Source organism: Promicromonospora sp. NPDC057138, from assembly GCF_042670845.1.
Lineage (GTDB): Bacteria > Actinomycetota > Actinomycetes > Actinomycetales > Cellulomonadaceae > Promicromonospora.
Window position 1 is genome coordinate 1 of the sequence record NZ_JBHUUX010000055.1, and the last position, 41,022, is coordinate 41,022.

The 41,022-nt window shown below is 72.7% G+C and carries 36 protein-coding genes; 30 read left to right on the forward strand and 6 right to left on the reverse strand.

Annotated features, from left to right (window positions below):
* Positions 1-67: 67 nt before the first annotated feature.
* Positions 68-568 (reverse strand): inorganic diphosphatase, encoded by a 501-nt coding sequence (locus ACFT2C_RS22570; RefSeq protein ID WP_108493354.1) that lies wholly within the window; start codon positions 566-568, stop codon positions 68-70.
* 277 nt (positions 569-845) lie between these two features.
* On the opposite strand from ACFT2C_RS22570, the gene dacB reads away from it, so the two are divergent.
* The 15 genes from dacB (at position 846) to ACFT2C_RS22645 (ending at position 18,844) form a co-directional block, all read left to right on the forward strand.
* Positions 846-2,276 (forward strand): D-alanyl-D-alanine carboxypeptidase/D-alanyl-D-alanine-endopeptidase, encoded by a 1,431-nt coding sequence (dacB, locus tag ACFT2C_RS22575; protein ID WP_377209322.1) that lies wholly within the window; start codon positions 846-848, stop codon positions 2,274-2,276.
* Positions 2,277-2,309: 33 nt separating this feature from the next.
* A complete protein-coding gene (locus ACFT2C_RS22580) occupies positions 2,310-3,398 on the forward strand; it encodes a zinc-dependent metalloprotease (protein WP_377209323.1) in 1,089 nt (362 codons plus the stop codon).
* A 70-nt stretch (positions 3,399-3,468) separates the two neighbouring features.
* The gene (gene tilS / locus ACFT2C_RS22585) at positions 3,469-4,599 is read left to right on the forward strand and encodes a tRNA lysidine(34) synthetase TilS (RefSeq protein ID WP_377209354.1); all 1,131 of its coding nucleotides are present in this window, start codon (positions 3,469-3,471) and stop codon (positions 4,597-4,599) included.
* Between the two features lie 3 nt (positions 4,600-4,602).
* Complete coding sequence (gene hpt, locus ACFT2C_RS22590) at positions 4,603-5,157, forward strand: hypoxanthine phosphoribosyltransferase (RefSeq protein WP_377209324.1); 555 nt, start codon at positions 4,603-4,605, stop codon at positions 5,155-5,157.
* A gap of 212 nt (positions 5,158-5,369) precedes the next feature.
* Positions 5,370-7,409 carry an ATP-dependent zinc metalloprotease FtsH gene (gene ftsH, locus ACFT2C_RS22595; RefSeq protein ID WP_377209325.1) on the forward strand — a complete coding sequence of 680 codons (2,040 nt, stop codon included), beginning with the start codon at positions 5,370-5,372 and terminating at the stop codon, positions 7,407-7,409.
* A 27-nt stretch (positions 7,410-7,436) separates the two neighbouring features.
* Positions 7,437-8,060 (forward strand): GTP cyclohydrolase I FolE, encoded by a 624-nt coding sequence (folE, locus tag ACFT2C_RS22600; RefSeq protein ID WP_377209326.1) that lies wholly within the window; start codon positions 7,437-7,439, stop codon positions 8,058-8,060.
* Positions 8,061-8,146: 86 nt separating this feature from the next.
* Positions 8,147-9,106, forward strand: coding sequence for a dihydropteroate synthase (gene folP / locus ACFT2C_RS22605; RefSeq protein ID WP_377209355.1), 960 nt, complete (start codon positions 8,147-8,149; stop codon positions 9,104-9,106).
* Positions 9,103-12,066: a 2-amino-4-hydroxy-6-hydroxymethyldihydropteridine diphosphokinase gene (gene folK / locus ACFT2C_RS22610; protein ID WP_377209327.1), complete on the forward strand. Its 2,964-nt coding sequence runs from the start codon at positions 9,103-9,105 to the stop codon at positions 12,064-12,066. Before folP ends, folK begins: the two co-directional genes overlap by 4 nt.
* Position 12,067: 1 nt before the next feature.
* Entirely contained in the window at positions 12,068-12,553 is a 486-nt protein-coding gene (locus ACFT2C_RS22615; protein ID WP_377209328.1) for a DUF3180 domain-containing protein, read from the forward strand.
* 35 nt (positions 12,554-12,588) lie between these two features.
* The gene (locus tag ACFT2C_RS22620; RefSeq protein WP_377209329.1) at positions 12,589-13,080 is read left to right on the forward strand and encodes a PH domain-containing protein; all 492 of its coding nucleotides are present in this window, start codon (positions 12,589-12,591) and stop codon (positions 13,078-13,080) included.
* Positions 13,077-14,654, forward strand: coding sequence for a PH domain-containing protein (locus ACFT2C_RS22625; RefSeq protein WP_377209330.1), 1,578 nt, complete (start codon positions 13,077-13,079; stop codon positions 14,652-14,654). The genes ACFT2C_RS22620 and ACFT2C_RS22625 overlap by 4 nt, the downstream gene beginning before the upstream one ends.
* A gap of 8 nt (positions 14,655-14,662) precedes the next feature.
* Positions 14,663-15,634, forward strand: coding sequence for a Rossmann-like and DUF2520 domain-containing protein (locus ACFT2C_RS22630; RefSeq protein ID WP_377209331.1), 972 nt, complete (start codon positions 14,663-14,665; stop codon positions 15,632-15,634).
* A gap of 93 nt (positions 15,635-15,727) precedes the next feature.
* A complete protein-coding gene (gene panC, locus ACFT2C_RS22635; protein ID WP_377209356.1) occupies positions 15,728-16,585 on the forward strand; it encodes a pantoate--beta-alanine ligase in 858 nt (285 codons plus the stop codon).
* A gap of 4 nt (positions 16,586-16,589) precedes the next feature.
* On the forward strand, positions 16,590-17,096 hold the full coding sequence (panD, locus tag ACFT2C_RS22640) for an aspartate 1-decarboxylase (RefSeq protein ID WP_377209332.1): 507 nt from the start codon (positions 16,590-16,592) through the stop codon (positions 17,094-17,096).
* A complete protein-coding gene (locus ACFT2C_RS22645) occupies positions 17,093-18,844 on the forward strand; it encodes an L-aspartate oxidase (protein WP_377209333.1) in 1,752 nt (583 codons plus the stop codon). The genes panD and ACFT2C_RS22645 overlap by 4 nt, the downstream gene beginning before the upstream one ends.
* Positions 18,845-19,077: 233 nt before the next feature.
* Here the strand turns inward: ACFT2C_RS22645 and ACFT2C_RS22650 are convergent, their stop codons facing one another.
* From ACFT2C_RS22650 to ACFT2C_RS22665, 4 genes are read right to left on the reverse strand one after another with little or no spacing between them, the layout of a single operon-like run.
* Complete coding sequence (locus tag ACFT2C_RS22650) at positions 19,078-20,844, reverse strand: acetyl/propionyl/methylcrotonyl-CoA carboxylase subunit alpha (RefSeq protein ID WP_377209334.1); 1,767 nt, start codon at positions 20,842-20,844, stop codon at positions 19,078-19,080.
* Complete coding sequence (locus ACFT2C_RS22655; protein ID WP_377209335.1) at positions 20,841-22,736, reverse strand: carboxyltransferase domain-containing protein; 1,896 nt, start codon at positions 22,734-22,736, stop codon at positions 20,841-20,843. Before ACFT2C_RS22655 ends, ACFT2C_RS22650 begins: the two co-directional genes overlap by 4 nt.
* On the reverse strand, positions 22,733-23,518 hold the full coding sequence (locus ACFT2C_RS22660) for a LamB/YcsF family protein (RefSeq protein ID WP_377209336.1): 786 nt from the start codon (positions 23,516-23,518) through the stop codon (positions 22,733-22,735). The genes ACFT2C_RS22655 and ACFT2C_RS22660 overlap by 4 nt, the downstream gene beginning before the upstream one ends.
* Before the next feature lie 44 nt (positions 23,519-23,562).
* Positions 23,563-24,870, reverse strand: coding sequence for an NRAMP family divalent metal transporter (locus ACFT2C_RS22665; RefSeq protein ID WP_377209337.1), 1,308 nt, complete (start codon positions 24,868-24,870; stop codon positions 23,563-23,565).
* 219 nt (positions 24,871-25,089) lie between these two features.
* On the opposite strand from ACFT2C_RS22665, the gene ACFT2C_RS22670 reads away from it, so the two are divergent.
* From ACFT2C_RS22670 to ACFT2C_RS22705, 8 genes are all read left to right on the forward strand, one after another.
* Positions 25,090-25,758: a GntR family transcriptional regulator gene (locus tag ACFT2C_RS22670; RefSeq protein ID WP_377209338.1), complete on the forward strand. Its 669-nt coding sequence runs from the start codon at positions 25,090-25,092 to the stop codon at positions 25,756-25,758.
* Positions 25,755-26,684 carry a carboxylating nicotinate-nucleotide diphosphorylase gene (nadC, locus tag ACFT2C_RS22675; protein ID WP_377209339.1) on the forward strand — a complete coding sequence of 310 codons (930 nt, stop codon included), beginning with the start codon at positions 25,755-25,757 and terminating at the stop codon, positions 26,682-26,684. The genes ACFT2C_RS22670 and nadC overlap by 4 nt, the downstream gene beginning before the upstream one ends.
* Before the next feature lie 53 nt (positions 26,685-26,737).
* A complete protein-coding gene (gene lysS / locus ACFT2C_RS22680; RefSeq protein WP_377209340.1) occupies positions 26,738-28,264 on the forward strand; it encodes a lysine--tRNA ligase in 1,527 nt (508 codons plus the stop codon).
* A 40-nt stretch (positions 28,265-28,304) separates the two neighbouring features.
* On the forward strand, positions 28,305-28,487 hold the full coding sequence (locus ACFT2C_RS22685) for a hypothetical protein (RefSeq protein ID WP_377209341.1): 183 nt from the start codon (positions 28,305-28,307) through the stop codon (positions 28,485-28,487).
* Positions 28,488-28,661: 174 nt separating this feature from the next.
* Positions 28,662-28,991 (forward strand): Lsr2 family protein, encoded by a 330-nt coding sequence (locus ACFT2C_RS22690; RefSeq protein ID WP_377209342.1) that lies wholly within the window; start codon positions 28,662-28,664, stop codon positions 28,989-28,991.
* A gap of 110 nt (positions 28,992-29,101) precedes the next feature.
* Positions 29,102-30,202, forward strand: coding sequence for a lactonase family protein (locus ACFT2C_RS22695; RefSeq protein ID WP_377209343.1), 1,101 nt, complete (start codon positions 29,102-29,104; stop codon positions 30,200-30,202).
* Entirely contained in the window at positions 30,202-31,539 is a 1,338-nt protein-coding gene (gene mshA, locus ACFT2C_RS22700) for a D-inositol-3-phosphate glycosyltransferase (RefSeq protein WP_377209344.1), read from the forward strand. The genes ACFT2C_RS22695 and mshA overlap by 1 nt, the downstream gene beginning before the upstream one ends.
* Positions 31,540-31,630: 91 nt before the next feature.
* On the forward strand, positions 31,631-32,371 hold the full coding sequence (locus tag ACFT2C_RS22705; RefSeq protein WP_377209345.1) for a phosphoglyceromutase: 741 nt from the start codon (positions 31,631-31,633) through the stop codon (positions 32,369-32,371).
* Positions 32,372-32,463: 92 nt separating this feature from the next.
* Here the strand turns inward: ACFT2C_RS22705 and phoU are convergent, their stop codons facing one another.
* Entirely contained in the window at positions 32,464-33,111 is a 648-nt protein-coding gene (gene phoU / locus ACFT2C_RS22710; RefSeq protein WP_377209346.1) for a phosphate signaling complex protein PhoU, read from the reverse strand.
* A gap of 274 nt (positions 33,112-33,385) precedes the next feature.
* Here phoU and ACFT2C_RS22715 point away from each other — a divergent pair, with 274 nt between their 5' ends.
* The 7 genes from ACFT2C_RS22715 to pstB all read left to right on the forward strand — a co-directional run bounded on the left by ACFT2C_RS22715 (position 33,386) and on the right by pstB (position 40,964).
* Positions 33,386-34,729, forward strand: coding sequence for a sensor histidine kinase (locus ACFT2C_RS22715; protein ID WP_377209347.1), 1,344 nt, complete (start codon positions 33,386-33,388; stop codon positions 34,727-34,729).
* Complete coding sequence (locus ACFT2C_RS22720; RefSeq protein WP_377209348.1) at positions 34,726-35,424, forward strand: response regulator transcription factor; 699 nt, start codon at positions 34,726-34,728, stop codon at positions 35,422-35,424. Before ACFT2C_RS22715 ends, ACFT2C_RS22720 begins: the two co-directional genes overlap by 4 nt.
* Positions 35,425-35,582: 158 nt before the next feature.
* Positions 35,583-36,764 (forward strand): phosphate ABC transporter substrate-binding protein PstS, encoded by a 1,182-nt coding sequence (locus ACFT2C_RS22725; protein WP_377209349.1) that lies wholly within the window; start codon positions 35,583-35,585, stop codon positions 36,762-36,764.
* 177 nt (positions 36,765-36,941) lie between these two features.
* Positions 36,942-38,048, forward strand: a complete 1,107-nt coding sequence (gene pstS / locus ACFT2C_RS22730) for a phosphate ABC transporter substrate-binding protein PstS (protein WP_377209350.1) — start codon at positions 36,942-36,944, stop codon at positions 38,046-38,048.
* 127 nt (positions 38,049-38,175) lie between these two features.
* Entirely contained in the window at positions 38,176-39,180 is a 1,005-nt protein-coding gene (gene pstC, locus ACFT2C_RS22735; protein ID WP_377209351.1) for a phosphate ABC transporter permease subunit PstC, read from the forward strand.
* The gene (pstA, locus tag ACFT2C_RS22740) at positions 39,180-40,139 is read left to right on the forward strand and encodes a phosphate ABC transporter permease PstA (RefSeq protein WP_377209352.1); all 960 of its coding nucleotides are present in this window, start codon (positions 39,180-39,182) and stop codon (positions 40,137-40,139) included. The genes pstC and pstA overlap by 1 nt, the downstream gene beginning before the upstream one ends.
* Before the next feature lie 45 nt (positions 40,140-40,184).
* The gene (gene pstB / locus ACFT2C_RS22745) at positions 40,185-40,964 is read left to right on the forward strand and encodes a phosphate ABC transporter ATP-binding protein PstB (RefSeq protein ID WP_377209353.1); all 780 of its coding nucleotides are present in this window, start codon (positions 40,185-40,187) and stop codon (positions 40,962-40,964) included.
* Positions 40,965-41,022 lie beyond the last annotated feature (58 nt).

Sequence of the window (41,022 nt, forward strand, 5' to 3'; positions counted from 1 at the left end):
CCTGTCCGAGTCTCCTCGGTGAAGCCGGGAGACTCGGACAGGCGCTCTACTTCGCGAAACGCACTACTCAGTGCTTGTCGTAGTAGCCCGTGTCCTTGGCGCGCTGGATCGAGCGGACGATCTCGGCCTCGGCGTCGGAGCGGCCCACCCAGTGGGCCCCCTCGACGGACTTGCCGGGCTCGAGGTCCTTGTAGACCTCGAAGAAGTGCTGGATCTCCAGGCGGTGGAAGTCCGAGACATCGTCGATGTCCTGGCGCCACGCGGCGCGCTGGTCGCCTGTCGGCACGCAGAGCACCTTGTCGTCGCCGCCGGCCTCGTCGCGCATACGGAACATGCCCAGCGCGCGGCACTTGATCAGACAGCCCGGGAACGTGGGCTCCTCCAGCAGGACCAACGCGTCCAGGGGGTCGCCGTCCTCACCGAGGGTGCCCTCGATGAAGCCGTAGTCGTCCGGGTAGCGCGTCGAGGTGAAGAGCATGCGGTCGAGGCGGATGCGTCCGGTCTCGTGATCCACCTCGTACTTGTTCCGCTGACCCTTGGGGATCTCGATCGTGACGTCGAACTCCACGCCGATGTGCTCCAGTTCTCGAAGATGGTCGCCGAAGTGTCTTACCGCGGCGGCGGCCTTGCGCCTGTCCAGTGTGCCATGTGTCCTGTGTCCCGACCGTTACCTGTGGTCAGAACCACGCTCCGCGTTGGGCATAATTCGCAGCGTGCGCGTCGCGCGCGGGAATCGAGCGCGCGAGCGGGTGAATTTCCCGTGAATCGCCGCTGCCGTACCCGTCGCGTGGTTTGCCGCGACTAGAGTTGGCTATGGCTTTTACGTGACGATCGAGAGGATGCCCATGGCGTGGGGGTTGCGCTCCGGTGCCGCCGTCGCCGCGGTCGTCGCCCTGTTCGGTGGGTACCTGGTCGCCGACGCGTACGACATGGTTCCCGGCATGCTCACCACGGCCGAGCCGTGGCCCGAGCCCAGCCCCTTCCCGACCGCGCCCGGCGCCGTCGAGGGACCCGCTCCCGCGGCGCTCCTGACTCGCCTCCCGGACGACGCGCCGGTGCCCGACAGTGTGGAGATGCAGCAGCTCGTGACCGGCCTGGCCAAGGACAAGCGGCTCGGCTCCCGGGTCGGCGTCGTGGTCGCCGACGGGGCGTCGGGACAGGTGCTCGGCTCGTCGAGCCCGGACAAGCTGATGACCCCGGCGTCCACGCAGAAGCTGTTCACCGGCGTCGCGGCGCTCTCGTCGTCCCGCGCGGACTCCACGCTGGACACCCGGGCCGTGCTCGTGGACGACAACACTGTGGTCCTGGTCGGCGGCGGCGACATGATGCTGTCGGCGGGCCACGGCGATCCCGACGCCGTCAACGGTCGGGCCGGCCTGGCCGACCTCGCCCAGCAGGTCGCCGCCAAGATCAAGGTCACCGGCGCCACCGAGGTCCGCGTCGCGCTCGACGACACGCTCTTCACGGGCGACGACATCGCGCCGACCGTGGCGGGCCCGGACATCGCGGCGGGCTACATCGCGCCGGTCTCGTCCCTCGGCATCAACGTCGGCCTGCTGTCCGACGGCTACGGCGACAACGGCCCCCGCGCGTCCGACCCCGGCAAGTACGCCGCCGAGGTCTTCTCCGCGGCGCTCGAGGACGAGGGCCTCCAGACCGCCGGCGCCGTCGTGAACGAGACCGCCCCGGACGACGCCCGCGTGCTCGGCGAGGTCAGCTCCGCGCCGCTCGCGGACGTCGTCGGGTTCGCCATGCAGAACTCCGACAACACGATCACCGAGGTCCTCGGGCGCCTCGTCGCGGTGGACGCCGGCCTGCCCGGCTCGAACGACGGCGCGACGCAGGCCGTGATCTCGAGCGCGACGCGGCTCGGCGTCGACATGACCGGCGCGAGGCTGCGCGACTGCTCCGGGCTCGGGGACGGCTCGTACCTGAGCACGCAGCAGCTCGTGAACCTGCTCGAGGTCATGGTCGACCCGAGACACCCGGAGCTGCGCAGCGAGGCAGTCGGCATGCCGATCGCGGGACTGTCGGGCACGCTCGCCAGCGCCCACGGGCGGTTCACCGGGGACAACCCCGCCCGCGGCCTGGCCCGCGCCAAGACCGGGAGCCTGCCCAAGGTCCGGGCGCTCGCCGGGACCGTGGTCACGGCCGACGACCGGCTCCTCGTGTTCTCGGTCCTGGCCGACTCGATCCCGGCCGACAAGACCCTGGGCGCCACGTGGATCTACGACGACTTCGTCGGCGAGCTCGCCGCGTACTCGGTCCAGGGCTGACGCAGGACCGGCCGTGACGGCTACCGTGGTCGGGTGACCCAGTCCTCCACAGCCCCGCAGGTCGTCGACTGGTCGGCGGCAGCCCAGATCGCCGGGCGCCTCGCTCCGCCCGGGCCCCAGGCGCCCCGGGAGGAGCTCGACGCCCTGGTGAGCGGCCTGCGCGGGGCGGCGGCGGACGCCGTCGGCCACGTGCTGGAGACGACGCGGATGACGCCGGCTCCGCGGGGTGAGGGCGGAAGCGCCGCGCTGAGCCCCGTGGCGGTCGTGGACCGCGCGACGTGGGCCCGCGCGAACACGCAGTCGATGGCGGTCATGACCGACGGGGTCGGCGCCGTCGTCGCCGAGATCTCCAAGGGGGCCACCTCGCCCGGCGCCCAGATGGCAGGCGCCGCCGAGATCGGCACGGCGCTCGCGCTGCTCAGCGGGCGGGTGCTGGGCCAGTTCGACCCCTACTCCGGGCCCGGTCGCCTCCTGCTCGTCGCGCCCAACGTGCTGCAGGCCGAGCGGGCGCTGCGCGTCCCGGCGCGCGACTTCCGGCTGTGGGTGTGCCTGCACGAGCAGACGCACGCCCTGCAGTTCGGCGCGGCACCGTGGCTCGCGGGCCACCTCAGCGGCAGCATGCGGCACCTGGTGACGGGCATGGCGCGGACGTCGGCCGAGCTGGCCAAGGCACGGTTCGACAAGAAGGTCATCACGATCGGGCGGAGCGTGCTCGCCACCCTGCGCGGCGAGAACGGCACCCTGATCGACGGCATGCTCACGCACGAGCAGAAGGACGAGCTCGCCGACATCACCGCGGTCATGGCTCTCCTGGAGGGGCACGCCGACGTCATGATGGACGCCGTCGGGCCGCGAGTGGTGCCGTCCGTGCGGCGCATCCGCGCGCGGTTCGAGCGGCGGCGCGACGGCGAGGGGCGCAGCTCCTTCGACGTCGTGGTGCAGAAGCTGCTCGGCATGGACGCCAAGCTCGCGCAGTACCGCAACGGCGCGGCATTCGTGCGGGCCGTGGAGCGGGCGGTCGGGCGCGACGGGCTCAACGCCGTCTGGGCCGCCCCGGAGAACCTGCCCAGCGCCCGGGAGATCGCCGACGCCCGTGCGTGGGTGCGCCGGGTGCACGGATGAGGACGGCGTGGACGGCGCCGCTCTCGCCCCTCGCGCCGCCTCCGCCGTCCGACGGCGGGGACGCCTGACCGTGGCTCGTGTCGACCCCGCCGTCGCCGCGGCCCGGAACGCGGTCCGGGCGGTGCTGGCCGGACTCGGCCCGGACGACCTGGTGCTGGTCGCCTGCTCCGGCGGCGCGGACAGCCTGGCGCTCGCGGCCTCGGTGGCGTTCGAGGCGCTGCGGGTCGGGCGGTCGGTCCGGTCGCGCGGATATGCGGTGCGGTCGGGCGCCGTCGTGGTGGACCACGGGCTGCAGACCGGCTCCGCCGAGGTCGCCGAGCGTGCCGCCGACCAGTGCCGCGCCCTGGGCCTCGACCCGGTGGTGGTCCGGCACGCAACGTGGGCGGGGCGCTCTGCCGGGCCCACGTCCGACGGGGGAGGGCCCGAGGCCGCCGCCCGGGATGCCCGGTATGGCGCGCTGGAGGCGGTCGCCGCGGAGACCGGGGCCGCGCTGGTGCTGCTCGGGCACACCCTCGACGACCAGGCGGAACAGGTGCTGCTCGGGCTGGCCCGCGGCGCCGGCGCCCGGTCGCTGGCCGGGATGCCGCGCGAACGGGGGATCTTCCGCCGGCCGTTCCTGGGGCTGCGGCGCGCACAGACCGAGGCGGTGTGCGCGGCGTCGGGCCTGGAGTTCTGGACGGACCCGACGAACCTGCTGCCCGACGCCGCCGCGCCCGCGCCCGATCGCTTCACGCCGCTGCGGTCCCAGGTGCGCGGGCGGGTGCTGCCCGTGCTGGAGGAGACGCTGGGGCCGGGCATCGTCGAGGCCCTCGCGCGCAGCGCGGACCAGCTCCGCGACGACGCGGACCTGCTGGACGCCCTCGCGGCGGAGCTCCTGGGGCAGGCTCGCGTGGCCGGGGAGGGGACAGACACCGAGCACGCCCTCGACGTCGAGGTGCTGGAGAAGGCACACCCGGCCCTCCGGCGTCGTGCCCTGCGGCTCGCCGCGCTCGCCGTGGGCTGCCCGCCCTCGGACACCACCGCGCGGCACGTCGACGCGCTGGACGCGCTCGTCGTCTCGTGGAGTGGTCAGGGCCCCGCCCACCTCCCGGGCGGCGCACAGGCCGGTCGCGCGTGTGGCAGGCTTTTCCTGCGCGCCTCGCCGACCGGTAACCCGGACGGCGGTACCGGCGTCCGGCCCCCCAGCACAACCCAGGAGTAACTCGTGGACCAGTCCGACGTCGGCCCCGACCTCGCAGAGATCCTGCTCTCGGAGGAGCAGCTCACCAAGAAGCTCGACGAGCTGGCAACCCAGATCGACGCGGACTACGCGGGCAAGGACCTGCTCCTGGTGGGAGTCCTCAAGGGTGCCGTCATGGTGATGGCCGACCTGTCCCGCCGCCTGCACCACAAGGTCCAGATGGACTGGATGGCGGTGTCCTCGTACGGCTCGGGCACCAAGTCCTCCGGCGTGGTCCGCATCCTCAAGGACCTCGACGCGGACCTGACGGGCCGCAACGTGGTCATCGTCGAGGACATCATCGACTCGGGCCTCACCCTGTCCTGGCTGGTGTCGAACCTGCGCTCGCGCGGCCCCGAGTCCGTCGAGATCGCCGCGATGCTGCGCAAGCCGGACGCCGCCCAGGCCGACGTCGACGTGAAGTACCTCGGCTACGACATCCCGAACGAGTTCGTGGTGGGCTACGGCCTCGACTACGCCGAGAACTATCGGAACCTGCCGTTCGTTGCCACCCTGGCACCGCACGTCTACGGCGGCTGAGCAAGCGGCTGGCTTCCTCAGCACCGCTCCACCTCAGCACCGCTCGACGCCGCGAGTGCCCATCCCGGGCGGTTCGTCACGTCTGGGCGAGGTGTGGCCCGGGCATCACATGCTCTGGGCGAACACTCGGGTCTCCTGTCAGGGAGACCATGTAGTTTCGACGGAAACATACTGCGCGAGCGGAGGGAAACGGGGCATGGTCCCCGTCGCCGATGAACATCAAGAAGCTTCTGAGTGGGCCTGTCATCTGGATCCTGGTCGCCTTGGTCGTGGTGACGCTGGCCATCTCGGCACTGAACCAGCCCAATGTCTCGCGAATCGAGACGTCACAGGGAATCGAGCTGCTGGGGGGCAGCACGGTCGAGCACGCCCTGATGGTCGACGGCGAGCAGCGCGTGGAGCTCAAGCTCTCCAAGGCGTACTCGTCGACCGACGGTGAGGGCGACGACGCCGAGAAGGTCGACCACGGCAAGACCGTCGAGTTCTTCTACACCCTGCCCCAGGGCGACCGGGTCGAGGACGCCATCGTGAAGTCCGACCCGGCTGACGGGTTCGACTCGGAGGTGCCGCAGCCCAGCTTCTGGTCCTCCATGCTGTCGGTGCTGATCCCGTTCCTCCTGATCGGTGTCGTGTTCTGGTTCCTGCTCTCGCGGGCCCAGGGCGGCGGCAACCGGGTGATGGGCTTCGGCAAGTCCAAGGCCAAGCTGGCCAGCAAGGACACCCCGCAGGTGACCTTCGCCGACGTCGCGGGCGCGGACGAGGCGGTGGAGGAGCTCCAGGAGATCAAGGAGTTCCTCGCCGAGCCGGCCAAGTTCCAGGCCGTCGGCGCCAAGATTCCCAAGGGCGTGCTCCTGTACGGCCCGCCCGGTACGGGCAAGACGCTCATCGCGCGCGCCGTCGCCGGCGAGGCCGGCGTGCCGTTCTACTCGATCTCCGGCTCGGACTTCGTCGAGATGTTCGTCGGCGTGGGCGCGAGCCGTGTCCGCGACCTGTTCGAGCAGGCCAAGCAGAACTCGCCGGCGATCATCTTCGTGGACGAGATCGACGCCGTCGGCCGGCACCGCGGTGCGGGCATGGGCGGTGGGCACGACGAGCGCGAGCAGACGCTGAACCAGATGCTCGTCGAGATGGACGGCTTCGACGTCAAGACGAACGTCATCCTCATCGCCGCGACGAACCGTCCCGACATCCTCGACCCGGCGCTGCTGCGCCCGGGCCGCTTCGACCGGCAGGTCGCCGTGGAGGCCCCGGACCTCAAGGGCCGCGAGGCGATCCTTCAGGTGCACTCCCAGGGCAAGCCCATGGTCGACACGGTGGACCTCGAGGCCGTCGCCCGCCGCACGCCCGGCTTCACGGGTGCGGACCTGGCGAACGTGCTCAACGAGGCCGCACTGCTCACCGCCCGCAGCGGCGCGCAGCTCATCGACGACCGTGCGCTCGACGAGGCCATCGACCGCGTCGTGGCCGGCCCGCAGAAGCGCACGCGCGTGATGAACACCAAGGAACAGAAGATCACGGCGTACCACGAGGGCGGGCACGCCCTCGTCGCCGCGGCGATGCGCTACACGGACCCCGTGACCAAGGTGACGATCCTGCCGCGCGGTCGCGCGCTGGGCTACACCATGGTCATGCCGCTCGAGGACAAGTACTCGACCACGCGCAACGAGCTGCTCGACCAGCTCGCCTACGCGATGGGCGGCCGCGTGGCCGAGGAGATCGTGTTCCACGACCCCACGACCGGTGCCTCGAACGACATCGAGAAGGCCTCGGCGATCGCGCGCAAGATGGTCACCGAGTACGGCATGAGCGACGCCGTCGGTGCCATCAAGCTCGGCACGAGCGCCGGCGAGCCGTTCCTCGGCCGCGACTACGGGCACGAGCGGGACTACTCCGAGTCCGTCGCGAGCACCATCGACGCCGAGGTGCGCAAGCTCGTCGAGGCAGCGCACGACGAGGCGTGGGAGGTGCTGAGCCAGTACCGCGACGTGCTCGACGACCTGGTGCTGGGTCTGCTCGACAAGGAGACGCTGAACCAGAAGGAGCTCGCGGAGGTCTTCCGGACCGTCGAGAAGCGCCCGGCCCGCGACGTCTGGCTGTCCAGCGAGCAGCGGACCGTGCACACGCGCGGACCCGTGCTCACGCCCAAGGAGCTGGCCGCGCAGAACGGGCACACCATGGTGGTGCCGCAGGACGAGGCGGTGCTGGACGCGGCGCCGTCGTCGGACGCTGCGCCTACCGACTCGCCGAACTGAGCAGCAACGAAGACCGGAGCAAGAACCATGGCCGACAGGTCAGTCACCCCCGTGTCGACGCCCGTGCGTCGTGCGGTGGACATTCCGCCGTACGACGCCGCGCGGGCCGAGGCCGCGGTCCGTGAGTTCCTCCTCGCCGTCGGCGAGGACCCCGAGCGCGAGGGCCTGCGCGAGACGCCGGCCCGCGTCGCCCGGGCGTACCAGGAGATCTTCGCCGGCCTGCGGCAGGAGGCGGAGGAGGTGCTGACCACCACCTTCGACATCGGGCACGAGGAGATGGTGCTGGTCAAGGACATCGAGGTGTACTCCACCTGCGAGCACCACCTGGTGCCCTTCCACGGCGTCGCGCACGTGGGGTACATCCCGAACGTGGACGGCCGCATCACGGGTCTGAGCAAGCTGGCCCGGCTGGTCGAGGTCTACGCGCGCCGCCCGCAGGTCCAGGAGCGGATGACCACCCAGATCGCGGACTCCCTGGTGGAGATCCTCGAGCCCCGGGGCGTGCTCGTGGTGGTCGAGTGCGAGCACCTGTGCATGTCGATGCGTGGCGTCCGCAAGCCCGGCTCGCGGACCATCACGTCCGCGGTACGCGGGGTCATGCGGGACGGCGCCACCCGAGCCGAGGCGATGAGCCTCATTCTCGGGAAGTAGCTGTGGCTCTCGCCGCCGGCCATCCCTCCCGGGACGCCCGGGTGCTCGGCCTGCCGGAGCTCTCCGGCGTGGGCCGCACCCTGGTGATGGGTGTCGTCAACGTCACCCCGGACTCGTTCTCGGACGGCGGGGAGTGGTTCGAGCCGTCGGCCGCCGTCGCGCACGGGCTGGAGCTGCTCGGCGAGGGCGCGGACATCCTGGACGTGGGCGGGGAGTCCACCCGGCCCGGGTCGGTGCGCGTCCCGCAGGACCAGGAGCTGGCCCGCGTGCTGCCCGTGATCGAGCGGCTCGCGGCGCACGGCGCGACGGTGAGCGTCGACACCACACGCGCGGCGGTCGCCGAACGGGCGGTGGCGGCGGGAGCGCGCATCGTGAACGACGTCTCGGGCGGCCTCGCCGACCCCGAGATGGGCCGCGCGGTCGCCGAGACCGGCGCCGCGTACGTGGCCATGCACTGGCGCGGGCACGCGGACGTCATGGACGACCTCCAGGTGTATGACGACGTCGTGGCCGACGTCCGCGACGAGCTCGCGGCCCGCATGGCCGCCCTGCACGACGACGGGGTGCGGCCCGAGCAGGTGATCCTCGACCCCGGGCTCGGCTTCGCCAAGGCGGGAGCGCTGAACTGGCCGCTGCTGGCCCATCTCGACGCGCTCCACGAGCTGGGCCGCCCGGTGCTCGTGGGCGCGTCCCGCAAGCGGTTCCTGGGTCATCTGCTCGCCGACCCGGCCGGGCACACCGCGCCGCCGCGCGCCCGGGACGACGCGACGGCCGCGATCTCGGCCCTCTCGGCCGCCGCGGGCGCCTGGTGCGTGCGCGTGCACACGGTCCGGGCCAGCGTCGACGCCGTCAAGGTGGCCGCCGCGTGGGCCGCCGCGGGTCACGAGCGCCGGGTAGGGTCACCGGGTACCTCTCCCCAATCCGCACCGGGGGCATTGACTTCCACCGTGGCCTTGACCACAGAATCGTGGACGGCCGGGGATCAGGACATGCCGACCTGGCAGGATTCCGGTGCACGAAAAGACGACGGGGGGAGACCACGGTGACCACAGCGTTCGGAACGGGCGTTACAGGCCCGGACGGCCGGTCGCTGGACCAGGTCCAGCTGACAGGCGTGAGCGCGCGGGGGTACCACGGTGTGCTGCCGTCGGAGCGGCAGGCCGGCCAGGAGTTCCGGGCCGATGTCGTGCTGTACCTGGACACGCGCCCGGCTGCGGCCGGCGACGACCTGGCACAGACGGTGAGCTACGCGGACGTGGCGAGCGATGTCCACGACATCCTGGCGGGCGAGCCCGCCGACCTCGTCGAGACGGTGGCCGAGCGGATCGCCGCCGCGGTGCTGGCGCGGCCGCAGGTCGAGGCGGTGGACGTCCGCGTGCACAAGCCGCAGGCGCCCATCCCGGTGCCGTTCGCCGACGTCGAGGTGGTGATCCGCCGCGACCGCGTCCACGCGCCGGTCGTGGCCGCGCCGGGAGTGCTGGCGCGCTCGGCCGAGTCCATGACCCCGGCCGCCGGCGCCGAGGCGCTCCGGCAGGCGCACGACGCCCTTCGGCAGACTCAGGACCCGTCCGAGAGCCTGGCCTACGAGCCGACCTCGCAGGACACGCTCCGGACCGATCCGCCCACCGACTCGTGGAACGAGGCCGCCGAGCACGCGCGCAGCGGGTCCGACGCCGCGTCGTTCGCGGCCGAGCCCGTGCCGCGGGACTTCGAGCCGGTCGCCCGTCCGGCGACCGCCGAGCCGGAGCAGTTCGAGCCGGAGCCCTACCGGCCCGATCCCTACCAGCCCGAGCCGTACCAGCCGGCGCCGCCCTACGAGCCCGGGCCCGCCGAGCAGGCACAGCCGGCACCGGAGCGGGCCGAGTCGTTCGAGGCGGAGCCGCTCCTCGAGCGGGTCCCGGCGTCGGTGGCGCCCGCGGTGCAGCCGGCGGTCGAGATGCCGGAGCCCCTGCCCGTGCCGGAGCTCATCGCGCCCGAGCCGATCCAGGTGATCCCCGCGGCGTGGGACCTGCAGCCCGACGCGCCGGCGCCGGCGGAGCAGCGTGAGCAGCCCGCGCAGGAGCCGGTGTTCCAGCCGGAGGAGCAGTTCCAGCCGAAGCCGGTGTTCGAGCCGGCCCAGCAGTACGAGCCGGCCCAGGGCCTCGTGCAGCAGGAGGGGCTCGACCGGTCGAACGGGTTCGAGCCGCAGTACGACCAGTTCGCGCAGCCGGAGCAGGCTCAGCCCGAGCAGCAGGCTCAGCGGTTCGAGCAGCAGAGCTACGAGCAGCCGCAGCAGTACGACCAGCGACAGCAGCAGTTCGAGCAGCCGCAGCAGGGCTACGAGCAGCCGCAGCAGTTCGATCAGCCTCAGCAGTTCGAGCAGCCGCAGGCCGATCCGCAGCAGAACCACTACGACCAGCTGTTCGACCAGCAGTACGACCGGGGCGACATGGAGCCGACCCGGGTGGTGGCGGCCGTCCCCGACTCCGCCGTCGGGCAGCCGGAGCAGTACGGCCAGGAGCAGTACCAGCCCGAGGAGTACCAGCAGGAGCCGCGCGACCGGTTCGACGAGGTTCCCGCCGGATACGTGGAAGTGGTCATCGCCATCGGCGCCAACCTGGGCGACCCGCAGGCGACCATGCGGTCCGCGGTCGCCGAGCTCGACCGGCTGCCCGGCCTGCAGATCACCGACGTGTCCCCGCTGGCCCGCACGGCCGCCGTCGGGGGTCCCGAGGAGCAGCCCGACTACCTCAACGCGGTGCTGCTGGCCCGCACGACGCTCTCGGCCCGCGGGCTGCTGCACGCCTGCCAGGAGGTCGAGAACGTGCACGGCCGCACCCGCGAGGAGCACTGGGGCCCGCGCACGCTGGACGTCGACCTGATCACCTACGGCAACCTGACGGACTCCGCGAACGACCTCGAGGTGCCCCACCCCCGTGCGCACGAGCGTGCGTTCGTCCTGGAGCCCTGGTCGCAGATCGCGCCCGACGCCGTGCTGCCCGGCCTGGGCGGCGGCCCGGTGGCCCAGCTCGCGGCCACGGCTCCCGACCGGGCCGGCATCCGCTGGCTCGCCCTCGACTGGCTCACCGACCCGGGGCCGGAGCAGGGCGGCGGCCCGGGTCCCACCCACCCGACCGCGCCCGACGACGGCGGACAGCCCGGCCAGGACGCGCACGTCGCCGAGATGCCGCCTGCGCTGCCGCCGTCCGTCCCGCCGAGCGGGCGCCCGCCGGTCAGCCCTGGCGGTCCCGTGGTCGAGGTGCCGGGCGGAGGCCACCCGCAGGGGCAGCACAGCGGCCAGGTGGAGCTCGATCGCCAGGCGCAGCAGGGCGGCGTCGTCCCGCAGCAGGACGTGTACCCGGGCGGCCCGCACCCGCAGAGCTACGCCAGCGGGCCGGTGCCGGGCTCGGGCGGCTCCGTGCCGATCCCGCAGCAGGTGTCGCAGGCCGCTCCCGCGACCTCGCGGACGCCGCCGCCGGCCGGGATGCCGGGCATCGGCTCCGCCGTCCCGCCGCCGGAGGAGGCGCTCGTACCGGCACCGCCCGCGCCCATCGCGCCCCGCGCCGTGCGGGACACCGCGCACGAGGAGCCCCAGCACGAGCCGCTGCCCCAGCCGACGCCGGCCAAGCCGGTGTTCGCGCCGGTCAACCCGTCGCGCCAGTCGGGCGTCTTCCCGCCGGTGAACGGTGGCGGCTCCCAGGAGCAGGCGACGCCCGTGTTCCCCCCGGTGAGCACCCCGCCGAACGGGGTGTCCGACCCGGGCCAGAACGGTCACCTGAACGGTCACCAGAACGGTCACCAGAACGGTCACCTGAACGGACAGTCGAACGGTCACCTCAACGGACAGCCGAACGGTCACCTCAACGGCCAGCCGAACGGTCACCCGACCGCCTACGACAGCGACCACACGGTGATCCGCGTGCCGGGCTTCGTGGGCGAGCAGCAGCGGGCCGTGCCGTCGGACGGCCCGATCGACTCGGTCCCCTCGTGGGTCCCGGTCCGGGACGAGCGGGGGCGCGACGCCTGACATGCGCAGAACGCCGATCGGATCTCTGATCGCGGTTCTCGTCGCCGTCGCGGTCGTCGGCTGGCTCGTGCTGCGCGCCCTCGAGGCGCGCAGCGTGTACCTGCCGGTGGTGCCCTGGCTGGTGGACGTGGCGATCCTGGCGCTGGCCGGAGCCGTGTTCTGGTCGGGCTGGACCGTGCGGTCGTACCAGAAGGGCAAGCGGCCCTCGCTCGACGGGCTCCGGGCCGCCCGGACGCTCGTCCTGGCGAAGGCCGCCGCGCTGACGGGCGCGCTGCTCGGAGGCTGGTACCTCGCCCAGGTGCTCGTGGTGCTGGGCGACCTCGCCATCGAGCCGCGGCGCGACCGTGCGGTGGCGGCCGGCATAGCGGTGCTGTGCTCGGTGGCGCTCGCCGTCGTCGGCCTGATCGTGGAGAAGTTCTGCGAGCTGCCGCCGTCCGACAAGGACCGCGCGGGCTCCGAGGAGGGCGAGTCCCCGGCCCCGGCCTGAGGCCGCGCTGTCCAGTCCTTGCCCACTGCGGAAGAATGGCCACCATGACCAGCCCCTTCGAACCGCACGACGTGACCTGGAACCGCGTGTCCCCGCGCCTCGTGACGGCCATGCTGGTACCGGCCGCCATCAGCCTCGGCCTACCGGCGGTGGTCGGCGTCGTGCTCGCCGTGACCGTCAGCCCCTGGTTCTGGCTCCTCGCCGGCTTCCCGGCCCTCTTCCTGGTGTGGTCGATCCTCCTGGTCCCGCGCCAGGTCAGGGCTATCGGCTACGCGGAGCGCGACGACGACCTGCTCATCCGCAAGGGGGTCATGTTCCGGTCGATGGTCGTGGTCCCCTACGGCCGCATGCAGTACGTGGACGTCGAGGCCGGGCCCCTGGACCGCAAGCTGGGGCTGGCCAAGGTGCAGCTCCACACGGCGTCCGTGGGCACGGACGCCCAGATCCCCGGCCTGCCCCCGGACGAGGCGGCGCGGCTGCGCGACCGCCTGGCGTCCCGCGGTGAGGCCCGTCTGGCGGGGCTGTGAGCACGCCGGAGACCCAGCGGGCCCAGCCCCAGGCCGAGGACCTCGAGTGGCGGCGCGTCCACCCGGTGACGCCGCTGGTCCGCGGCTGGGCCGTGGTCGGTGCCGCGGTCGTGGTCCTGGGCCAGCAGAGCCTCGACGGCGGGCCGCGCGGCGGTCTGATCGCCCTGGTCACCAGCGAGTACTGGTGGACGCTGCTGGCCGCGCTCGCCGCCGTCGCCCTCGTGGGCTGGGGCTACTCGGTGCTGGCCTGGCGCATGACCACCTACGCCATCGGCGAGGAGACCGTGCACCTGCGGCGCGGCATCCTGTTCCGCCAGCAGCGGCACGCGCGCCTGGACCGGCTGCAGTCGGTCGACATCCGGCAGCCGCTGGTGGCCCGCTTCTTCGGCCTGTGCGAGCTCACCCTGGAGACGGCGGGCGGCTCGGACTCCGGCGTCGCCATCGGCTTCCTGAAGGGGTCCGACGCCGACGAGCTGCGCGCGGAGCTCCTCGCCCGCGCGGCAGGCCTCAAGGTGGCCAGGAAGAGCCCGGCGGCCGACGCCCGGTCGCACCCCGTGGCCGGCACCGTGACCGCCCCCGCCGGCCCGGCCCCGGAGGGCGCGGGCCCGCAGGACGCGGTGACCGAGGACGCCGTCGGGCAGGCAGGGCCAGCGGGGGAGCAGGAACCCACGCGGCCGACGACCCTCGAAGCGCCCCAGGTCCCCGTCCTCACGGTGCCCGTGGGGCGGCTCATCGCCTCGGTGGTGCGCTCCGGGGCGATGATCACGCTGGCCCTGTGGGCCGTAGGCGTCCTGGTGGTCATGATCGCCACCGGCGAGATCGCCGTCATCTCCGCCTCGCTGCCCGCGGTGCTCGGCGCCAGCGCCTACCTGTTCAACCGCCTCACCGGCGAGTTCGACTTCCGGGTGGCCATCTCGCCCGACGGCGTCCGGCTGCGCCACGGGATGCTCGAGACGCGCTCCCAGACCATCCCGCCCGGCCGCGTGCAGGCCGTCCGCCTGGTGCAGAGCGTGCTGTGGCGCGGGCGCGACTGGTGGCGAGTGCAGGTGAACGTCGCCGGCTACGGCGGCGAGAGCGAGGAGAAGAACAGCGTGCTGCTGCCGGTCGGCACGCGCGAGGAGGCATTGACCGTGCTGTCCCTCGTGCTGCCCGACCTCGGCGTCGACGAGCCGCGCCGCGTCCTCGACGCGGGCCTGGACGGCGACTCCCGGACGGAGAGCGCGTACGTCGCGGCATCCCGGCGGACGCGCATACTGGATCCGGTGGCGTGGCGCCGCAACGGGTTCACCGTGACGGGTCGCGCGCTGCTGCTGCGCCGGGGCCGCATGGTGAAGGTCCTGGACGTGGTGCCGCACGAGCGGACGCAGTCGCTGGGCCTCAGCCAGGGCCCGTGGCAGCGCCGCCTGGGCGTGGCCTCGTTCCAGGTGCACTCCACGGAGGGGCCGGTGCATCCCGAGGTGCCCCACCTCGACGCCGCCGATGCCGCTCAGCTCATGGCGGAGCAGGCCAGGCGCGCCCGCACCGCCCGCGCGGCGGCAGGTCCCGAACGATGGATGGAGCGACAGGACGAGTGACCGGATCGGTGAGTGATCCCCAGGAGCCGGGCCACCGGCCCGGCCGGCTCGGCGTCGGCGTCATCGGCGCGGGACGCGTGGGCGCGGTGCTCGGCAACGCGCTGCGCGCGGCGGGCCACGCGGTCGTCGGCGCGAGCGGCATCTCGGACGACTCGCGGGAGCGCATCGCCACGCTCCTGCCGGGCGTGCCCAACCTCGAGGTGCCCGACGTCGTCGAGCGCGCCGAGCTCGTCCTCCTCGCGGTGCCCGACGATGCCCTGGGCCCCCTGGTCTCCGGCCTCGCCGACACCGGGGCCTGGCAGCCGGGGCAGCTCGCGATCCACACGTCCGGCCGGTTCGGGACCGCCGTGCTAGAGCCCGCCCGGCTCGGCGGCGCCATCCCGCTCGCCGTGCACCCCGCCATGACCTTCACCGGCACGTCCCTGGACCTGGCGCGCCTGGAGGGCTGCACGTTCGCCGTGACCGGCCCCGCGCCCGTGCTGCCGATCGGGCAGGCCCTCGTGGTCGAGATCGGCGGCGAGCCCGTGATCGTGGACGAGGCGGCCCGCGGCCTCTACCACGCGGCCCTCGCGCACGGCGCGAACCACCTGGTCGTGCTCGTCGCGCAGACCGCGCAGGCGCTGGAGGCGGCGGGCATCGAGGCGCCCGGCCGGGTGCTCGCGCCGCTGCTCTCGGCGGCCCTCGAGTCGGCGACCCGGTCCGCCGACGCGCGCGACGGCGTCGGGCCGGGCGCGATCTCCGCGCTCACCGGCCCGGTCTCGCGGGGCGACGTCGGCACCGTGCGCCGCCACCTGACCGAGCTCAGCGCGCTGGCCGCCGCCAGCGGCGCCACCGACATCCCCGACAGCTACACCGAGCTCGCCCGCGGGGCCACGCGCCGCGCGCTGGCGAGCCACCGCATCGACGACGCCGCGGCACAGGCGCTGCTGGACGCGCTCGACAACGCGACCGGCCAGTCGCGTGCAGGAAGGAAGTCTTAAGTGTTCACGCAGGCCCCCACCTCGCCCGATGCGGAATCCGCGCAGCGCGCCCCGCTGGTGGTCAGCACTCGCTCCGAGCTGCGCGACGCGCAGATGCGCTGGGCCCTCGCCGGGCCCCTGGAGCCGTCCGGGCCCGACACGGGCCCCGCCAAGCGCGCAGTCGTCATGACGATGGGCGCGCTGCACGACGGGCACCTGGAGCTGGTGCGCCGCGCGCGCGAGGAGGCGGGCCCGAACGGCCAGGTGATCGTCACGATCTTCGTGAACCCGCTGCAGTTCGGCGCGGGCGAGGACCTCGACAGCTATCCGCGCGACCTGGACGGCGACGTGGCCAAGCTCGCCGGCGTCGGCGCGGACGTCGTGTTCGCGCCCACGCCCGACGTCGTCTACCCCGACGGCGACCCCGTGGTGCGCGTCTCCGCCGGGCACATCGGCGACGTGCTCGAGGGCGAGCACCGCCCCGGGCACCTGGACGGCGTGCTCACCGTGGTGCTCAAGCTGCTGCACCTGGTGCGGCCCGACGTCGCGCTGTTCGGCGAGAAGGACGCCCAGCAGCTCCTGGCCGTGCGTCGCATGGTGCGCGACCTGGAGGTGTCGGTCGAGGTGGTGGGCGTGACCACGGTGCGCGAGCACGACGGGCTGGCCATGTCCTCGCGCAACGCGTACCTGTCCGCGGACGAGCGGGAGCGGGCCCTCGCCCTGTCCCGCGCGCTGCGCGCGGGAGCGGCGGCCGCGGACGGCGGCCCGGCGGGTGTGATCAACGCCGCGCGGCAAGTGCTGGACGAGGCCGACGGCGTCGTGGTCGACTACCTCGCGCTCGTCGATCCGGTGACCGTGGACGCGGTCGCCGACGACTACTCCGGCCATGCGCTGCTGCTCGTGGCCGCACGGGTGGGTAGCACCCGCCTGATCGACAACCAGGCCGTCGAGGTCTCGCCAGACCAGAGGTAACGCCATGAGCTCTACCCCGCACCGCCCGCCCGTCGGCCGCCCCGCGTCGCTGCAGCGGCCGATGATGATCGCGAAGATCCACCGCGCCACCGTGACGCAGGCGGACCTGCACTATGTCGGGTCCATCACCGTGGACGCCGACCTGCTCGACGCCGCGGACCTGGTCCCCGGCCAGCAGGTCGACGTCGTCGACGTGACCAACGGCGCCCGGCTGACCACCTACGTCATCCCCGGCGAGCCCGGCTCGGGCCAGATCTGCATCAACGGCGCGGCCGCCCACCTGGTCAGCCCGGGCGACGTCGTCATCCTGATCGCCTACGGCATGCTCGCGGACCACGACGCGCGGACCTTCCTGCCGAACGTCGTGTTCGTCGACGAGACGAACCGCATAGTCGAGATCAACGACGAGCCCGGCCACGTGCCGGACGGGTACGGACTTCAGGAGAGCGGCCTCGCGATCGAGCCGTTCCAGCAGGCCGGCCTGGTGCGCACGGCGTCGGGCCGCGCGTGAGCCCCACTCCCGGACCGGGACCACGCCTCGCACGCTCGCTCGCCGCCCCGGCGCCCGGCTGGACCGCCGAGGCCGACGCGATAGTCGTCGGCTCGGGCATCGCGGGCCTGACGGCGGCGCTCGAGCTGCGCACGCGCGTGCCGCGGGTGCTGCTCGTGACGAAGGGCCGGCTCCCGTCGGGCTCGACGGTGTGGGCGCAGGGCGGCATCGCCGCCGCGCTCGACCCGACCGACTCGCCCGAGGCGCACCTCGCGGACACGCTGGCCGCGGGCGGCGGGCTGTCCGACCCGGAGGCCGTGCAGGTGCTGGTCACCGAGGGCCCGGCGCGCGTGCGCGAGCTCGTGGCGCGCGGGGCGGTCTTCGACAAGGCGGCCGACGGCGACATCGCGCTCACCCGCGAGGGCGGCCACCGCGCCGACCGCATCGCGCACGCCGGCGGCGACGCCACGGGCGCGGAGATCTCCCGGGCGCTGGTCGCGCAGATCGAGGCGGTCCGGCACGACCCGGGCATCGAGGTCGTGGAGAACGCCCTGGTCCTGGACGTGCTGACGACCGAGCCCTCGCTGGTCGCCCTTCGACAGGCTCAGGAACCGCGGGTCGAGACCGGGTCCGCATCTCGACAGGCTCGATCAACGAGGCGGCGCGCGTGCGGAGTGACCCTGCACGTGCGGGGCGCGGGCTCGCGGGACGGCGTCGGCGCCGTGCTGGCCCCCGCCGTCGTGCTGGCCACGGGCGGGATCGGGCAGGTCTTCCGGTCCTCCACCAACCCGGCCGGCGCGACGGGCGACGGCATCGCCGCCGCGCTGCGGGCGGGCGCGGTGCTGGGCGACCTGGAGTTCGTGCAGTTCCACCCGACGGTCCTGTGGCTCGGCTCGGGCGCCAAGGGGCAGCTCCCCCTGATCTCGGAGGCCGTGCGAGGCGAAGGCGCGCTGCTGCTCGACGTCGACGGGCACCGGTTCATGCCCGCCGTGCACGAGATGGCGGAGCTGGCGCCGCGGGACGTCGTCGCGCACGCGATAGTGCGCCAGATGGCGGCCACCGGGGCCGACAACGTGCTGCTCGACGCCCGCCACCTGGGCCGCGAGTTCCTCCGCACGCGGTTCCCCACGATCAACGCGCGGCTGCTGGAGGCCGGAATCGACTGGTCGGAGGAGCCGGTGCCCGTGGCCCCGGCGCAGCACTACCACTCGGGCGGCGTGGTGACCGACCTCGACGGGCGGTCGTCGGTGGACGGGCTCTACGCCGTCGGCGAGGTCGCGTGCACGGGCGTGCACGGGGCGAACCGGCTCGCGTCGAACTCGCTGCTCGAGGGCATCGTGTTCGCCTCCCGCGCTGCGCGGGACGTCGCGGCGCGGTTCGACGCGGGCGAGCTCAAGCCGGGGGAGCCGGCCGAGCGCCCCGGCGGGTCCGCGCTGGTCGCGGCCGCCGCCCGGTCGCGGATCCAGAAGGTCACTTCCGCCGGGTCGGGCGTGATCCGGTCGGCGCGCTCGCTGGCCGAGGTCGACGAGCGGCTCGGCGCCGTCCGCGCCGACGCCCACCTGGCGGCCGAGGTCATGGCCGAGCCGCAGGCCGCCGAGTGGGAGACCACCAACGTGCACATGGTCGCCCGGGCGCTGACCCGCGCGGCGTGGCTGCGCGAGGAGACCCGCGGCGGCCACTACCGCACGGACTTCCCGAAGCCGGACGACGCCTGGAAGCGCCGCATCCAGGTCTGGCTGGACGACGACGGGGTCCTCACGGTGCAGTGAGCCCGGGTCGATCAGGATCCGGGGCCGACCCGCAACCTGATCGTGAGCCCTGGCGCCGAGCGCAACTTGCGGTTCGGCGCCGCGGCCAAGGCGAAGGGCCTCGTCGGTCTCCGAGCGCCGGGGTCCTGCAGGCGCGCTGACCGGGCTGACTCACGTTCAGCAGGCCAAAGAGCGCCACGTAGTCGCGGATTATGGCCCTCCTTGACCTGCTGAACGTAGGTCAGGTAGTGGGACTACCGCACCACGTAGCCGATGGGGTCGCCCGCCGTGACCGGGGTGCCCTCCTCCGCCGAGTGCTCCAGGGTTCCAGCGGCCTCCGCCACGAGCTGCGTCTCCATCTTCATCGCCTCGACGACGGCGACGGGCTGGCCGTCGGCCACGGTCTCGCCGTCGGCCACGAGCCAGCGCACCAGGGTGCCGGGCATCGCCGGGCGCAGCGGGACCCGCCCTGCGTCCGTCCCGGTGCCGGACGTCGGAGGCGCGCCCCCCGCCGTCGTGCCTCCGACGCCGGGCCCAGCCCCCAGGCCGGCGAACCCGATCCCGCCCGGCGTGCGCACCCGGTGCCGTCGCCCGTCGATCTCGACCCAGGTCTCCACGACCCCGGGCTCGACCACCGGCGCGGCGAGGGCCTGCGGGTCGATCGACGCCAGGAGCTCCGTCTCTATCCACTGGGTGTGGACGGCGAAGCCGGACCCGTCCGCCGACCCTGTGAACGCCGGGTCGTCGAGCACCGCGCGGTGGAACGGCAGCACCGTGGGCACGCCCTCGACCACCGTCTCGGCCACGGCGCGCCTGGCGCGGGCGAGCGCGGCCTCGCGGGTGGGCCCCCACACGACGATCTTGGCGAACAGCGAGTCGAACTCGCCGGGGATCACGGAGCCGGACTCGACCCCGGCGTCGACCCGCACGCCCGGACCCGAGGGCGGGACGAACCGCTCGATGCGCCCCGGCCCGGGCAGGAACCCGCGCGCCGGGTCCTCGGCGTTGAGCCGCAGCTCGATGGCGTGCCCGTGTGGGGCGGGGTCCTCGGTCACGGACAGCGGCAGGCCGCTCGCCACGCGGAGCTGCTCGACCACGAGGTCCAGCCCGGTGGTCTCCTCCGTGACGGGGTGCTCCACCTGGAGCCGCGTGTTGACCTCCAGGAACGAGCACGTGCCGTCTGCGCCGAGCAGGAACTCCACGGTCCCCGCGCCGCGGTATCCGGCGGCGGCGCACAGGTCCCGCGCGGACTCGTGGATCCGCTTGCGCACCGCGGTGCTGAGGAACGGCGCCGGCGCCTCCTCGACCAGCTTCTGGTTGCGGCGCTGCAGCGAGCAGTCCCGCGTGCCCGCCACGACCACATGCCCGTGGTCGTCAGCGATGACCTGCGCCTCCACGTGCCGGGGCCGCTCCAGGAACCGTTCGACGAAGCACTCGCCGTGCCCGAACGCCGCCGCCGCCTCGCGCCGCGCGGCCTCGAACAGCTCGGGCACCTCCTCCAGGGTCCGGGCCACGCGCATGCCGCGCCCGCCCCCGCCGTGCGCCGCCTTGATGGCCAGCGGCAGCCCGTGCTCCTCGGCGAAGGCGAGCGCGGCGGCGGCGTCGGGCACCGGGCCGTCCGATCCGGGCACCAGGGGCGCGCCGACCGTCCGGGCCAGGTCGCGCGCGGCGATCTTGTCGCCGAGCAGCTCGATCGTGGCCGACGTCGGCCCCACCCACACGAGCCCCGCCTCCTCGACGGCCCGCGCCGCCGCGGGGCGCTCGGAGAGGAAGCCGTACCCGGGGTGGACGGCGTCCGCGCCGGACCGGCGGGCGACGTCGAGCAGCTTCTCGACCGACAGGTACGTCTCGGCGGCGGTGCGGCCGTCCAGCGACCAGGCCTCGTCGGCGAGGCGGACGTGCGGGGCGTCGGCGTCGCCGTCCGCGTACACAGCGACGGAGCGGATCCCCAGGTCCGCGCACGCGCGGATGACGCGGACCGCTATCTCGCCTCGGTTCGCGACGAGCACGGTGCGGATCATGGGGTGCCTCCTGGGTGGTTCTGGATGGTGAAGCGGACACGCGCGCCCGCGGGGAGCTGACCGGCGAGCGGCACGTGGTCGGCGACGACCGCCCCGATCACTGGATACCCGCCGGTCAGGGGATGGTCGGCGAGGAAGAGGACGGGCAGCCCGTCCGGCGGCACCTGGATGGCGCCGGTCATGCAGCCCTCGCTGGGCAGCTCGGCGCCGTCCCGTTCCGCGACCCGGGCGAGGGGTTCGCCGTCCAGCCGCAGCCCGATCCGGTTGGAGCGCGGGGTCACCAGCCAGTCCTGGCCGGTCAGGCGCGCGATCGCCGCGGCGTCGAACCAGTCGTCGCGCGGCCCCAGCACGATCGGGAGCACGGTCACCTCGCCGGGCGCCGGCAGGTTGTCCACAGGGCTGCCCGACGGCGGCGCGTCGCCCGGATGCACCGTGGCCCCCGAGCTGGACGGGCCGGCCGGACCGGACGGCCAGGCCGCAGGGACGCCCCGCTCCGGGACGCCGACGGGCAGCAGGTCGCCGGACCCGAGCGGGTCCGGCCCCAGCCCGGCCAGCACGTCGGAGGCGCGGCTGCCCAGCACGGGCGGCACGTCGATCCCGCCGCGCACCGCCACGTAGGCGCGCACGCCCCGGGCGGGCGGCGCGAGGCGCAGCTCGTCGCCGTCGTCCAGCGCGAAGGGCTCGCCCGGCCGCGGACGGCGGTCGGGGCGCGCCGGTTCGGCGGCACTCGGCTCGCCGCTGCCGGGTGCACCACCGCCGCCAGGTCCACCGCCGTCCGCGACCTCGCCGTCCGCGGCGCTGTCGCCCGGTCGGGCCACGCCCGGCCGCACCACGACGTCGCCGACCGCCCCCGTCACGGCGAGGACGTGCGGGCCGTGGGCGCGCAGCCGCAGGCCGCCGACGGACTCGATGGCCGCAGCGCCGGACGGGTTGCCGACGGCGCGGTTGGCCGCGCGCAGGCTCGGCCGGTCCAGGGCTCCGGACGCCGAGACGCCCGCTCCCTCGGACCCGGGTCGCCCGAGGTCTTGGACCAGCGCCTGCACCCCGGCGCTGACCACCTCGAGCGCCCCGCGACCGACGTCGGCCCCGGGGACCGCCGACTCGGGAAGGCCCGGCTCAACCAAGCGATCAGGCATGGTTTCGAGCGGAGAAGCATGCCCAAGTGCGTGGTCGGGGCGGACCTTCGCGGCTGCTGCCCCTGTCCCTACGGTCTTTGCCGTTGGCGCGGTCGTCGGTACCGGGTCCGTCGTCGCACCCGCCGATCCGTCCCCCGCCAGCTCGCGGACCGCGACGAAGCGGACCTGGTCGCCCGGTTGCAGCAGCGCTGGTCGCTCGCGCGTCACGTCCCAGACGGGCGCGTCGGTGCGGCCCACGAGCTGCCAGCCGCCGGGGCTCTCCCGCGGGTAGACGCCGCTGTACGGGCCGGCGAGCGCCACCGACCCGGCCGGCACGCGGGTCCGTGGGCTGGCGCGGCGGGGGACCACCAGCGCGGCGTCGTCGCTTGTCATGTAGGCGAACCCGGGCGCGAACCCGACGAACCCGACCGTCCACGTGGCGGCGGTGTGTCGCCGCACCAGCTCGTCGGGGCTCCAGCCGAGCAGCTCGGCCGCCTCGGCGAGGTCGGCGCCGTCATACAGGACGGGGATCTCGACGGTGCGCGCCGCATCCCGAGCGCGGCGCTCCAGCGGCCGCGCCCGGAGCTCGGCGGCCAGGGCCTGCGCCGTGATCGCCGAGGGCCGGAACGGCACGAGCAGCGTTCGCGCGCCCGGTACGGGCACGCCGACGCCGCGCACCGGGTCGGACCGGAGGGACTCGTACAGCGCGACCGCCTGGTCCAGGTCGTCGAGCTCGACCAGGAGAGCGTCGTCGCGCGCCTTCAGTACCCGGATCACGCTGCGGAGCCGCTGCCCGCCGCCGGGGCGAACGCCGCGAGCGCGATGCCCTCGGCGTCGAACACCTCGCGGATCCGCCGGGCCATGGCGACGGCGCCGGGGGAGTCGCCGTGCACGCACACGGAGTCGGCGTGCACGGTGACGTCGGACCCGTCCACCGCCGTCACGACACCCTCGGTGACGAGGCGGAGCATGCGGCGGGCGACGTCGTCGGCGTCGTGCAGCACGGAGCCCGGCTCGCGCCGCGAGACCAGGCGGCCCTCGGGCGTGTACGCGCGGTCCGCGAACGCCTCGGTGGCGGTCGCGAGCCCGGCGTCGGACGCCGCGGCGAGGGCCACGCTGCCGGGCAGGCCGAGCAGCACGAGCCCCGGGTCGACGGCGGCGACTGCCGCCGCCACCGCCCGGGCCACCCGCCCGTCGACCTGCGCCGTGTTGTACAGCGCGCCGTGCGGCTTCACATAGGTGACGACGCCGCCCTCGGCGTCCGCCAGGCCCCGGAGCGCCCCGATCTGATAGACGACGTCGGCCTCGAGCTCGTCGTCGGGGACGTCCATGTCGCGGCGGCCGAACCCTGCGAGGTCGCGGTAGCCGACGTGCGCGCCGATCGTGACGCCGTGCGCCACGGCCGACCGCACGGTGCGGCGGATCGACGCCGGGTCGCCGGCGTGGAAGCCGCAGGCGACGTTGGCGCTCGAGACGATGCCGAGCATCTGCTCGTCGTCGCCGAGGCTCCAGCGGCCGAAGCCCTCGCCGAGGTCGCTGTTCAGGTCGACGGCGCTCATGGTGCGTGTGTCCTTTCGATGGTGCGAGGTGCCGAGCCGGGGGCTCAGGCGGCGAGCAGGTCGAAGATCGGGCCTACCGCGTTGACCGCCATGTACCAGGTGACCACGGCGGCCAGCGTTCCGACCACCAGGAGCCACCTCGGGTACCGCACGCCGCCCAGCAGCGAGCTGCGGAACCAGCCGATATACATGAACAGGGTCAGCCCGATGGGCAGGATGAGGCCGTTCACGCCGCCCACGAATACCAGCAGGGTGGCCGGCGCGGTGCCGATCGCCAGGTAGACGGCCAGCGAGACGACGATGAAGCCGACGGTCCACAGGTCGGCGGCCCGGCCCGTGATCCTGGCCGAGAACACCGGCAGGAACGAGACGGACGTGTAGGCGGCGCCGATGACGCTGGTGATCGCCGCGATCCAGAACACCGCGCCGAAGATGCGCAGGCCGGCCTCGCCGGCGGCGGCGGAGAACGCGTCGGCACCGGGGTTGCCGGCGACGTCCAGCACGACGCCGGAGGCGACGACGCCGAGGATCGCCAGGAACAGCACGTACCGCATGAGGCCGGTGACGAGGATGCCGCTGACGGCGGCCCGGTTGACCTCGCGCACGTGCTCGGGGCCCGCGGTGCCGGAGTCGAGCAGCTTGTGCGCGCCGGCATAGGTGATGTATCCGCCGACGGTGCCGCCCACGATCGTGGTGATCGTGGCGAAGTCGATGGTGTCGGGCAGCACGGTCTGCTTCAGCGCCTCGCCGACGGGCGGGCCCGACAGGATCGCGACGATCACGGTGAGCAGGATCATCACGACGCCGGCGACGATCACCACGCGGTCGACGACGGCTCCGGCGCGCTTGGCGAGGAAGATCGCGATCGCGATGACGGCGCTGATCGCCCCGCCCAGCCGGGGGTCGACGCCGAACAGGGCGTTCAGGCCCAGGCCCGCGCCGGCGGTGTTGCCGATGTTGAAGACGAGGCCGCCGAGGACGATGAGCACGGCGAGCACGTAGCCGCTGCCGGGCAAGGCCTCGTTGGCCAGGACGCTCGCGCGCTTGCCGGTCAGCGTGATCATGCGCCACACGTTCATCTGGACGGCGAGGTCCAGCAGGATCGAGACGAGGATGCCGAACGCGAAGGCGGCGCCGAGCTGCTGGGTGAAGGTGGCGGTCTGGGTGATGAAGCCGGGGCCGATGGCGGACGTCGCCATGAGGAAGAGCGCGCCCAGCAGGGAGCGGCTGCGCGCGGAGGCGAACCGCCGGACCCGGCCGGGCGGGGTGCCCGAGGGCGCTTCGGCGGGCGCTGCTTCGCCGGGCGGGGCCTCGGCGGGCGGGGCGGCGGACTCGTGGCTGGTGTCGGACATGGCGTCCTCCTGGTCGTTGTGGTGCGGCCGGATTGTTCAACAGTCAGGATCGTGTCGCTCGGTTGTTTCATCCGCATTGCAGGACCTTGTCGATCATGGCACGGCTCCAGTGCTGGGGCATAGGCCGGGATACGAGATGTTTACGCGCCCGGCTCTGTCAGATTGTTCAACGAACCCCTACGGTCGGTGGCGACCCACCGCGGTCCGTAGGATGGGGGAGTGACAGCGGACCGGGCCGAGCGCAGCGCGGACGCCATCCGCGAGCTCATCGTCACCGGGCGGCTGATGCCCGGTCAGCGACTCTCCGAGCAGTCGGTGAGCGAGTCGCTCGACGTGTCCCGCAACACCCTGCGCGAGGCCTTCCGGATCCTGGCTCACGAGGGCCTCCTGGTCCGCCGCCCCAACGCGGGCGTCGCCGTGGCTCGCCCCACCCTCGCCGACATCGTCGACATCTACCGCGTGCGGCGGCTCATCGAGGTCCCGGTGCTCGCCGCGGGCGACCCGGCCCATCCGGGGGCCCGCATCATGCGCGACGCCGTCGACTCCGCCCTCGCCGCGCGGCTCGGCGGCGACTGGCGCGACATCGCCGCCGCCAACATGCGGTTCCACTCGGGCATCGTGGCGCTCGCGGGCAGCCCGCGCCTCGACCGCGTGCACGCGAACCTCTCCGCCGAGCTGCGCCTGTCGTTCGGCCTCCTGGGCGACAACGGCTCCTTCTTCGACGGCTTCGTGGACCGCAACGCCGCCCTGCTGCGCCGGTTCCTCGCGGGGGACGCCGACGGCGCCGCGGCCGACCTGAACCGCTACCTCGCGGACTCGGAGCGCACGCTCCAGGACATGGTCGACGACGCCGCCCCGCCCGACCCGCCGGATACCGTGGGCGCGTGAGCACTCTGCCCGTCTTCGACACCCCCTCCACGGTCACCCCTGGGCTCGACCCCGCCTGGATCGCCCGCACCGTCGCGGTCGCGCTCGACGAGGACCTCGGCGCCGCGCCCGGCCGGGACGTCACCTCGCAGGCGACCATCCCGCCGTCCGCCACGGGGGTGGCCGAGCTGGTGGCGCGCGAGGACGGCGTCGTCGCGGGCCTGGTCGTGGTGCAGGAGGTACTGGACCAGGTAGCGGCCCGCCTCGGCCTGGAGGCCCCGGGCGTCGCCTTCCACGCGCAGGACGGCGATGCTGTGACCGCGGGCCGGGTCCTGGCGGTCCTGACCGGCCGCACCCAGGTGCTGCTCGTGGCCGAGCGGACCCTGCTCAACCTGGCGAGCCGCGCCTCGGGCGTCGCGACGGCGACCCGCGCCTTCGCGCGCGAGCTGGCCGGCACGGGTGCGCGGGTGCTCGACACCCGCAAGACGACGCCGGGTCTGCGCGCCCTGCAGAAGTACGCCGTGCGGGCCGGCGGCGGCACCAACAAGCGCATGGGCCTGTACGACGTCGCCATGGTCAAGGACAACCACGTCGTCGCCGCCGGGTCGGTCGCCGCGGCGATCCGCGCCGTCCGCGAGACGTTCCCCGGCGTGCAGATCCAGGTCGAGGCCGACACGACCGCCCAGGCCCTGGAGGCCCTGGCCTCGGGCGCGGACTTCCTGCTGCTCGACAACATGGAGCCCGGGCTCCTCGCCGAGACCGTCGCCGCCGTCCGCGAGCGGGAGGGGCACGACGGCGTCCCCGCGCACGTCGAGCTGGAGGCCACCGGCAACCTGACGCTCGACAAGGCGCGCAAGGTGGCGACCACGGGCGTGGACTACCTCTCGGTGGGCGCCCTCACCCACAGCGCCGGAATCCTGGACCTAGCCCTGGACCTCCGCCCCTGACCCGTGTGTCACAGCGGGAAGTATGAGCTTGTCGCGCGGATAGAATCGCATCCGTGACCGAGAACTCCGCCGCCGAGAATGCCGCGACCCCGCCGACCGACGACCTGCCCGAGCAGCTGCGGGTCCGGCGCGAGAAGCGTGAGCGCCTGCTGGCGCGCGGCATCGAGGCCTACCCGGTCACCGTCCCCGTCACCCACACCGTCGCCGAGGTGCGCTCCGCGTACGGACACCTCGAGGCAGGCCAGGAGACCGACGACGTCGTCGGCGTCGCCGGCCGCGTGGTGTTCATCCGCATCGGCGGCAAGCTCTGCTTCGTCACGCTGCAGGACGGCGAGGGCAACCGCCTCCAGGGCATGCTGAGCCTCGCCGTGCTCGGCGAGGAGGCGCTCGCGGCCTTCAAGACCGACGTCGACCTGGGCGACCACCTCTTCCTGCACGGCCGCGTCGGCTCGTCGCGGCGCGGCGAGCTGAGCATCTTCGCGGACGAGTGGCAGATGGCGGCGAAGGCGCTGCGCCCGCTGCCCGTCCTGCACAAGGACCTCTCCGAGGAGGCGCGCGTCCGGCAGCGCTACGTGGACCTCATCGCGCGCCCCGCCGCGCGCGACATGGCGCGCCTGCGCGCCGGTGTGGTGCGTTCTTTGCGCGAGAACTTCCACCGCCGCAGCTTTCTCGAGGTCGAGACCCCGATGCTGCAGACGATTGCCTCGGGCGCTACCGCGCGGCCTTTCTCGACGCACATGAATGCGTACGATCTGGAGCTCTTCCTGCGCATCGCGCCCGAGATCTTCCTGAAGAAGGCTGTCGTCGGAGGCGTCGAGAAGGTTTTCGAGATCAACCGGAACTTCCGTAACGAGGGCGCCGACTCGTCGCACTCGCCGGAGTTCGCCATGCTCGAGGCGTACGAGGCCTACGGGGATTACAACACCATCGGCGCTCTCACCAAGGATCTGGTGCAGACGGCGGCGCAGGACGCTCTCGGCACCACGCTCGTCACTCTTGCGGACGGTTCTGAGTACGAGCTGGGCGGGGAATGGGCAAACCTGCGGATGTACGACTCGCTCTCCGAAAGCCTGGGCGAGGAGATCACCGGTGACACCTCGGTCGAGGAGCTCGAGAAGATCGCCGGCCGCCTCGATGTCGAGGTCGGCAACAAGAAGATCCTCAATCACGGAAAGCTCGTCGAGTCGCTCTGGGAGCACCGGGTGGGCGACCACCTGTCGGCGCCGACGTTCGTCCGGGACTTTCCCGTCGAGACTTCGCCCCTCACGCGGGACCACCGCACGGAAAAGGGACAGGTCGAGAAGTGGGACCTGTACATCCGGGGCTTCGAGCTGGCTACCGGCTATTCCGAGCTGGTCGACCCCGTGATCCAGCGCCAGCGCTTCGAGGCGCAGGCCAGGATGGCCGCGGCCGGCGACGACGAGGCCATGCTGCTGGACGAGGATTTCCTGACCGCGATGGAATTCGCGATGCCCCCTTCGGGCGGAATGGGCATGGGCATCGACCGCCTGCTCATGGCGCTGACGGGCCAGGGGATCCGCGAGACCATCCTTTTCCCGCTGGTGAAGCCGCAGGCCTGAGAAATATGAACCGCGCAGACGAGTTTGTGAGGATCTTGTGATGGATACGACGCTTGCGGTGCTCGCCGGGCTCACGCCCTCGGTGGGCGTCGGCCTGTTGTTCTGGTTTTCGATGCGCAAGATCCTTCGCGCGGACCGTCACGAGCGTGAGGCGCTCGATCGAATGGACCGCGAGGCCATGGCTTCGGCAGCAGAAAACACGGGGAATTCCCCTTCGCGCTGATCTGCGCCGCCGAGGTTATCCCTGCTGACCTTCCGGACCAAATCCCCCGCACTTCACTGTCTCCGGGTGAAGTTCTCGTGAGCGGTCCACGTGCCCATTATTGACATGTCAATATTGAGTGAGGCATGCTCACGAACTAACCCCGGAAAATGTGGCGCGGAAGGAAGTACCCGTATGGTTCAGAAGGTTCAGCTCATTCTCGAGGACGACATCAGTGGCGGTGCCGCCGACGAGACCGTGAACTTCGGCCTCGACGGTGTCTCCTACGAGATCGACCTCAGTGGAGAGCACGCGGCTCAGCTGCGTGACGCGCTCGCTTCGTGGGTCGGCCACGCGCGCAAGGTGAAGTCGCCTGTCGCACGTACCGCCACGACGCGTCGGTCCCGTTCCGGCAGCGACACGGCGGCGGTCCGCGAATGGGCCAAGGCCAACGGCTACACCGTGAGCGACCGCGGCCGTATCGCGGCCGAGGTCCAGGAGGCATACGCGAAGGCCAACGGCTGACGCGGTCGCCGGCACGACACAGTGCGCCCCGGCGCCCCTTTTCGGAGGGGCGGCCGGGGCGTCGTGCGTTTCCGGCCGGAGCATGGGCCCGGCGGAATTAGGCTGGCCGCATGAGTATCCCTACCGCTGCCCTCTGGATCGGTACCTATCCGACGGCGGGGGAAGCCCCGGGCACCGGTGAGGGCATCTGGCGCGTCGGCATCGGCCCGAACGGGAAGTTCGCGGGCGGGGAGCTCGTCGTGCAGGCGGCCTCGCCGTCGTTCCTGGCGCTGGACCCCACGGGGCGCACGCTCCTTGCGGTGACCGAGCGCGAGCCCGGGAGGCTGACGTCCTTCCGCGTGTCCGACGCCGGCACGCTCTCCCCGGCGTCGGCCGCCGCCTCGGGCGGTTCCGGCCCGTGCCACGTCGTGGCCACCGAGACCGTGGCCTGGGTGGCGAACTACACCGACGGCGTTGCCGCCGTCGTGCCGCTGGCGGACGACGGCGGGCTCCGGGCGCCGCGCACGTTCCCGCACGCCGGGTCGGGCCCGGTCGAGGACCGGCAGGAAGGGCCGCACGCCCACTTCACGCACGTGTGGGGCGACCGTGTCCTGGTGGCCGACCTCGGCACCGACGAGCTGCGCACGTACCCGTTGGACGGGTCCGGCCCGGCGGACGACCCGGAGTCGTCGGGCGGCCGGACGGCCGCCGTCCTGCCGCCCGGTACGGGACCGCGTCACCTGGTCGAGCTGCCCGACGGCACGATCCTCGTCGTCGGCGAGCTCGACTGCCGCCTGCACGTCCTGGTGCACGCCGGGCCCGGCCGGCTGGAGCACGTCGGCTCCGTGGCGATCACCGGGCGCACCATGGCCGACGGCGCCGCTGGGTTCCCCTCGCACATCACCGTCGCCGGCGACCTCGTGCACGTGGGTGTGCGCGGCCCGGACGTCCTGTCGGTGCTCCGCGTGCGTGACGCCGCCGCCTCGGCCGACGGCCCCGGAGACGGCCCCGGGGTCGTCGGGCACCTGGTCATCGAGAATGTCTCCGACGTCGACCTCGGCGCGGGCGCGTGGCCGCGCCACCACGCGGTCCTGGCCGACGGCGGCGTCGTGGTCGTCGCCGCACAGAACACCGACGAGCTGATCTCGGTCCGCCTCGACCGCGCGTCGGGCAAGGGCGAGGTCACGGACCGACTGGAGCTGCCCGTGCCCGCGTGCGTCCTGGTGGCGTGATGCGCGACAGCCCGCCTCCCGACCTCGCCGAACCGGACGGCTCCCGCCCGCTCCGGATCGCGATGGTCTCCGTGCACACCTCGCCGCTGGAGCAGCCCGGCACGGGCGATGCGGGCGGCATGAACGTGTACGTGTTGGAGCTGTCCCGGGCGTTGGCCCGGCGCGGGGCGCAGGTGGAGATCTACACGCGGGCGACGTCGTCGGCCCAGCCCAAGGTGACCGACGCCGAGCCGGGCATCCGCGTGATCCACGTGTCCGCGGGGCCGTACGAGGGCCTGGACAAGAACGACCTGCCAGGCCAGCTCTGCGCGTTCGCGGCGGGCGTGCTGCGCGCCGAGGCGCACCGCCCCGAGGGCTGGTACGACGTGCTGCACACCCACTACTGGCTGTCGGGCCAGGTGGGCTGGCTCGCGGCCGAGCGCTGGGACGTGCCGCTGGTGCACACCATGCACACCATGGCGCGCGTGAAGAACGCCTCCCTGGCCCCGGGCGACGCCCCCGAGCCGCACGGCCGGGTCATCGGCGAGGAGCAGGTGGTCGCCGAGTCCGACGCCCTGGTCGCGAACACCGACCAGGAGGCCGCCGACCTGGTGCGCGACTATCACGCCGACGCCGACCGGGTGCACGTGGTGCAGCCGGGCGTGGACCTCGAGGTGTTCTCCCCGCTGCCAGAGCCCGGGGACGGCGATCCGGCGGAGCGGGCCCGGCTGCGGGCGGAGCAGCGCGCCGAGCTGCGCGAGCGGCTCGGGCTCCCGGCGGACCGGAAGGTCGTGCTGTTCGCGGGGCGCGTGCAGCTGCTCAAGGGGCCGGACGTGCTGGTGCGGGCGCTGGGGGAGCCGATCTGGTCGCAGGCGGGCGGTCAGCCGCCCCTGCTCGTGGTCCTGGGCGGCGCCTCCGGGCGGCCGACGGCGGTCCGCGAGCTGGAGGCGCTCGCCTACCAGGAGGGCGTGGCCGCGCACGTGCGGGTGCGGCCCCCGGTCCCGCAGCAGACGCTGGCCGACTACTTCCGGGCGGCCGACCTGGTGGCGGTGCCGTCCCACAGCGAGTCGTTCGGCCTGGTGGCGGCCGAGGCCCAGGCCGCGGGCACGCCGGTGGTCGCGGCAGCGGTGGGCGGGCTGCGCACCGTGGTCCAGGACGGCGTCTCCGGCGTCCTGGTGCCCGACCACGAGCCCGAGAGCTGGGCCCTGGTCCTCAAGAGCCTCCTGGACGACGACGAGCTCAGGGCCCGCCTGGCCGCCGGTGCCCTTGCCTCGGCCGCCAGGTTCGGCTGGGACCGCGCGGCGGACGAGATCCTGACCGTCTACGAACAGGCCCGCAAGTACCACGCCGCGCGGTAGACGCCCGCGCACGGGGCCGGCCTGTCCAGGGTCTGGGACCGGCACCAGCCGCATGCGAGACCCACGGGGAGAGTGCGGCAGGATGGGGGACATGACCTACACCCTCGTGCTGCTCCGCCACGGCGAGAGCGAGTGGAACGCGAAGAACCTGTTCACCGGCTGGGTGGATGTCGCCCTCTCCGAGAAGGGCGTCGAGGAGGCCAAGCGCGGTGGCGCGCTCCTCAAGGAGGCCGGCGTGGACCCGGACATCCTGCACACGTCGCTGCTGCGCCGCGCGATCATGACGGCGAACCTGGCGCTCGACGTCGCCGACCGGCACTGGATCCCGGTCAAGCGCAGCTGGCGCCTCAACGAGCGCCACTACGGCGCGCTGCAGGGCAAGGACAAGAAGCAGACGCTCGAGGAGTTCGGCGAGGAGCAGTTCATGCTCTGGCGCCGCTCCTACGACGTGCCGCCGCCCGAGATCGAGCTGGGCTCCGAGTTCAGCCAGGACGCCGACCCCCGCTACGCCGACGCCCCCGTGGTCCGCACGGAGGCGCTCAAGTTCGTGCTCGAGCGCGCGCTGCCGTACTGGGAGAGCGAGATCGTGCCCGACCTCCGGTCCGGCAAGACGGTGCTGGTCGCCGCCCACGGCAACTCGCTGCGCGCTCTGGTGAAGCACCTCGACGGCGTCTCCGACGAGGCCATCGCCGGCCTGAACATCCCGACGGGCATCCCGCTGGTCTACGAGCTGGACGAGGAGACCCTCACCCCGCTGAAGCCGGGCGGCACCTACCTGGACCCGGAGGCCGCGAAGGACGCGATCGCCGCGGTAGCCAACCAGGGCCGCTGACACCTGGGACGGCGAAGTAGAGCGCCTGTCCGATTCTCCCCGGCGTGGGCCAGGGAGAGTCGGACAGGCGCTCTACTTCGCCGTCCCAGGTGTCACACGTCCGGGAAGTCACCCGTGACCAGGAACGTCACGCGGCGGGCCACCGAGACGCCGTGGTCGCCGAACCGCTCGTAGTAGCGGCCGACGAGGGTCACGTCGACGGCCTCCTGGACGGTGCCCTGCCACTCCGGCGCCAGGAGCTTGTTGAACGTCTCCTGGTGCAGCTCGTCGATGATGTCGTCGTCGCGCTCGATCGCCTCGGCCACCGTGAGGTCACGCGTCGCCAGCAGCCTGGTGGTCCGCTGGGCCACGCGGACGGCGGCGGCGTGCATCTTCGCGAAGGTGTCCTCCGCCTCCGGCACTATCGCGTGTGCCGGGTAGCGCCCGCGCGCCACCTGGGCCACATGCCGGGCAAGGTCGCCCATGCGCTCCAGGGAGGCGCTCATCCGCAGGGCGCTCACCACGATCCGGAGGTCGGTGGCGACCGGCGCCTGCTGCGCGAGCAGGTGCACGCACCGCTCGTCGAGGGAGTCCTCGATGGCGTCGATGGTCTTGTCGGAGGCGATCACCTCCTGTGCGAGCTGAAGGTCGGCCTCCAGCAGCGCCGTGCCGGCACGGGTGATGGCGGACTCGACGAGCCTGCTCATCTCGGTCAGGTCGTCTCCGACCTGCTGGAGCTCAGCTTCGAAGATCTGTCGCATCGGTTTCCTCTCGCACTCGGGGCGCGCGGACGGTTCGCGTCCGCTGCAGCGCCGCCGCAAGGCGGGCAGGGGCCGACGCACGGCCGGGCCGGTCGCCCGGACAGTTCCCGGCACGACGCACGGCACAGCTACCGCCCGCACCCGCCAAGGTTCGACGTCGCGCTGTACCGGGAGGTTAACGCTGTTCCTCCCCGACATGAACAGTAGGCGACACGATTCTCCCGGCGCCCGCCGACGTCGACCTGCGGTTGAAACGTCGACCTACCCTGGAGGCGTGGACGGAATCATCTCCGGGGTACCGGTGCTGGCCGCCGGAATTCTCGGCGTGATCGTCGGCGTGCTCGCCACCGTGGCGTTCCGCATCTCCGACCGGCACCAGCATGCCCTTCCCCAGGCCGAACCCGACGAGCTCGACGCGGGCCTCGTCCGCGTGCTCTCGGTGCTGCGCTCCGCCGCCGTCGTGCTCGACGGCGAGGACGAGGTGATCCGCGCCTCGCCGCCCGCCTACGCGCTCGGCGTCGTGCGCAACGACGCCCTCGTGCACCCCGCGATCACTGACCTGGTGGCCCTGGTGCGGCGCGACGGCGTCATCCGCGAGCAGGAGCTGGAGCTGGCCCGCGGCCCCGTGGGCCAGGGCACGGTGCTGCTGCAGGTGCGCGTGGCGCCGCTCGGCCTCGACCGGGTCCTGGTGCTCGCGGAGGACCGTACGGAGGCGCGACGCGTCGAGGCGATCCGCCGCGACTTCGTGGTCAACGTGTCCCACGAGCTGAAGACGCCGGTCGGCGCGCTCGCGCTCCTGGCCGAGACGGTGGCCGACGCCGCGGACGACCCGGTCGCCGTCCGCCGGTTCACCGAGCGGATGCAGCGCGAGGCGGTCCGGCTGTCCGCGCTGGTGCAGGAGATCATCGAGCTGTCGCGCCTGCAGGGCGCCGGCGCGGTGCCGAAGCTGACCCCCGTCCCGATCCGCGAGGTCGTGGAGGAGGCGGTCGACCGCGCACGCACCACCGCGCAGTCCAAGAACATAGCGATCACGATGGGCGGCGACCTGGACACCGAGGTCTACGGCGACCACAACCTCCTGGTCACCGCGGTCCGCAACCTGGTGGACAACGCCGTCGCCTACTCCGGGCCCGCCAGCCGCGTGGGCGTCGGGGTGAGCGAGCGGGCCGGCCTGGTCGAGATCGCCGTCGTCGACCAGGGCGTCGGGATCGCCGAGGACGCTCAGGACCGCGTCTTCGAGCGGTTCTACCGGGTGGATCCCGCGCGCTCGCGCGACACAGGGGGAACCGGCCTGGGCCTGAGCATCGTCAAGCACGTGGCCGCCGACCACGGCGGCGACGTCACCATGTGGTCCGAGCCCGGACGGGGTTCCACCTTCACGCTGCGCATCCCGTCCGCGGACCGGCCCGACAGCGGGAGCCGCAACGGCAAGGTCACGCCGCCGCCGCTCGTGGGCGTCGTCCGAGAGAGCTCGGGGCAGGATGATGAGGGTACGGACCGGGGTGACCCGGCCGACGCCCCACACGAGGGCGCAGGGCGGCAGGACAAGAAGGACAAGCAGGGCCGGCACAAGGCCACGGACAACGGGGCCACGAAGAACGAGGAGGTAGGTGCGTGACGCGCATCCTGGTGGTAGAGGACGAGGAGTCGTACCGGGACCCGCTGACGTACCAGCTGACCCGCGAGGGTTTCGAGGTGGTCGAGGCCGCCGACGGCAACTCGGCGCTCGCTGCGTACGACGCGGAGGGGGCGGACCTGGTGCTGCTCGACCTGATGCTGCCCGGGCTGTCCGGCACGGAGGTGTGCCGCGAGCTGCGGGCGCGCGGCGACGTGCCGGTCATCATGCTGACCGCGAAGGACTCCGAGATCGACAAGGTGGTGGGCCTGGAGCTCGGGGCCGACGACTACGTGACCAAGCCCTACTCGTACCGCGAGCTGCTCGCCCGCGTGCGGGCGGTGCTGCGCCGCCGTCAGCCCCACGACTCGGCGGAGCACGACGAGGACGGCGTGCTCGAGGTCGGGCCGGTCCGGATGGACGTGGAGCGGCACACCGTCGCCGTCTCCGGGGAGAGCGTCGCGCTGCCGCTCAAGGAGTTCGACCTGCTCGAGCTGCTGATGCGGAACGCGGGCCGGGTCCTGACCCGCGGCCAGCTCATCGACCGCGTCTGGGGCGCCGACTACGTGGGCGACACCAAGACGCTCGACGTCCACGTGAAGCGCATCCGGTCGAAGATCGAGCCGGACCCCGGCACGCCGAAGCACCTGCTCACGGTGCGCGGCCTGGGCTACAAGCTGGCCGACGACGAGGGGTGAGGCGAGCGGGCGTGCGCCGGACGGGCGTGCGCCGGACACGGCCCGCCGGACGCGCGCCCGCCGCGTGTCGCAGGTCACGGGTCAACCGCGACGCTGGTCACCTTCCGTTCACCCGGTGTTTGCTCACGGGACGGCGCTCGTGAGTAGTTTCGCGAACCGTGACCACCTCCCCTTACACCCGCCTTGTCTCCGCTGCCACCGCAGGCGCCCTCGTGCTGCTGCTCGCAGGCTGCGGCGCGGCCGGGCTGCCGGGCTTCGCGGCGGAGGACGACCCGAGCGCCGACCCGGAGCCCACCGTCGTCGGTAAGTTCCGCGGGGTCGGTTCCAGCGCTCAGGGGACCGCGATGGAGGCCTGGATCAGCGGGTTCCAGGAGCAGCACCCGGACGCGGCGGTGAGCTACGACCCCGCCGGTTCCGGCGATGGCCGCGAGTCCTTCCTCACGGGCAAGACGGCGTTCGGCGCCTCCGACGTCGCGCTCAGCGACGAGGAGATGGCCGCGTCCGGGCCGGCGTGCGACGGCGGCAACGCCATCGACCTGCCCGTCTACATCAGCCCGATCGCGGTGGCCTTCAACGTGGAGGGCGTCGACCGGCTGAACTTGTCCTCGGACCTGATCGCACGCATCTTCACGGGGGAGATCACCCGGTGGGACGACCCGGCGATCGTCGTGGCCAATCCCACGGCGCAGCTGCCCGCGCTGGAGATCACGCCGGTGCACCGGTCCGACGACTCGGGTACCACCGCCAACTTCACCGACTACCTGCACGCGACGGCTCCCCAGGCGTGGCCGTACGACCCCGACGGCCTGTGGCCGCTCCCCGAGGGGTTCGCCGCGGACGGCACGAGCGGTGTGACCGAGACCGTCCGCTCGACGCCGGGCGGCGTCACCTACGCGGACGCCTCGGCGACCACCGGCCTCGGGCGCGCGGCCATCAAGGTGGGCGACGAGTACGTGCCCTACAGCTCGGACGCCGCTGCCGCCGTCGTCGACGTGTCGCCCCGGATCGAGAACCGCTACGAGCACGACCTCGCGTTCGTGCTCGACCGGAAGATCGACAAGCCGTTCGCCTATCCGATGGTGCTCGTCTCCTACCTGGTCGTGTGCTCGCGGTACGAGGACAAGGCGAAGGGCAACTTCGTCAAGGAGTTCGTCGGGTACGTGGCCTCTCCCGAGGGGCAGGAGCGCGCGGCCGCCGCGGCGGGCAGCGCGGTCATCTCGACCGACCTCCAGCAGTGGATCGCTGAGGCGGCGAAGTCCATCTACCTGACCCAGGACCGCCCGGAGGACGAGGCGGCCGGGCAGCCCGCGGGCGCGGCCCGGCAACCCCGAGGAGCCTGACGGGTGAGGAATCTCAGGCAATGCCATGGTGCGCGTGTTGCGGATCACCCCCTCCGTGATGGCTTGTTCACCTTCCGTTTACCTAGACCTGGGAATCAGGTCATCCCCACTCCCTAGCGTCCCGACTGACGCCGCGGCGCTCGCCGCGCGTACGACTTGAACAGGATGGAACTACCAGTGAAGATCAGCCGATTCCCCCGCGTTGGCTCCGCTGTCATGGTGGGCGCGCTCGCGCTGAGCCTCGCCGCCTGCGGGTCAGACCCGACGACCGGTAACGAGACCGCGCCGACCGACGAGGCGGCAGCCCTGTCCGGTGACTACGCCGGTGCTGGCTCGTCCGCCCAGGAGTCCGCCATGGACGCCTGGGTCGCCGGCTTCCAGAGCGCCAACCCGGACGTCACGATCAACTACGACCCGGCCGGCTCCGGTGCCGGCCGCGAGCAGTTCCTCGCCGGTGGCTTGCAGTGGGCCGGCTCGGACTCGGCGCTCGACGACGACGAGCTCGAGGCCTCGAAGGAGGTCTGCGGCCCCGACGGCGCGATCGACCTGCCGGTCTACGTGAGCCCGATCGCCGTGACCTTCAACCTGCCCGACGTCGACGCCCTCAACCTCGCCCCCGAGGTCATCGCCGACATCTTCAACGGCACCATCAAGAAGTGGAACGACGACGAGATCGCCGCCGACAACCCCGACGTCGAGCTCCCGGACCTGGCCGTCACGCCGGTGCACCGCTCCGACGACTCGGGCACCACCAAGAACTTCACCCAGTACCTCGAGGCGACGGCCCCCAAGGGCTGGACGAACGAGGCGGACAGCGTCTGGCCGCTCAAGGGCGGCGACTCCGCCGAGGGCACGTCCGGCGTGATCGGCGTCGTGACCGACACCGAGGGTGCCGTCACCTACGCCGACGCCTCCAAGATCGGCACGCTGGGCACCGGTGCCATCAAGGTCGGCGAGGAGTGGGTGCAGCACTCGCCCGAGGGCGCGGCCGCCGTCGTCGACGCTTCGCCGCTCGTCGAGGGCCGTGCCGAGCACGACTTCGCGGTGGAGGTCGACCGCACCCTGACCGACGCGGACACCTACCCGCTCGTGCTGGTGTCCTACGCGATCGCCTGCACGAACTACAAGGACGAGGCGGCTGGTAACTTCGTCAAGGCGTTCCTCGCCTACCAGGCGTCGGAGGAGGGCCAGCAGGCCGCGGCCGACGCCGCGGGCAGCGCGCCGATCTCCGCAGGCACGGCCGAGAAGGTCGCTGCCGCGATCGACTCGATCACGGTCGGCTGATCAAGCGGTTTGACCTCCGGCCGGTGGCCGGACCGGCGGCGTCCTGGGCGCCGTGCAGGTCCGGTCACCGGCACAGCCGTGTCAGCCACCATCCCCCACACCGAGCGACGAGCATCGAGGAGCTCTTGTGACCACGACCGACAGCCCGCCGGCAGCACCGCCCAGCCGGGCGCGGCGGAGCGCCAGGCGAAGCAACAGCGCTGATACCGAGCGCGGATTCAGCCGGGTGTTCCGGTGGATCGCCACCGGGTCCGGAGCGCTCCTACTGCTGGTCCTTGCGGCCGTCGCACTGTTCCTGATCGTGCGCGGCCTGCCGGCGCTGACAGCGTCGCCCGAGGAGCTCACCAAGGACGGCGGCCTGCCTGATGGCATGGACTCGCTGTGGGACCTCGTCGGTCCGCTCGTCTTCGGCACGCTGCTCGCCTCGGCCATGGCGCTGCTGCTCGCGACGCCCGTGGCGATCGGCATCGCGCTGTTCATCTCGCACTACGCGCCCCGCCGGGCGGCGTCGGTGATCGGCTACATCATCGACCTGCTCGCCGCGATCCCGTCGGTGGTGTTCGGCCTGTGGGGCGCCCGGACGCTCGCACCCGTCATCAGCGACTTCTGGGTGTGGCTCGGTGGCGTGCTGGACTTCCTGCCGTTCTGGACCGTGAACGTGACGAACACCGGCCGGTCCCTCGCGACCGCGTCGGTGGTGCTCGCCGTCATGATCCTGCCGATCATCACCGCGGTCTCGCGTGAGGTCTTCCTGCAGACCCCCAAGCTGCACGAGGAGGCGGCGCTCGCGCTCGGCGCCACCCGGTGGGAGATGGTCCGCACCGCCGTGCTGCCGTTCGGCCGCTCCGGCGTGATCTCCGCCGCGATGCTCGGCCTGGGCCGGGCCTTGGGCGAGACGATGGCCGTGCTCATGATCCTGTCGCCCGGTCTGCTCTTCTCGTTCCAGATCTTCGACTCCGGCCAGCAGCAGACCATCGCCGCGTTCATCGCGTCGCGGTTCGCCGAGGCCAGTGGCCTTGAGGTGAACGTGCTCATCGCGACCGGCCTGTCGCTGTTCGTCATCACCATGGTCGTCAACATGGCCGCCCGCGCGATCGTGGCGCGGCGCAAGGAATTCTCGGGAGCCAACTGATGAGCGCCACGACTCCGACCGCGGACGACACCAGCTCCGCCGAGCGCACGCGCGCCCTCCTGACCGCGCCGCACGTCGGGCGCAAGCGCACCGACATGGCGATGACCGTGCTGATCTGGGGCGCCTTCGTACTGGCCGTCATCCCGCTCGTGTCGCTGCTGTGGACCGTCGCCCTGCGCGGCGCGGAGCGGTTCAACAGCGACTTCCTGTTCACGTCGATGCGCGGCGTGTTCGGCGGCATGGACATGGGCGGCGCCTACCACGCCGCCGTCGGCACGCTGATGATCACGCTGTGCGCGACGGTCATCTCGGTGCCGATCGGCCTGCTGGTCGCCATCTATCTCGTCGAGTACGGGCGCGGGGCGCTGGCGCGGGCCACGACGTTCTTCGTCGACGTCATGACCGGCATCCCGTCGATCGTCGCGGGTCTGTTCGCGTTCGCGCTGTTCACGATCTTCCTCGGCCCGGGTGCCAAGCTCGGGATCATCGCGGCGGTCGCCCTGAGCGTGCTGATGATCCCCGTGGTCGTGCGCTCCTGCGAGGAGATGCTCAAGCTCGTCCCGAACGAGCTGCGGGAGGCGTCCTACGCGCTGGGCGTGCCGAAGTGGCTGACCGTCGTCAAGGTGGTGCTCCGAACCTCCGTCGCCGGCATCACGACGGGTGTGCTGCTCTCGATCGCCCGCGTGATCGGCGAGACGGCCCCGATCCTCATCACCGCCGGCGTTTCGGACTCGATCAACTTCAACCCGTTCGACGGCCGCATGATGACGCTGCCCGTGTACATCTTCAGCCAGTACCGGCAGGGCCCCGTGCCGTGCCGCGAGGATGCGATTGACTGCTTGGTGAACATCAACTTCGACCGGGCCTGGGCTGCCGCGCTCCTGCTGATCATCATCGTCATGCTCCTCAACCTCATCGGGCGCCTCGTGACCCGGTGGTTCTCCCCGAAGCTGCGCTGACGCGCAGACCCGCCTCAGCCGCAGCTCACACGAAGGAATGATCCGATGGCACAGCGCATCGACGTGACCGACCTGAACATCTACTACAGCGACTTCCTCGCCGTGGAGGGTGTCTCCATGACGATCGACCCCAAGTCCGTGACGGCCTTCATCGGCCCGTCGGGCTGCGGCAAGTCGACGTTCCTGCGCACCCTGAACCGCATGCACGAGGTGATCCCGGGCGCCCGTGTGGAGGGCTCCGTGGAGCTGGAGGGCGTCGACCTCTACGGCGACGACGTCGACCCGGTGGCCGTGCGCCGCACCGTGGGCATGGTGTTCCAGCGCCCGAACCCGTTCCCCACGATGTCCATCAGGGACAACGTGCTGGCGGGCGTGAAGCTCAACAACAAGCGGATCTCCAAGTCCGACGCCGACGACATGGTCGAGTCGTCCCTGCGCGGCGCCAACCTGTGGAACGAGGTCAAGGACCGCCTCGAGCGTCCGGGCTCCGGCCTGTCGGGCGGGCAGCAGCAGCGGCTCTGCATCGCCCGCGCCATCGCGGTGAAGCCGCAGGTGGTGCTCATGGACGAGCCGTGCTCGGCCCTGGACCCGATCTCCACGCTGGCGATCGAGGACCTCATCCAGGAGCTCAAGAAGGACTACACGATCGTCATCGTCACGCACAACATGCAGCAGGCCGCGCGCGTGAGCGACCGGACGGCGTTCTTCAACATCGCGGGCACCGGCAAGCCTGGCAAGCTCATCGAGATGAACGACACGGCGACGATCTTCTCGTCGCCCGCCGAGAAGGCCACCGAGGACTACGTCTCGGGCCGCTTCGGGTGACGGTTGGTTCGCCGAAGTAGAGCGCCTGTCCGGCTCTCCCCGTCGCACGACGGGGAGA

Coding starts and splice junctions, on each gene's coding strand:
- pstB (WP_377209353.1), top strand. CDS start 40,185: ATGGCACAGCGCATCGACGTGACCGACCTGAACATCTACTACAGCGAC.
- pstA (WP_377209352.1), top strand. CDS start 39,180: ATGAGCGCCACGACTCCGACCGCGGACGACACCAGCTCCGCCGAGCGC.
- ftsH (WP_377209325.1), top strand. CDS start 5,370: ATGAACATCAAGAAGCTTCTGAGTGGGCCTGTCATCTGGATCCTGGTC.
- phoU (WP_377209346.1), bottom strand. CDS start 33,111: ATGCGACAGATCTTCGAAGCTGAGCTCCAGCAGGTCGGAGACGACCTG.
- ACFT2C_RS22685 (WP_377209341.1), top strand. CDS start 28,305: ATGGATACGACGCTTGCGGTGCTCGCCGGGCTCACGCCCTCGGTGGGC.
- panD (WP_377209332.1), top strand. CDS start 16,590: ATGAGCTCTACCCCGCACCGCCCGCCCGTCGGCCGCCCCGCGTCGCTG.
- mshA (WP_377209344.1), top strand. CDS start 30,202: ATGCGCGACAGCCCGCCTCCCGACCTCGCCGAACCGGACGGCTCCCGC.
- ACFT2C_RS22665 (WP_377209337.1), bottom strand. CDS start 24,870: ATGTCCGACACCAGCCACGAGTCCGCCGCCCCGCCCGCCGAGGCCCCG.
- ACFT2C_RS22690 (WP_377209342.1), top strand. CDS start 28,662: ATGGTTCAGAAGGTTCAGCTCATTCTCGAGGACGACATCAGTGGCGGT.
- ACFT2C_RS22705 (WP_377209345.1), top strand. CDS start 31,631: ATGACCTACACCCTCGTGCTGCTCCGCCACGGCGAGAGCGAGTGGAAC.
- ACFT2C_RS22620 (WP_377209329.1), top strand. CDS start 12,589: ATGGCCACCATGACCAGCCCCTTCGAACCGCACGACGTGACCTGGAAC.
- folP (WP_377209355.1), top strand. CDS start 8,147: ATGGGTGTCGTCAACGTCACCCCGGACTCGTTCTCGGACGGCGGGGAG.
- ACFT2C_RS22615 (WP_377209328.1), top strand. CDS start 12,068: ATGCGCAGAACGCCGATCGGATCTCTGATCGCGGTTCTCGTCGCCGTC.
- ACFT2C_RS22660 (WP_377209336.1), bottom strand. CDS start 23,518: ATGAGCGCCGTCGACCTGAACAGCGACCTCGGCGAGGGCTTCGGCCGC.
- ACFT2C_RS22650 (WP_377209334.1), bottom strand. CDS start 20,844: ATGATCCGCACCGTGCTCGTCGCGAACCGAGGCGAGATAGCGGTCCGC.
- folE (WP_377209326.1), top strand. CDS start 7,437: ATGGCCGACAGGTCAGTCACCCCCGTGTCGACGCCCGTGCGTCGTGCG.
- dacB (WP_377209322.1), top strand. CDS start 846: ATGGCGTGGGGGTTGCGCTCCGGTGCCGCCGTCGCCGCGGTCGTCGCC.
- panC (WP_377209356.1), top strand. CDS start 15,728: ATGCGCTGGGCCCTCGCCGGGCCCCTGGAGCCGTCCGGGCCCGACACG.
- ACFT2C_RS22695 (WP_377209343.1), top strand. CDS start 29,102: ATGAGTATCCCTACCGCTGCCCTCTGGATCGGTACCTATCCGACGGCG.